Consider the following 56904-nt stretch of genomic DNA (forward strand, 5'->3'; position numbering starts at 1 on the left):
CCGCCGCCCTGCCCGTTCACCTGCACGCGGCTGCCCAGCGGCAAGGGCTGGCCCTGCGCGTCCATCAAAGCCACGCTGGCGGCCCGCACGGGCGTGATGCCGAAATGCGCCCGCGCGCCCGACCGGCCGGCGGGAGTGATGAGGCTCTCGGCGCGCTCGATGCGCACGTCGGCGGGCAGGTCCATCGGGTCGATCGCCAGCTTGTTGTTCTGGTAGGCGTTCACCGGCACGACCAGCAGCAGGCCGCTCGCATTGGTCTGCCCCACGGGTCGATTCTCGAGCTTCACAGGCACGCCGGCCACGCCGTCGGTGTCCACCACCGCAAAGGCGTCGTCGATGCGCCGCGCGGCCAGCACCCCGCCGCCCATCAGCACCAGCGCACCGCTGGCGCCTGCATAGGCGTAGCGGCTGGCGCGGCCACCGCCCATTTCGCTCACGCCGGCCTGCACGCGGCCGTAGGGGCCCAGGTAGTTGATTTCGGCCTGGCCGCCGGTCGTGCCGCCGCCCGTGCGCGCGGTGGCGCGCCAGCCCCAGCCGCCGTCGCCGAGGGGGGAGTGCTGCGCGCTGACGGTGCCCACGGAGCCCTGGTCGCCGCTGCGCTGCACGCCGGCGCTCACGCTGGTCTGCGCGTCCCACGACCAGCTCAGGCCGACGAAGATGCCGCGGTCGCTGCGCTTGTCCAGGTTCTGGTTCATGCCCACCGAGACCGAGGTCGTGCGCCCGATCGAACGGAACCAGTTCACGCTGGCGTAGCGCGACGCGTTCTGCCCCACCGGGCGCAGGTAGAGGTAGCTGACGCTGACGTTGCCCAGGCCACCCATGTCATAGCCCACGCTCGCGCTGGCGCTGCCCTTGGCCGGTGCCGAGCCGTAGGCCGTGGCCACGTCGCGGTAGTCGCCCTGGGTGCGGCTGCCGTTCAGGCCCACCGACAGGCGCTCCTGCCGCCACAGGTAGCCCAGGCTGGTCTGCGTGCCGCTGCGGCTGCCGCCCGGGGTGTCGGCGTCGTGCCGGCTGCCTGCGAGCGCCGCCGACAGCGTGCCCGCGGCGCCCAGTTGCCACACGCCCCCCGCGCCGGCCAGCGCCAGGCCGCGCGTCACTTCGCCATGCGCTTCCACCGTGAAGCTGTCGCTGAGGCCGCGGCGCCAGGTGCCGGTCAGCACCGGCTGCTTGCCGTAGTCGAAGGAGCGCAGGCCGTAGTTGCGGCGCACCACGCCCAGGTCCACCGTCCAGTCGCTCAGCCCGGGCGCCAGCAGGCGGCTGCTGTCGAAGAGCGAAAAGCTCAGCGTGGCGGCGCGGCCCAGCGCGTCGGTCACCACCACCTGCGCCGTGCCCGTGCTGTTGATGCGCGGCAGCGCGTTGAGCTGGAAGGGCCCCGCCGGCACCTGGCCGCTGTACTGGCGGATGCCGTCGATGAACAGTTCCACGTCCGAAGGCATCGTGGCCGAGCCGATGAAGCTGGGCAGCGGTGCGGTCTGCCGGTAAGGCTGCAGGCCGAAGTCGCGCGACAGCTGGATGCCGCCGATGCGCGTGGCGCGCGACCAGGGCACGGCGCCGGTGAGCGTATCGCCCACGCGCAGGGTGAGCATCCTGTCGGGGAAGGCCATGCTCCAGGTGCTGTCCATGCGCACGGACTGGTCCTTCCAGCCCTGGGTGTCGTGCGTGCGCTGCATCAGCCAGGTGGTGCTGAGCACGCTGGCGCCGCGGAAGGCGCGCAGCTCGCCGAAGGCGCTCAGGCTGGCGCTGCCGCCCCTGCCCTGGGTGCCGTAGAGGTCGTAGTTCAGCAGCAGGCCGGTGGACGTGCTCAGGGGCTGCGCGGTGACGGCCGCCTGCCCCACGGTGGCCGTGGGCAGCTGCAGCATCGCCAGCGGCGCGGTCAGGCTCAGTTGCTGGCGCGCGGCGTCGTAGTCGGCCACCAGCCCGGGCAGGTCGCGCAGGGGCAGCCATTCGGCGCCGTTGTCGGGCAGGGAGAAACTCAGTTCGCGCAGCACCGCGCGGGAGGCCGACAAGGCCCCGGCCTGCAGGCGAAACGGGTGCAGCCCGCGCGCCATGCCGTTGAGGCTGACCTCCAGGTACAGCGTCATGGCCCCCGGCACGGACTGCGCGGCGGGCGCTGCGTGGGCGGGGAGCGTGGTCAGGGCCAGTGCAAACGGAGCCAGCAAGGCCCTCGCAGCGAACCCGGCCCGCTCAGCGCGCCAGCGGCGCGAGGTTGGCGTCCGTCGTTCTGCCATCGATCATGACCTGCCAGCGACCCGCGCCGACCAGGGCGGCGGGCGACGTCTTCAGCGGCCAGCGCATGGTGGCGCCGGGCAGCACGTAGCCCAGCAGGCCGGTGTAGGCGGCGACAGCGCGGCCGTCCGCGCCGGTGAACACAAGGTCCGCGAGCTGGGCATGCACCCCGCCGCTGTTGCTGACTTCCAGCACGGCCTTGCCGTCCTCGCGCCGCAGGCTCCAGCGCAACTGCGCGGGGGCCGGCTCCGCGCCCGCCGGGGACACGAAGATGGGCAGCGAGTGCCGCATCACGAAGTTCAGGTTGCTCTTCTTGCCATCCGTCGCCGCGCCTGCCGCCTGGGGCACGGGCAGCTCATCCACCAGCACGCGGTAGGCCTCTTCCGCCGGGCCCGCGGGCGGCGGGCCGTTGCGGATCACGCGCACCAGTTGCCGCCCGTCGGTGGGCAGCTGCAGCATGGGCGGGCTGACGACCAGTCCGTCCGCCGGCTCCATGCGGTCCTGCCCGTCCACCTGCGTCCAGCGGAAGACGCGGATCTGCGCGTCCAGCGGCGCGGTTCCCGTGTTGCTGAGCCAGAGTCCATCGCCCTGCCGTGTCGGCGCCAGCGTCAGGGTGACCGGCGAGACCTGCAGGCCGGCCGCCTGGACCGCACCGCCGCCAAGCAGGCATGCGCCCCACAGTCCGAGGATGGCAAGTGCACGTCTCACGATTCAGTACGGGTACGGGCTCAGTACGTGACCGTCACCGTGACGGTGTCGGCGTAGCTGTCCGGGGTGAAGTTGGCGTTGGTGTTCTTGGCGTAGACCGTGTGCGTGATCGCCGCGCCGGTGCCCGTGCCGCCGACGACATTGGCGCCGGTGCCGGTGGTGTTGCCCCACACGGTGCTGTTGCCCGCGTTGGAGTACAGCGCGTAGGGCACCTTGTCGGTGTTGGTGGCCGAGTTGGCGACGGACGACATGGCACCCGTGCCGTCGGTGGTGCCGCCGTTGGTGGACGAAGGCAGCAGGCCGACGGTGTAGGGCGTGGTCTTGGAGCAGGTGACCGAGATGGTGTTGTTGCCCGTCTGGTTGGTGGCGGTGGGCTGCACGGAGGTGCCCAGGCTGATGTCGGAGGCGTTGCCGGCCGTCACCGCGCAGCTGCGCACGATGGTCATCTTGACCTGGAAGCTGGCACCGGCGGTGTCAGCCAGGGCCGAACCGGATGCGAAAACGAGGGTGGCGGTGGCCGCCGCGGCGACTGCGAGCTTGAGCATGAAATCACTCCAAATGTAATCAATAAGACCTGACAGGTCGGTATTTTGTAATCATTTTGCATACGTTTTGACTACAAAGTGGCGCAAGGATGCCCCACAACCGGCCCGTTTGCCCTCGGATTCACGGCGCCTCGGCTCAAATTTCGTGATCTAGTTCTCGTAACAATTGGAAAACTGTTTGCATTGTTTACATTTCCACCACAGTCAAGACACCCCTGCCTCCGCGAAGTGGAGGCCTTGGTGCGGTCGATAGCGGGTGGGGAAGTGGTCGCAACAAGCGCAGGGCTTGGTGGCGCCCGAGGCTGGGCAGCCTCAGGAAGTCGATGCGGGCCGGCTCAAAGCGTTGCCCGGACCCGCCCGGGCGCAGGCGGCAGGGAGTCGCCCTGCCCCCTCGTCAGCCTCAGGCCTTGGCCAACCGCCGCCGCGCCTTCACCGCCGACGCCAGCCCTTCGAGCACCGGCACCGTCTGCGCAAAGCCGATGCAGGCATCGGTGATCGACACGCCGTGCTTCAGCGGCACACCGGGCTTCAGGTCCTGCCGGCCTTCCTCAAGGTGGCTCTCGATCATGATCCCGGTGATGCGCCGCTCGCCGGCCGCGATCTGCGTGGCCACGTCCTCGGCCACCACGATCTGGCGCTGGTGCTGCTTGCTGCTGTTGCCGTGCGAGACGTCGATCATCACCTGGGGGCGCAGGCCGTTGGCCAGCAGCGCCTCGCAGCTCGAAGCGACATCCGCCGCCGAATAGTTGGGCGCCTTGCCGCCGCGCAGGATCACGTGGCAGTCGTCGTTGCCGCGCGTCTCGAAGATCGCGGCCATGCCCATCTTGGTCATGCCCATGAAGGCATGCGGCGCGCGGGCCGCGAGGATGGCGTCGGCCGCCACCTTCACGCTGCCGTCGGTGCCGTTCTTGAAACCGACCGGGCAGCTCAGGCCCGAGGCCAGCTGCCGATGGCTCTGGCTCTCGGTGGTGCGCGCGCCGATGGCGCCCCAGGCGATCAGGTCGGCGATGAACTGCGGGCTCAAGAGGTCGAGGAACTCGGTGCCGGTCGGCAGGCCCAGCGTGGTCAGCTCCAGCAGCAGGCGCCGCGCTCGCTCCAGGCCTTCGTTGATGGCAAAGCTGCCGTCCAGGTGCGGGTCGTTGATGTAGCCCTTCCAGCCGACGGTGGTGCGCGGCTTCTCGAAGTAGGCGCGCATCACGATGAGCAGGTCGTCCTGCAGCGAATCGGCCACCTTCTTCAGGCGCTGCGCGTACTCGATGGCCTGGTCGTGGTCGTGGATGGAGCACGGGCCGACCACGACCACCAAGCGGTCGTCGCGGCCGTGCAGCACGTCGGCGATGGCCGCGCGGCTGCCTTCGACCAGCGCCAGCGTGTTGTCGCGCACGGGCACGCGCTCCTGCAGCAGCGCGGGGGTCATGAGGGGACGCACGGCGCCGATGCGCACGTCGTCGATGCGGGTGGTGTCGAGGGTGCTGTCGCGGGAGCCGACTTCGGCGTCGTGGCGGGGGTCGTCGAGGCGAGACATGGTCGTGGGATGCTGTGATGTCGAGGGGGTTGCTTCGATTGTCCCCCAGCACGCCCTCCTCCTCGGCTCAGGCCGCCTTCAGAAACTCATCGGGGTCCGACGCGGCCTGCATCCGCAGCTGGCCTCACGGGACCCAAGCCAGGCGATCACGCCGACGAACGCGACAGCGTCGCCAACTTCTTCCTCGCGCTCTGCAAGAGGCCGACCTTCTCGACGGGCAGCGGCGCCTTCGTATCTCCGAGCTTGATGATCTCGAGCGCCGCGGGTTTCGGCATGAGTGCATCGCGCGGCGTGAGTCCGTTGAACTTCGCGTTCGAGATGACGTGCACCTTCAGGTGGCGGTGGATGTTCTTCGAGAGCTTCCGGCAGGCGGCCGCCAGGGTGGCTTCGTCGGGCATCGACTGGCCGTGCACGACGAGCAGCTCCAGGGTGCCGTCTTCGTCCTCTGCGAGCACGAAGGCGCGCACGACCGAGGCCTTGAACTTGCCGCGCAGCATCGCGCGAACCGGCTCGGCCGCGGCGAACGACTTGAGGGCGATGTTGCGCAGTTCGTCGTGGAAGATGAACGCGCGGTCGATCGAGAAGGTCTCGGCCTCCTCGGCCTTCGGCTTTTGCTTCTTCAGGATGCCGCTGCTGACGAGGTGCGCCAAGGTGCGTTCCACATCGGCCGTGTCGAGCTTCGAGCGATGGGCCAGCTCGCTGGAAGACAAGGGTTGTTGGGGCGCCGCGTAGGCGACCATCAAGAGCTTTTGCACCTCGGGGGCGAAAAGAAAATCTGCAGCACTCATTTCGCGGTTCTCTGGTTCTCTGCTTCTGTGGGGTTCTCTACAAGCGGGTTGCATTATCGAGAGCGCCCCGCTTCCCGTGCGATGCGGCTTTCTCCACGGCGTTTTCGCGGCGGATTCCGTCACCGCGCATGGCGCCGGCCTACAGCGGAGCCCGGCGCTCACCGGTAAGAACGGCTGAACACGACAAGGAGCTTCAGCCATGGACCTGAAACAGACGATCGACAAGATCAAGCAGGTGGATGCGGCGCGCGCCGACTACCCCGGCGAACACCTCGTCGTGCTCGGCGCCGGCGTGCTGCTGTTGCTGGCCGCGGGCCGCAGCCGGTCGTTCCTGATGCGAGTCATCGCGGGCGCCGCCGGCGGCGCGCTGATCGGCCGGGCGGCGAGCGGCACCGGCGGCATCGCGAAGCTGGCCGGCGTGCTGCAGAACGGGGGCCTGGCATGGCCGCGGCGTTGAACTCACGGGCCGGCGACCCCCGACGGTATTGGGCCCCGTGCCTGGGCGTGGCGCTGGTGGCGATGTCGCTCTTCTATGTGACCTTGAAAGACCTGGTGCACGAGAGCGCGGCGCGTGCTGCGCTCCTGACCACGGCAGTCGTTCCGGTCGAGGCCGAGCCCGACAGATCGACCGCCCGCGAAACGTTGCCGGATGCGGTGACCCGCGCATCCAAGGAACCTGCCACGCTGACGAACACGCACTTCGAGCCCCCAGTGATCGCCCCCGCCGCCAAGTCCGTGCCTGCCGTCGTCGAGGTGCACAAGTGCGTCATGCCCGAGGGCGATGCGGCCTACTCCGACGGGCCGTGCCCCGCAGGCGCACGCGCGAGCACGCTGCGATTGCCGCGCGACCTGCACGCCTCGGCGAGTCCCTGAGCTCTTGAGCGGCTCACCCCGCCTTCAAGAAAACATCGTGGTCCGGCGCAAAGTTGGCGTGCAGCGGCAGCATCGCGCCGCCGAGCGCGCAGGCCTGCGCCCCCGCCCGGCCCCCATGCAGCTGCGGCGCCCACAGGCCTTCCCAATTGCACTGCGCGAGCGCCGCGCGGGTCTGCACCAGCAATGCGTCGAGCAACGCGCGTGACATCGAACCGTCCATCACCACGTCGGCCAGGTCGAGCACCGCGGTGCTGCTGACGATGGCATGCGCCAACGCGCGTGACGCGCTGCCGAGCCAGGCCTGCGTGGCCGCGGCGAACGGCGCTTCGAGCGCGCGGTCGTCATACGCGGCCGTGGCGTCTAGGCCTTCGGCGCGCAGGCGCTGCTCCAGCTCCCACAGCGACGCCTCGGCCACCACCTGCGTCGACAGGCCTTCGGAAGGCTTCTCGGTGCGCATCGGGATCGACGCCAGCGCGCCCGCGTTGCCGTGTGCGCCGGTGTGCAGGTGCGAGTTGATGACCAGCCCGCCGCCCACGAAGGTGTCGACGAAGATGTAGAGAAAGCTCTTGAGGTCGTGCCCGCGCCCTGTCACCAGCTCGGCCACGCAGGCCGCCACGGTGTCGCGCGCGAAGCCCACGGGCACGTCGGTGCGCGCGCGCACCTCGGCCAGCAGGTCCATCTGGTTCCACTCGTCCGACTGCGCCTTCGACAGCCCCAGCGTGCGATGCCAGCCGCCAAGCTGGAACGGCGCCGCCAGCCCTGCCCCCACGTTGCGCGCGGCCAGCGGCCCGAGCCCGTCGCGCAGCCGGTGGATGTGCTCGGCGATCACGGGCAGCAGCGCCGCGGCGTCCGGAAATTCGTAGCGGATCGCGTGGTGCTCGCGCACGCGCGCCGCGAAGTCGATCAGCAGCCACTCGGCGCCGCGCCGCCCGAGCTTCACGCCGATGGCAAAGGCGCCGTCGGGGTTCAGCGCCAGCGGCACCGAGGGCTGGCCGATGCGCCCGCGCACGCGGCTTTGCTTGACGATGAGGCCGTCGTCCTCGAGCCGCGCGGTGATGAGGCCGATGGTCTGCGCGCTCAGGCCCGTGAGCCGCGCGAGGTCGGCCTTGGGCAGGCTGGTGTGCACGCGCAGCGCCTGCAGCACCACGCGCTCGTTGAACTGGCGCATGCCCACCTGGTTGGAGCCGCGCGGACGCAGCAAGGCCGATGGGCGCTCGAGGGCATCGGTATCAAGCATGCGCCTCCGCAGGCAACTGGTCGGCGGTCATGGCACCGGTCATCACGGCCACGGTGTCGCTCATGCTGATCTTCTTCGGATTGAGCACGGCCGCGCGCTTGCCCAGGCGGGCCACGTGGATGCGGTCGGCCACCTCGAACACGTGCGGCATGTTGTGGCTGATGAGCACCACGGGCAGGCCGCGCTCGCGCACGCGGCGGATCAGCTCGAGCACCATGTTGCCTTCCTTCACGCCGAGCGCGGCGGTGGGCTCGTCCATGATGACCACGTGCCGCGCGAAGGCCGCGCTGCGCGCCACGGCCACGCACTGGCGCTGGCCGCCTGAGAGGGTTTCGACCGCCTGCGTCATCGACTGGATGCCGACCTTCAGGTCGGCCATGCGCGCCGTGCTTTCGAGCAGCATCTTCTTCTTGTCGAGCATGCGCAGCACATTGCCCAGGAAGCCGGGGCGGCGCAGTTCGCGGCCCAGAAAAAGGTTCTCGTAGATGGTCATCGCGGGTGCGACGGCGAGGTCCTGGTAGACCGTCTCGATGCCGGCGCGCCGCGCGTCCAGCGGGTTGCGGAAATGCACCGGCGCGCCGTCGAGCAGGATCTGGCCTTCGTCGGGCACGATGGCGCCCGACAGTGCCTTGATGAGCGACGACTTGCCCGCGCCGTTGTCGCCGATCACCGCGAGGATTTCGCCCTCGCGCAGCTCGAAGTCGACACCGTCGAGTGCGGTGACCTGGCCGTAGCGCTTCACCAGGCCCTTGGCCTGCATCACGATCTTGGGGTTGCCCACGGTGTTCATCAGCGGGCTCCCTTGCGCGAGAGTTGATCGGCCGCCACCGCCAGGATCACGAGCACGCCCGTCACCAGCACCTGGTAGATCGACGACACGCCCATCAGCGTGAGCCCGTTGCGGAACACGCCCACGATCAGCACGCCGATCAGCGAGCCCAGCACGATGCCGCGCCCGCCGAAGAGGCTGGTGCCGCCGAGCACCACGGCCGTGATGGCGTCCAGGTTCTCGGTCTGGCCCGCGTTCGGGTCGCCCACGCCGGTGCGCGCCACCGACAGCAGCGAGGCGATGCCGTAGAACACGCCCGCCGCAACGTACACCGCGAGCAGCACGCGCTGCGTGGGAATGCCCACCAGCCGCGTGGCCTCCGCGTTGTTGCCGATCGCGTAGACATGCCGGCCGGCCGCCGTCTCGCGCAGCACGAACCACGCGAGCGCATAGAGCGCGAGCATGAGCACCGAACCCCACGCCACCTCGGCGCTGCCGATGGTGAAGGTGGTGCCCAGGCCCGTGAGGCCGGCGGGCAGGTCGGTGATGGTCTGCGAGGACGAATACAGCTGCGTGATCGCGAACGCGATGTTCAGCGTGCCCAGCGTCACGATGAACGGCGGCAGCTTGATGCGCGTGACCAGCAGGCCGTTGAGCAGGCCGAACAGCGTCGTCACGCCGATGCCGCACAGGATGGCCAGCGGCACCGGCATGCCGAGCTCGGTGGCGAACTTCGTCATGATGATCCCGCCCAGCGCCATCACCATGCCGCACGACAGGTCGATGCCGGCCGTGAGGATGATCAGCGTCTGGCCGATGGCGATCACGCCCACCACCATCACCTGCTGCAGGATCAGCGACAGGTTGCCGCCCGTCAGAAAACGCTCGGACTGCGTCGCAAAGAAGATGCAGGCGCCGAGCAGGGCCAGCCACGGCCCGAGGGCGCCCCACGGGATGTGGTGCGTCGGAGATTTCGCCATCGGTGTGCCTCCCTATAGACCGGGGCCGTTTACTTCTTGCCCCAGCACAGCTCGGTGCCGGTCTTGGTGTCCTTGCTGTCGACGCCGGCCACGCTCTTGCCGGCGATGAGCGTCACGCCGGTGTCGACGTAGCCCGAGGCCTTCTTGCCGGTCTTGGCGAATTCGACGCCCGCGGCCACGCCCATGGCGGCCATCTTCAGCGGGTACTGCTGCGAGGTCGCGGCGATGATGCCGGCGGCCGTGTCCTTGATGCCCTGGCAGCCGCCGTCGACCGAGACGATCATCACGCCCTTCTCCTTGCCCGCGCGCTTGAGCGCGTTGTAGGCACCGGCCGCGGCGGGCTCGTTGATGGTGTAGACCAGGTTCACGTCGGGCGCCTTCTGCAGGCAGTTCTCCATCACGGTCTGCGCCTTGGCCTGGTCGCCGAAGCTGTCGGCCATGCAAACGATCTCGGGCGACTTGGACAGCTCGTTCGACTTGGCGTCGTTGGCCGGCAGGCCGAAGCCCTTCATGAAGCCGTTGTGGCGCTGCGCGCCCACGGGGTGGCCCGGCAGCAGGTCGAGCGCGACGATCTTGGGCGTCTTGCCGGCCATCGCGGCCTTGGCGTATTCGCCGATGAGCACGCCCGCCGTGTAGTTGTTGGTGGCGAAGAGCGCGTCGGTGGCGTCCGGCGGATCGGCCGGGCTGTCGAGCGCGATCACCTGCACGCCCTTGTCGCGCGCCTTCTTGATCGCCGGCACGATGGCCTTGGCGTCGCTGGGCGTGATGAGGATGGTCTTGGCGCCGGCGGCGATCATGTTTTCCATCGCCGTGATCTGGCCCGCGTTGTCGCCGTCGGCTTTTCCTGCCCCCGACAGCAGCTTGGCGCCGAGCTTCTTGGCCTCCTCCTGCGCGCCCTCTTTCATCTTCACGAAGAAGGGGTTGGTCTCGGTCTTGGTGACCAGGCCGATGACGGGCGGGTCGGCGGCCAGGGCCGTGGACATGGCCGATGCGGCAAGGGCCAGGACGGCCAGGGCGGGAACGAAGCGCGGGCTGATGAACATGAGGTTGTCTCCTTCAGGGGGGCGGGCGCACAGCGCCTGCCGTGCTTGCTATGGAACCGGATGACGACCCGCCAACGAGCGGGAAGGCATTCGGACGAGGGGGACTATCGAGCAGTCGACCGACTAAATCAAGCAACTTGAGTTATCGGAAACCCGAGGCCGGACAGGTTCGTTCGGTCAGAGCTGACTGCAACGGAGGATTCCGTGCAGCGCGTAATTTGTAATTCAAACGGCCTCGTTTTTATTGCCGCTCGCTCAATTCTTTTCTGATTTTGACAATTGTCATGGATGTTGATTTATCGTCATCGAAGATGCAAAGAATCGGCAATTCGCAAAACGAAAAATAAAGTTTTCGCTGGAGCCCCACCACTCGCCAGCCGTTGATGCCAATGGATGCGGTGCTCCTTTTTTTCGTTGCGATCCGCCGACCCGCTCGAATGAACAAATAACCTGGAGGGATCGCGGCAGATGTTCGGCCACCTTGTGGAAATACTCAGAAACAGTCCGGAAATCGCATTGTTTCTGGTGCTGTGCATTGGCTACGCGGTGGGCCAGATCCGCTTCGGGCCGATCCAGCTGGGCGGCATCTGCGGCACGCTGATTGCCGCGCTGGTGGTCGGCCAACTGGGCATCCGGCTCGACGACAGCGTGAAGAACGTGTTCTTCATGCTCTTCATCTTTGCGCTCGGCTACGCGGGCGGTCCGCAGTTCTTTGCCAACCTCGACGCCAAGGGCCTGCGGCTGGGCCTGCTGTGCCTGGTCGAGGTGGTGGTGGTGCTCGCGCTGGTGCTCGGCGCCACCGTGCTGCTGTCGCTCGACCGCGGCACGGCCGCCGGGCTGATGGCCGGCGCGGCCACCGAATCGGCGGTGGTGGGCACGGCGACCGACGCGATCTCGAAGCTGTCGCTCCCCGCCGCCGAGATCGCGCAGCTGCAGGCCAACGTGGTCACGGCCTACTCCATCACCTACGTGTTCGGGCTCATCGCCATCGTGGTGGTCACGAGCCAGGTGTTTCCGCTGCTGCTGCGCGTGAACCTGCGCGCCGAAGCCGACAAGCTCTGGAAGACCATGGGCGGCGGCGCCGACGACCCGGACGCCGCCAGCGCCACGCCCGAGATGGTCGGGCGCGTGTTCCGCGTCACCGTGGGACGCGGCCGCTCGGTCGGCGAGCTGACGTCGATCCTCGGGCGGCAGGCCAGCATCGAGCGCGTGGTGCGCGACGGCCAGAGCCTCGCGGTCGAGCCCGGGCTGCACTTGCGCGTGGGCGACCAGGTGCTGGCCATCGGCCGGCGCAGCGCGCTCGTCAACGTGGGCGAGTTGCTGGGCCGCGAGTTCGCCGACACCACCGCCTTCGACACCGTGGTCGAGACCACCGAGGTCGTCGCCAACCGCCGCGAATGGTTCGGCCGCGGGCTGCGCATGCTGGAAAACGAGTTGCCGTCCGCCGTGCAGGTGATCGGCGTGGCGCGCGACGGCCACGCCATGCCGCTCGTGAACGCACTGGTGCTGCAGCGCGGCGACGTGCTCAAGCTCTACGGCCCCGCGCCCGAGGTGGCGAGCGCCATCGCGCAGGTCGGCGACCGCGTGATCGCCTCCACGCGCAGCAACATCAGCTTCGCCGCCGCGGGCATCTTGCTGGGCGTGTTCATCGGCAGCTTCAGCGCGAAGCTGGGCGGCATTCCGTTTTCGCTCGGCACCGGCGGCGGCGCGCTGCTCACGGGGCTGGCCTTCGGCTGGTACCAGTCCAAGCACCCGCACCGCCTGAGCGTGCCGGCCGACGCGCTCGCGCTCATGAAGGACCTGGGCCTGGCCACTTTCATCGCCTGCGTGGGCCTGGCCTCGGGGCCGCAGGCGCTGGCGCTGGTCCAGAAGTTCGGCGTTGCGCTGCCGCTGGTGGGCATCGCCGTCGCGGTGGTGCCGGCCAGCATCTCGCTGTTCGTCGGCCACCGCCTGCTCAAGCTCGAGGCGCCGGTGCTGCTGGGCGCCATCGCCGGCCAGCAGTGCAGCACGCCCGCGCTCAGCGCCGTGCAGAACGCCGCGGGCAACGCCACGCCGCTGCTGGGCTACACGATCACCTACGCCATCTCGAACGTCGTGCTGCCGCTGATGGGCCCGCTGATCGTGGCCCTGGCCGGCCTGGTGCAGCACGCGAAATAAGACAACGACCCGAGACGCTCCACGCCCTTCTCTTCTCTCTTCTTCTCATTGATGCCTTGAAAGGACTTCCTCTATGGAATGGCTGCATGAACTCTTCAAGAAGTCGCCCGAAATGGCGCTCTTCCTCTCGCTGGCGGTCGGCTACTGGATCGGCAAGATCAAGTTCGGCAAGTTCCAGCTCGGCGGCGTCGCCGGCTCGCTGCTGGTGGCGGTGATCGTGAGCCAGGTCGGCGTGCAGATCGACGGCGGCGTGAAGGCCGTGCTGTTTGCGCTGTTCATCTACGCCGTGGGCTTCGAGAGCGGGCCGCAGTTCTTCAGCTCGCTGGGCAAGCAGTCGATCAAGGAGATCATCCTGGCCGCGGTGATGGCGGCCACGGGCCTGGCCACGGTGGTAGTCATGGCCAAATTATTCGGGCTCGACAAGGGCCTGGCGGCGGGCGTGGCGGCCGGCGGCCTCACGCAGAGCGCCATCATCGGCACGGCGGGCGACGCCATCGGCAAGCTCGGCCTCGCCGCGGCCGAAACCGCGCGGCTGCAGGGCAACGTGGCCATCGGCTATGCCGTGACCTACGTGTTCGGCTCGTTCGGCGCGATCATCGTGTGCGTCAACATCCTGCCCAAGCTCATGGGCCGCAGCATCCGCGACGATGCGATCGCGGCCGAGACCGCGATGCAGGCCGGCGTGAAGGTGCTCGGCCCCGACCAGGAAGAAGCAGCGCCCTCGCTGGTCGGGCGCATCTACCAGCTCACGAGCGATCCGCAGCGCACGGTGGCCGACATCGAGAACGCCAACCCGGCCACCACCATCACCATCGAGCGCGTGAAGCGCGACGGCAAGTTCGTCGAGGTCAGCCCCACGCTCGTGCTGCGCCAGGGCGACTACGTGCTCACCGTCGGCCGGCGCGATGCCGTGGTGGCGAGCGCGCCGCTGCTGGGCAAGGAGGTCGACGCGGTCGACGGCATGGAGCTGACGCTGAACAAGCGCGAGATCGTGCTCACCAACAAGGACTTCGGCGGCAAGACCGTCGACCAGATCCGCCAGGCCACCGCCGGCGGCGTGCGCCACGGCATCTTCGTGGTGCAGCTCAGCCGCATGGGCCAGGTGCTGCCGATGAAGCCCGACACCGTGGTGCAGGTGGGCGACCTGGTGTCGATCTTCGGCGCCGAGCAGGACGTGAAGCGCGTCGCGTCCCTCGTCGGCGACGTGATCGTGCCCAGCGCCAAGACCGACTTCGTGTACCTGGGCGCGGGCCTGGTGGTGGGCCTGCTGGTCGGCCTGCTGAGCGTGAAGATCGGTGCCATCCCGCTGACGCTCGGCGCCGGTGGCGGCGCGCTGCTGTCGGGCCTGCTGTTCGGCTGGTACCGCGCGAAGAAGCAGACCTTCGGCGCATTGCCACCCAGCGCGGTGCAGCTGCTGAAAGACCTGGGCCTGGCGGGCTTCGTGGTCGTGGTCGGCCTGACGTCGGGCCTGCAGGCCGTGCAGACCATCAAGGAGCTGGGCCTGACCATCTTCGGCGTCGGCGTGGTCGTCACGCTCGTGCCGATGATCCTCACGATGCTGTTCGGGCGCTACGTGCTGCGCTACGACAACACCGCCGTCTTCGCGGGCGCGCTGAGCGGCTCGCGCAGCGCCAACCCGGCCTTCGGCGAAGTGCTGGGCAAGGCCGAGAACGCCATTCCCACCGTGCCCTTCGCCATCACCTACGCGCTGGCCAACGTGTTCCTCACGCTGCTGGGGCCGCTGATCGTGGCGCTGGTCTGAGCACCGCGCCTTCCCTTTTCTTTCTTCTTTCTTTTTATCAACCAAGGAGTACTCCATGGATTTCGGCGACGTGAAAAAGCTGGGCGGCCTGAGCCCGTTCGAACTGAAGGATGCGCTGATCCAGGTCGCACGACAGAGTGACCGCCTCATGCTCAACGCCGGCCGCGGCAACCCGAACTTCCTGGCCACCACCCCGCGCCACGGCTTCTTCCAGTTCGGCCTGTTCGCCATGACCGAGGCCGAGCGCTCGTACATCTACATGGCGGACGTGGGCGGCTTTCCGCAGCGCGAGGGCATCGAGGCGCGCTTCGAGCTCTTCGCCAAGTCGCACGAGGGCGAGCCCGGCGTGCGCTTCATCGAGGCCGCCGTGTCCTACGTGCGCGACCAGCTGGGCCTGTCGGCCGGCGACTTCATCTACGAGATGTGCGAGGCCATCCTGGGCTGCAACTACCCGGTGCCCGACCGCATGCTGCGCCTGACCGAGATCGTCGTGGGCCAGTACATCCACAAGGAAATGATCGGCACCCACCCCTTCGTGGGCAAGTTCGACATGTACGCGGTGGAAGGCGGCACCGCCGCCATGACCTACCTGTTCAACAGCCTGCGCGAGAACCACCTGCTGTCGCCCGGCGACACCATCGCGCTGGGCATGCCGATCTTCACGCCCTACATCGAGATCCCGCACCTGAACGACTACCAGCTCATCGAGGCGCTGATCGACGCGCCGCCGGAGAACAACTGGCAGTTCACCAAGAAGGAGCTGCAGAAGCTGCTCGACCCGAAGGTCAAGGCCTTCTTCCTGTGCAACCCGAGCAACCCGCCGTCGGTGAAGATCAGCGACGAGGTGCTGGGCTACATCGCCGACATCGTGAAGCAGCGGCCCGACCTCATCATCCTGACGGACGACGTGTACGGCACCTTCGCCGACAACTTCCTGTCGCTGTTCGCGATCTGCCCGCAGAACACCATCCTGGTGTATTCGTTCTCGAAGTACTTCGGCGCCACCGGCTGGCGCATGGGCGTGGTCGCCACGCACGAGGACAACATCCTCGACCGCAAGATCGCCGCCCTGCCCGAGGCCAAGCGCAAAGAGCTCGACGCGCGCTACAGCTCCATCACCACCGAGCCGCGCAAGCTGAAGTTCATCGACCGCCTCGTGGCCGACAGCCGCACCGTGGCGCTGAACCACACGGCCGGCCTGTCGACGCCGGTGCAGGCGCAGATGGTGATGTTCTCGCTGTTCTGCCTCATGGACGAGGGCGAGACCTACAAGAAGTCGATGAAGCACATCGTCTCGCGCCGCAAGGAGGCGCTGTACCGCGAGCTCGGCCTGCCGCTGCAGCCCGACCCGAACTCGGTGAGCTACTACCACCTGCTCGACCTGCAGGACATCGCCACGCAGATGCACGGCGAGCGCTTCGGCAAGTGGATCCTCACGAAGCTGCAGCCGAACGAAGCGCTGTTCCGCATCGCCGCCGAAACCAGCATCGTGCTGCTGCCCGGCCGCGGCTTCGGCGGCAAGCACCCCTCGGGGCGCGTGTCGCTGGCCAACCTCAACGAGTACGACTACGCGAACATCGGGCGCTCGCTGCGCAAGATGGCTTCGGAGTACTTTGCGATGTTCGAGAAGGAGGTGGGGGGTGGCAAGGCGGGCACGGCGAAGACCGCCGTGGTCAAGCCCGTGAAGACGGGCAAGGCCGGGAAGAAGAAGTAGCCCTTCTCCCCGGCTACCGGCCCCGCAGGGCGCTCAGCCCGCCCTGCGCGCCGTCAGCCACTGCGACGGCGCCAGGGCCGCCGCCACCACGCGCACCTCGCCGATGTGGCCGAAGAAGCCGTCGGCGCGCGCACCGTCCCACGAGCCGCCGCCCACCACCCAGGGGGCGGTGGCCTTCAGCGTGGCCAGGCCCGGCACGGCCGCCGAGTTGCGCAGCACCGGGGCGCCCTCGACGTACATCGTGGTGTCGTGCGACACCGGGTCGTTGACGATGGCGATATGCACCCAGCGGTCGGCGAGCACCTCGCCCGACCAGTTGGCCTTGGCCGAACGCGTGCCCGTGGTGTTCGGCACCACCTCCCACTGCACCTCGCGCAGGCTCGAGATGGCGAAGAGCATCGGCGGCGATTCACCGTCACCGCCGGTGTAGCCCGCGAGTTCGCCGCGGCGGCCGTCGCGCGTCATGATGTTCATCCACGCGTGCAGCTTGCTGGTCCAGCTCTTGTCGATCTTGACGAAGGCCTCGACGGTGTAGCCGTTGTCCAGCGTCTGCGCATTGATCGGCGCCGAGGCCTCGGTGAGGAAGTAGCTCATCCGCGCCTTGTTGGTGTTCAGGAAGCGCACCGAGCCCGGCGCGGCCGAGAGGCGGTGGCGGTCGTCGGTCCACACGACGTCGCCGTCGGCCGCGCCCACCACGCCGTTCTGGTTCAGGGCATCGCGGCGCAGCGGGTTCACGCCCGTCACGTCCGCGATCACGGTGCCCGGCAGCACCGGCTGGTTCACCGCACCGCCGACGAAGCGCCAGTGCGCCAACGTGTTCGCGACCTTGGGGTAGTCCTCCGCATCGGCGGCGGGCCGCTGCACGGTGGCTTCGGGGTCCTTGTAGTTGGCCAGGATCAGCGCCTTCGCCTGCTCGACCAGCGACTGCTCGACCGTGGCCTCGCCCGCGGCAAAGCCCTTGTTGAAGCCGGCGAAGCGCTGCGCGAAATCCATCTCGATGGTGAAAGCCTCGTTGGGCGTGGTGAGCACGGCCTGATCGAAGGCGTTCAGCGTGGCAGCGGGCTTTTGCGGCACCCAGGGCGAGAACGACAGCACCTTGATCTGCTTGTTCGTCAGGTCGAACTCGTACAGGCGCATCAGGCCGTTGCCGCCCTGGTAGGCCATCTGGTAGTCGACCACCATCTCCTCGACCTTGTGGCCGAAGTCGTTGATCTTCGTGAGGTGCGCGGCGCCGTGATGATGGCCGTTGAGCGTCATGAAGATCTGGTCGTTGTCGCGGATCAGTTTCTCCCACAGCATCTTGCCGTAGTCGGTTTCCAGCGGGCTGGTGCCGTCGGGCGCGATGTTGAGCAACTGGTGGTTGACCAGGATCACGGGCAGCGTCGGGTTCTTCGCGATCACCTGCCGCGCCCATGCGATGCCCGCGTCGGACACGCGCCACGACAGCGACAGCACCATGAACTTCTGGCCCTGCGCCTCGAACACGTGGTACTCGTGGAAGCCGCTGGTGTCGCGCGCGCCGAAGGTGGCCTGCTTCTTCGCGCGCTCGGTGCCGAACCACTGCAGGTAGGGCTCGGCGGCCAGGTTGCGGGCGGCGTCGGTGCCGTTGACGGGGTCGACGCCGTAGTCGACGTCGTTCAGCACGTCGTGGTTGCCGGCCAGCACGCTGTAAGGCAGCTTCGCGTCTTCGAGCACCTTCATGGCCGCATCGGCCACCTTCCACTGGTCGGGCTTGCCGACCTGATCGACCACATCGCCGAGGTGGATGGTGAAAGGAATGTGCAGCGCCTTGGCGTTGGCGGCGATCCACTTCGTCTGCGCCGCGAAGGGCGCGCTGCCGAAGCGCTTGTCGTACTGGTCGCTCTCGGCAGCGGTGGCGTAGCGCGCGTAGAACTGGGTGTCGGGCATCACGGCCAGCGCGAAGCTCGAACGCTTGCTCACGGCAGGTTCTGGCGCGGGCGGGTTGGGCGCCGGTGCGGGAGCGGGCAGCGGGCCGAAACCGGCGCTGCCGCCGCCACCACCGCCGCAGGCGGCGATGAGGGCGCTGCTGCTACCGACGGTGAGCAGGGAGGCGCCGAGCTTGAGCATCTGCCGGCGTTGCGGGACGCGTTCGGTGTCGGGAGCGGAGGGGGAAGAAGAAGAAGACGGGGAAAGCGGAAGCGCGCGTGCGCCGCGCGGGTCGACGGAATCGGACATGACAAGAGAAAACGTTGGGAAGCACCCAGCGTAGGTCGCGGCCATGACTCGGTCATGTAGGGCCCATGACACTTCGCCCCCGAAGCGCCCTCCCCTGAACCCGGTTCAGGCCTTGGCCGCGCGCCCCGACGGTTCGAGCACCACCATCCGCCACGCACACAACGTCCCTGCCACCGCCAGCAGCGCCGCCAGCGCGAACATCGTGCGATACCCCAGCTCCTGCGCCACCGCGCCGCCGAGCAGCACGCCCAGCACGCCGCCGAAGCCGTAGCCGATCACCGTGAACAGCGCCTGCCCGCGTCCGCGCAGGTGGCCGGGGAAGCGACGCGACACCACGGCGATGCAGGCCGTGTGGTGCGCCGCGAAGCTCAGCGCATGCAGCCACTGCGCGATGACCAGCGCCGCGATGAAGCCGCCGAGCCCGGCCGTGAGGCCGAGCCGCGCCACGCCCGCGATGCCGCACACCAGCATCCAGCGCGGCATCGGCAACAGGCCGATGAGCCGGCCCTGCAGGAAGAACCAGACGATCTCGGCCACCACCGACAGCGCCCACAGCAGGCCGATCGTGCTTTTGCCGTAGCCGATCGAATCGAGGTACAGCGAGAAGAACGCGTACACCGAGAAGTGCGACATCACCTGGAAGAACAGCGAGGCAAAGAACCAGCGCACGGCGGGGATGCGCAGCACGGGGCCGATGGGTTCCTTCACGGCGTCGTGCGCGGCCGGCGGCTCGCGCAGGTCGGGCAGCTTCATCGTCGCGAGCAGCACCACGGCCAGCGTGCCGGCGGCCCAGTACGGAAAGTGCTTCATGCCGAAGCGCTCGAACCACTCGCCCGCGACGAACACGGTGACCAGGAAGCCGGCCGAGCCGCACAGGCGGATGCGCCCGTAGCGGCCCCAGTCGCCCGCGACGATCTGCGCCATGGCCGCTTCGGTGAGCGACATCATCGAGCTGGTGTGCGTGAACATCACGAGCAGCACCAGCGCGAGCCACCAGGCGCCGCCGTGCCACCACAGCCCGAAGGAGCTGGCCAGCGCCACCGCGGCGCTGAAGCGCAGCAACTTCACGCGCTGGCCGGTGTGGTCGCTGAGCGCGCCCCAGGCGTAGGGCGCGAAGACGCGCGTGATCGATTGCACCGAGGCCAGCAGGCTGATCGTGAAGATCGGCAGGCCCAGGTCCTTGAGCCACAGCGGCAGGTAAGGATTGAAGAAACCGATGTGCGCGAAGTAGCTGGCCGACAGGCCAGCGAACGCCAACAGGTGGCCGCGCCCGGCGGCCACAGGTGGCGGCGTCGACACTACAGGAAGGACGACTGCGGCGACGCAGCTTCGCTCTTCTCGACGGGCGGGTTCACGTCGCCGCACTGCGCGCGATTGCGCAGCACGTGCTCCATCACCACCAGCGCGAGCATGGCTTCGGCGATGGGCGTGGCACGGATGCCCACGCACGGGTCGTGGCGGCCCTTGGTGATGACTTCGACGGGGTTGTTGTTCACGTCGATGGACTGGCGCGGGCTGATGATCGAGCTGGTGGGCTTGATCGCGATGCTCACCTCGAGGTCTTGCCCCGAGCTGATGCCGCCCAAAATGCCGCCCGCGTTGTTGCTGAGGAAGCCGGTCGGCGTGATCGAGTCGCCGTGCGTGGTGCCGCGCTGCGTGACGCTGTCGAAGCCGGCGCCGATTTCCACGGCCTTCACGGCGTTGATGCCCATCATGGCGTAGGCGATCTCGGCGTCGAGCTTGTCGAACAGCGGCTCACCCAGGCCCACGGGCACGTTCGTGGCGGTGACGCGGATGCGCGCGCCGCACGAGTCGCCCGCTTTGCGCAGACGGTCCATGTAGTCCTCCAGCGCACTCACGTCGGCGATGGGGGCGAAGAAGGGGTTGTTCGGGACGTGGTCCCAGCTCTCGAAGGGAATGGCGATCTCGCCGATCTGCGTCATGCAGCCGCGGAACACCATCCCGTATTTTTCGGCCAGCCACTTCTTGGCGACCGCGCCGGCCGCGACCATGGGTGCCGTGAGGCGCGCCGAAGAACGCCCGCCGCCGCGCGGATCGCGGATGCCGTATTTCTTCCAGTAGGTGAAGTCGGCGTGGCCGGGGCGGAACTGCTGGGCGATCTGCCCGTAGTCCTTGCTGCGCTGGTCGGTGTTCTGGATCAGCAGCGCGATGGGCGTGCCGGTGGTCTTGCCCTCGTACACGCCGGACAGGATCTGCACCGCGTCGGGCTCGTTGCGCTGGGTGACGTGGCGGCTGGTGCCGGGGCGCCGGCGGTCGAGGTCGCCCTGGATGTCGGCCTCGCTCAGGGCCATGCCCGGGGGGCAGCCGTCGATCACGCAGCCGATGGCCGGGCCGTGCGACTCGCCGAAATTGGTGACCGCGAAGAGAGTTCCGAAGGTGTTGCCGCTCATGGCGGGGATTATCCCCACAAAGCGGCAGCCGACTCAGTCGGTGGTGTTTTCCATGCGCTTGGCGAGCGCGCCGAGCTGCAGCTCGATGCTGAACAGCCGCTCGTTCAGCACCGCCGTCTGCAGCCGGATCGCCTCGACGATGGCCTTGGTCTGCGGGTCGGAGGTGCTGTCGGACAGTTCCGCCAGGTCATGCAGCTTCTTGCGCAGTTCGTTGCTCATGGGGCCTCCGTTCGGTCGTGGGATGCGTCGTGGAAGCCCCAGTATGGAGGCTCGTCAACGCTCCGGCAATGCGGCGCCGCCCGGGGGTACGGCGACCTCCTCCGCGTGGGACGCGCCCACCCCGCGCAGCCGCACCGCCACCAGCACGCCGACGAACAGCAGCACCGCGGCGCACAGGCCGGCCACCAGCCGCAGGGCGCGCAGCAGCGCCTCGCGCCCGGTGTCGAGCAGCACGGCGCCGGTGGTACCGGGCAGTTCCCCGGCCAGCGCGACCGCCCCGCCCAGCGTGCTGCGGGCGGCTTCGACCGCGGCCGCATCGGCCAGACCGGCGGGCACGGCGTCGGCCATGGCCGCGCGGTAGATCGCCGCGCCGACGCTGCCGAGGATGGCGATGCCCAGCGCCCCGCCGAACTCGGAGCTGGTCTCCGAGATGGCCGAGGCCACGCCCGCGCGCTCGGGCGGCGCGCTGCCCACAACCAGGTCGGTGGCCAGGGTGAACACCGGCGCCAGGCCGAGCGAAGAGATGACCGCGCTCGTCACCATCCAGGCCAGCCCGCCCTGCGCGGGCAGCAGCACCAGCATGCCGAAGCCCAGCGCCGCCACGCCCAGACCACCGCCCATCACGTAGGCCGGGCACAGGCGCCGCGTGAGCGCGGGCACGATCATCGAACCGACGATGAAGGCGCCGGCGCCCGGCATGCTCCACAGGCCCGCCGCCAGCGGCGGCAGGCCGAGCACCAGCTGCAGATACTGCGCGTTGTACAGAAAGAGCCCGAACATCACGAAGCAGGCCAGCATGTAGGCCCCCAGCGAGACGCTGAAGGCCGGCAGCTTGAACAGGCGCAGGTCGATCATCGGGTTGGCCAGCCGCCCCTGCCGGCGCGCGAACAGCCAGCCCAGCAGCGCACCGGCCGCGATGGCCAGCAGCGACACCGCGTCGGGCCCGTGCTCGGCCACCTGCTTGATGCCGTAGATGGCCGCCAGCACCGCGCCCAGCGAGAGCGCCACACTGGCCAGGTCGAGGGCGCCCGCGTCGGGGTCGCGGTACTCGGGCAGCAGCCAAGGGCCGAGCGCCAGCAGCAGCACCATCACCGGCACGCCGATGAGGAACACCGAGCCCCACGGAAAGAACTGCAGCAGCACGCCGCCCAGCACCGGGCCGATGACGGCGCCGGCCGAGTAGCTCGAGATCCACACGCCGATGGCCACGGTGCGCTGCGCCGGGTCGAGGAACATGTTGCGGATCAGCGAGAGCGTGGACGGCGCCAGCGTCGCCCCCGCCACGCCCAGCAGCGCGCGCGTGGCGATCAGCATGTTGGCGCTGGTCGAGAAGGCCGCAAGCACCGAGGCCACGCCGAACGCCACCGCGCCGATCAGCAGCAACCGGCGCCGCCCGATGCGGTCGCCCAGCGTGCCCATGGTGACCAGCAGGCCGGCCACGAAGAAGCCATAGATGTCGACGATCCACAGCAGCTGCGAGGCGGTGGGCTTGAGGTCTTCGCTGATCGATGGGATCGCCAGGTTCAGCACCGTGAGGTCCATCGAATAGAGCATGCAGGGCAGCGCGATGACGGCCAGCCCCGTCCATTCGCGCGCCGTGGCGCGGGCGGGTGCCGCCCGGTCGAGTGCGCCGCTCATGGGCCGGCTCCGCTGTCGCTTGCCGACCAGGCCTTGCGCACCTCGATGCTGCTCAAGCGTGCCGAGGGAATGCCGGCCGCGAGTTGCAGCGCCTCTTCGTCGCTGTCGGCCTCGACCAGGTAGAAGCCGCCCAGCTGCTCGCTGGTTTCGGCGAACGGCCCGTCGGTGACCGAGAGCTTGTCGTTGCGCATGCGCACCGTGACCGCCGTGCCGGCCGGCTGCAAGGCCTCGGCCACGACGAGCTTGCCGAGCGCCTGCAGGTGGGCGTCGTAGTCGATGTGTTCGTTGATGTAGTGGTCCATGTCCTGCGCCGAGAAGTGGCTCGTCTGCGCGTCGGTTCCGTAGATCAGGCAAAGGTATCTCATGCGGCATTCCCCTCGGGGTTTTCGATCATTTCCATGACGTCGATGGGACGGACTTCGATGGCGCCGTAGCGCGCCATCGGAATGCGGCCCGCCAGCTGGATCGCGGCGTTCAGGTCGCGCGCCTCGACCAGGATGAAGCCGCACAGCTGCTCGCGGGCTTCGGCGTACGGGCCGTCGACGTGCGAGCGCTGGCCCTGGCGCACCTGCACGACCTTGGCGGCGCGCACCGGGCTCAGCGCCTCGGCGGCGATGAAGTGGCCGGCGGCTTCGAGCAGGCGGTCGTAGGCCATCGAGTCGGCATTGAGCGCGCGGCGCTCGTCGGGCGGCAGCGCGCGAAGCACCGCTTCGTCGCAATGAACGAGGCAGAGGTATTTCATGCGGAATCTCCTTGCAGATGTGAGTGAGGACATCACTGGTCGAACGGCGACGGCCGGAATCGACAAGGGGCGTCAAAAATTTTTCGCGTCCGGCAGCGAGGCCAGCTGCCGCTCCAGGAACTGCCGCTCGGGCTGCTGCCGCACCAGCGACAGTGCCTGCAGGTAAGCCGCGCGTGCATCGTCGGTGCGGCCCAGGCGCCGGCACAGTTCGGCGCGCGCGCCATGCGCCAGGTGGTACTTCGCCAGCTCGCCGCGCGCGAGCAGCGCGTCGATCAGCGCGAGCCCCGCAGCCGGCCCGTCGCGCATCGCCACGGCCGCCGCGCGGTTGAGTTCGGCCACGGGCGAGGGATCGAGCCGCAGCAGCACGTCGTACAGGCCGACGATCTGCGGCCAGTCGGTGGCGGCGGCCTCGGCCGCTTCGGCATGCACCGCGGCAATGGCGGCCTGCAAGGTGTACGGGCCGAAGCGGCGCGACAGCAGCGCGCGCTCGACCAGCGCCGCGCCCTCCCCGATCTGCCCGCGGTGCCACAGGCTGCGGTCCTGCGCGTCGAGCAGCACGAGCTCGCCCTGCGCCGAGGTGCGCGCGGCACGGCGCGCGTCGTGCAGCAGCATCAGCGCGAGCAGGCCCAGCGCCTCGGGGTCGGGCAGCAGCTCGGCCACCAAGCGCCCGAGCCGGATCGCCTCGGCCGAGAGGTCGGCGCGCGTCACGCTCTGGCCCGACGAGGCCGCGTAGCCTTCGTTGAACACGAGGTACACCACGCGCAGCACGGCGTCGAGCCGTTCGGGCAGCTCGGCCAGACCCGGCACCTGGTATGGAATGCCCGCATCGCGGATCCGCGCCTTGGCCCGCACGATGCGCTGCGCGATGGTGGGCGCGGGCACGAGAAAGGCGCGCGCGATCTCCTCGGTCGCCAGCCCGCAGACCTCGCGCAGCGTGAGCGCCACCTGGGCGTCGGGCGCCAGCGCGGGGTGGCAGCAGGTGAAGACCAGGCGCAGGCGGTCGTCCTCGAGCGCGTCGGCATCGGGGTCAGCCTCGTGCCAGGCGGGCGCGGGGTCGGCCAGCGTGTCGGTGTGGGCGGTGGCGTCGTCCCACGCCGTGAAGCGCGCCTGCCGACGGATGCCGTCGATGGATTTGAAGCGCCCCGCCGACACCAGCCAGGCGCGCGGGTTGGCCGGCACGCCTTCGCGCGGCCATTGTTCGAGCGCGGCGCGAAAGGCGTCGTGCAGGGCTTCTTCGGCCAGGTCGAAATCGCCCAGCAGCCGCACCAGCGTGGCGAAGATGCGCCGCGACTCGCTGCGGTAGATCGCGTCGAGCGTATCGGCGATCGCCGTCGGTTGTTCGGTCACCCGGTGTCGCCGCCGGCCAGCCAACGCTCGAGCTTGACGAGCGAGCCGGTCCAGCCATGGTTGTGGCCGTCGCGCGCCGCTTCGTCGAAGAACTGCTGGTGCATGAGCACGAGCTCGCAGCCGCCCGCATCGGGTTCGAGTTGCACGGTGACGCGCGACTCGCGCTCGGGCGTGCTGCGCCAGGCCCAGCTGAAGACCAGCCGGCGCTCGGGCACGACCTCGAGGTACGTGCCGCTCACGTCGTGCGTCTCACCGTCGGCCGCCAACATGGTCACGCGAAAGCGCCCGCCCACGCGCAGGTCGACCTCGGCCAGCGGCACGTCGACGATCTCCTCGGGGCCGAACCAGTGCTTCAGCGCTTGCGGGTCGGTCCACGCGCGCCAGACTTTGGCGGGGCTGACGCGGAAGTGCCGCCGGAGCGTGAGCGAGGGGCGATCGGTGCCGGGGCCGGCGTTGGGGCCGGGGGAAGGTTTCGCCATTCGGTGTCCTCCTGGTGGTAGAGAAAGCGCGCCAGGGCATCGAGGCGGCCGGTCCAGAACTTCTCGTAGCGCGAGAGCCACACGGCAGCCTCCTGCATCGGGCCCGGCGACAGCTCGCAGCGCACGACGCGGCCCGCCTTCGTGCGCGAGATGAGGCCGGCGCCTTCGAGCACGCGCAGATGCTTCATGAAGCCGGTCAGCGACATGCCATGCGGTTCAGCAAGTTCGGTCACGCTGAGGCCGCCCTCACCCAGCGCTTCGAGCACGCTGCGGCGGGTCGGGTCGGACAGGGCCGCAAACACGGCGTCCAAGGCATCTGAGTGAACCATGCGGTTGAGTATCTGGAGCGGCCCGTGAGCCGTCAAGCAATGGGCCGTGCGCAGGAACGGTTTATGCATGCTGCATCGCAGCATCATCCCCCGCGAAGGAGCGCCCATGCTGGACCGAACCGCCACCCAGTTCTCCCACGTCAAGCCCGGTGACACCGAGTACGTCTCGGGCGGGTTGCGAGACTTCTTCCTGTACCGCGACCTCGGCATTGCGGCCGCCACGCACGGCAAGGTGATCGCGCACCTGGTCAAGGCCAACATGGCACCGGAAGCGGGCACCGGCTGGCACCGCCACGAGGCGGACTTCCAGATCGTCATCATGCTCAAGGGCTGGGCGCGCTTCATGTACGAGGACAAGGAGACACGCGTCGAGGCCGGCGACGTGGTGCACCAGCGCCCCGGCATCCGCCACTTTCTCTTCGACTATTCGCCCGACATGGAGTACCTGGAGATCGTCTCGCCGGCCGACTTCAAGAGCATCGACGTCGAGCCAGTCTGCGAAATTCCGCCGCCCACGCCCTGGCCCTGAAACCCACGGCCGGCGCGGCTTTGCGCGCCGATAAACTCCTCGCGTCTCACCAGAAACGACAACAACCGAGGAGAGAGAACTTGCGTATTCATACTGCCCGCCTGACGGCCGGCTTGCTGTTCGCGTGCGCCCTGACGGCCACCCACATCAGCAACGCCGCATCCCCCACCACCGCTTCCACAACCTCGACCGCGAGCTCGCTCGAAGCCGAGCAGGAAGCCGCCTTCAAGGCCGCCAAGGCCGTGCAGAAAGCCGGCCCCGCCGACATCACGCTGCGCGACCAGGCCCACCTGAAGCTGCCCGCGGGCTACGTCTGGGTGCCGACGCCCGCCGCCGCGCAGCTCATGCGCAGCATGGGCAACCGCACCGACGACACCTTCATCGGCGCGATCTTCCCTGCCGACGATGGCGACTGGATGGCGGTCGTGAAATTCGTGAAAGAGGGCTACATCAAGGACGACGACGCCAAGGACTGGAACGCCGACGAACTGCTCACGAGCCTGAAGGAAGGCACCGAGGCCGCGAACGAGGAACGCGCCAAGCGCGGCATCCCGGGAATCGAGGTCACGGGCTGGGCGCAGAAGCCGCAGTACGACGCCGCGACGCACCGGCTGGTGTGGTCGGCCCTGTCGAAGAAGAAGGGCAGCGACGGCGGCAACCCCGGCGTCAACTACAACACCTACGCGCTGGGCCGCGAGGGCTACCTGAGCCTGAACCTCATCACCAACGCGAACGACCTCGAGAAGTACAAGCCCGACGCCACCAAGCTGCTCGGCGCGCTGCAGTACGACGACGGCAAGAAGTACGCGGACTTCAATTCGTCCACCGACAAGGTCGCCGCCTACGGCCTGGCCGCGCTGGTGGCCGGCGCTGCCGCGAAGAAGCTGGGCCTGTTCGCGGTCGCCCTCGCCTTCCTGGCCAAGTTCGCGAAGGTCGCCGTGGTGGCGGGCGGTGCCGCGCTGTGGGGCCTCACGAAGCTCTTCAAGAAGAAGAGCTGAGCCTGCAACAGCCCGCCGCGCTCAGCGGCCCGAGAAGCGCGGCGCGCGCTTCTCGGTGAAGGCCTTCACGCCTTCGCGCCCGTCCGCACTGCCCGCGCGTCGGCGCAGCAGGCGGTGTTCCATCTCGAAGTGTTCTTCGATCGGGCGCTCGGTGGCACCCCCGCACAGCGCCTTGATGCCCGCGAACGATGCGGTGGCACCGTTCGCCAGCCGAGTCACCAGCGCTTCGGCAGCCGCCGCCAGTTCGGCGTCCGGGTACAGCGCATCGACTGCGCCCGCCGCCAGGCAGCGCGCGCCGTCGATCGGGTCGCTCAGCATCAGCCATTGCTGCGCGCGCACCGGCCCGATGCGCCGCGACAGGAAATACGAACTCCCCGCGTCCGGCGACAGCCCGATGGCCGCGTAGCCCGTGCGCAGCTTCATCGACTCGGTGGCGAGCACGAAATCGCCGCACAGCGCCAGCCCCACGCCGGCACCGCCGACCGTGCCGTTCACCGCTACCACCAGCGGCGCCGGGTTTTGCGCCAGCCGCAGCAGCGCGGGATGCAGCCGGTCGAGGATGGCGTCAACCAGCTCGGGCAGCTTGTCGCCCGCCGCCACGAAGCTGTCGATGTCGCCGCCCGCGCAGAACACGCGGCCCTCGCCGGTCAGCAGGATGGCGCGCGGTGCCGCTTCGAGCACCTCGTCGATGGCGCGCGCCAGCGCATGGCTGCTCGCCAGCGAGACCGAGTTGGCGCGCTCGGGCCGCTTCAGCACGATGCGGCCGATGCCGTCCTGCACGCCCCAGGCAATGCCTTCTTCGAACTGCATCTCAGATCCCCGTCAGCCCGCCGGTGCACATGAGCGTCTGGCCGCTCACGTAGTCCGACTCGGGCGCGCACAGCAGGTACACCGCGCCGGCCGCCTCTTCGGGCGTGCCGCCGCGGCCCAGCGGGATCGACTGCTCCATCATCGCCAGCAGGCCGGGGTTGACGCCGACCTTGATCTCGCGCCCCTCGATGTTCGCGGTGGTGGCCTCGGCCGTGCTGGCCGTGAGCCGCGTCTGGATAAAGCCGAAGGCCACGCAGTTCACCGTGACGTTCATGCGGCCCCACTCCTTGGCCAGCGTCTGCGTCATGCCGACGATGCCGGCCTTGGCGGTCGAGTAGTTGGCCTGCCCCGCATTGCCGAAGAGCCCGGCCACCGACGAGATGTTGACCACCTTGCGCACCACGCGCCGGCCCGCTTCGCCTTCGGCCTTGGTCAGCGCGCGGATCACAGGCTGCGCGGCGCGCAGGATGCGAAACGGCGCCGTCAGGTGCACGTCGATCATGGCGTACCACTGCTCGTCGGTCATCTTCTGCACCACGCTGTCCCAGGTGTAGCCGGCGTTGTTGACGATGATGTCCAGGCCCTTGAACTCGTTCACCGCCGTGCCGACGAAGCGCTCGGCGAAGTCCGGCGCCGACACGCTGCCGACGCAGGCCACCGCCTGCCCGCCCGCGGCGCGGATGGCCTGCACGGTCTCTTCGGCCGGTGCGGCGTCGAGGTCGTTGACGACGACGCGTGCGCCTTCGCTGGCGAGCTTCAGGGCGATCGCGCGCCCGATGCCGCGGCCCGAGCCGGTGATGAGGGCGACCTTGCCTTCGAGTTTGGGTGTCATGTCTCTTCTCTCTTCTTTCATTCGTTCGTTCAAGGGGTCAGCGCAGCGCCACCAGCGCCTCACCCGCGATGCGCGTCTGGCCGTGCTGGTTGGCGCTGAGCACTTCCACGCGCACGCAGCGCTCACCGTTGTGTTCCAGCTTCTCGACCACGCGGCCGGTGCAGCGCACGGCATGGCCCAGGTGCGTGATGCCCTGGAAGCGCACGTCGAAGCGGCGCAGTTGCGCCTGCGGCACCCATTGCGTGAGCAGCCGGCCGAGCCAGGCCATGCCCAGCATGCCCTGCGCGAACACGTCGGGCATGCCGGCCTTGCGCGCGAAATCGGTGTCGATGTGGATCGGGTTGTGGTCGCCCGAGGCGCCCGCGAAGAGCGCGAGCGTGGTGCGATTCACCGGCGGGAGTTGCAGCGCGGGAAGTTCGTCGCCGACCTGGACGGTGTCGTAGCGGAGGGTCATCGCAGGTTCTTTCTTCAGTGGCGGCAGACGATCACCGTGCGCAGCTCGGCCACGAGTTCGTCGCGCTGGTTGGTGGCGCGCGAGGTCTTCACGACGAACTCGAGCGCGCCGTTCTTCTTGTCGTAGATGTCGCTGATGGTCGAGCGCACCGTCACCGTGTCACCCACGCAGGCGGGGCGGTGGTAGCTGAAGCTCTGTTCGCCGTGCAGCAGCTTGGCCAGCGGAATCTGCAGGTCGGTGAGCAGCCGGTCCGAGGCACCCGAGTCCAGTTCGGCCGCGAACAGGAAGGTGGGCGGCGCCGGCAGGTCCGGGTAGCCGGCATCGCGCGCGGCGGCGGCATCGGTGTAGACCGGGTCGGTCTCGCCGATGGCCTTGGCGAAGAATTGCAGCCGGCTGCGCTCGATGGGCAGCACCGAAGCGGGCAGTTCGTGGCCGATCCATTTCTTGTCGATCATGGGTGGCCCTGCCCTCAGACGCGTTCGTACAGCGTGACCACGCAGGCGCCGCCAAGGCCCAGGTTGTGCTGCAGCGCCATCCGCGCGCCTTCGACCTGGCGCTTCTCGGCCGTGCCGCGCAGCTGCTGGACCAGCTCCGTGCATTGCGCGAGCCCTGTCGCGCCGAGCGGGTGGCCCTTCGACAGCAGCCCGCCGGACGGGTTGGTGACGACCTTGCCGCCGTAGGTGTTGTCGCCATCGACCACGAACTTCTCCGCGCCGCCCACCGGGCACAGGCCCAGCGCCTCGTAGCTGATGAGTTCGTTGTGCGCAAAGCAGTCGTGCAGCTCGACCACATCGATGTCCTGCGGGCCGACACCGGCCGCGTCGTAGACCTTCTGCGCGGCTTCCTGCGCCATGCTGAAGCCCACCACCTCGCGCATGTCGCGCGCCTCGAAGGTGATGGCGCGGTCGGTCGTCATGGCCTGCGCCTTGATGCGCACGCTGCGGTCCAGGCCATGGCGCTCGGCGAAGCGCGGCGAGCAGACGATCGCCGCGGCCGCGCCGCAGGTCGGCGGGCAGGCCATGAGCCGCGTCATCACGCCGGGCCACATCACGGGCGCGGCCATCACCTCGTCTTCGGTGACGACGGTGCGAAACAGCGCCACCGGGTTGTTCGACGCATGGCGACTGGCCTTGGCGCGGATCTTCGCGAAGGTCGACATCTGCGTGCCGTACTGCTGCATGTGGGCCAGGCCGGCACCACCGAAGTAGCGCAGCGCCAGCGGCACCTGCTCGTTGCCGACCAGCTCGTCGGTGATCGATTCGAAGTGGTCGAACGGACTCGGGCGGTCGTTGAACACCGCGCCCAGCGCGCCGGGGCTCATGTGCTCGAAGCCCAGCGCCAGCACGCAGTCGGCCGCGCCGCTGGCCACGGCCTGGCGCGCCAGGAACAGCGCGGTCGAGCCGGTGGAGCAGTTGTTGTTGACGTTGACGACCGGAATGCCGGTCATGCCGACTTCGTACAGCGCGCGCTGGCCGGCGGTGGAGTCGCCGTACACGTAGCCGACGTAGGCCTGCTGCACCAGCTCATAGCCGATGCCGGCGTCTTTCAAGGCGGCGTTGGTCGCGTGCGCGGCCATCTGCGGGTAGGGCTGGTTCGCGCCCGGCTTGGTGAAGGGGATCATGCCGACACCGACGACGTAGACATCCTGGCTCATGAGGGGCTCCTGAAGTGAATGAGTGAGTGAAATGGGAAGAGAAACAGGGCTCAGGCTACGCTTCGTTGGCGCCCTTGCCAAAACGGTTCGCGCAGCCGGGTCTTGAGCACCTTGCCCGCACCCGACAGCGGTAGTGCCTCGACCACCGCCACGCTGCGCGGGCACTTGTAGTTCGCGATCAGCGCCTTGCAGTGCGCGATGAGTGCATCGGCCGCCAGTTGCTGCTGGCCCGGCTTGAGCACGAGCACCGCATGCACGGCCTCGCCCCATTCCTCGCTGGGGATGCCAATGACCGCGCAGGCCGCCACGGCCGGGTGCTGGTTGATGGCGTTCTCGACCTCGGCCGAATAGATGTTCTCGCCGCCGCTGATGATCATGTCCTTCAGGCGATCGACCACGAAGATGTAGCCGTCGTCGTCCATGTACGCGCCGTCGCCGGTGTGCATCCAGCCGCCGCGCACGGCCGCGGCCGTCTGCGCGGGCTGGTTCCAGTAGCCCTGCATCACGTTGGGGCCGCGCACCGCGACTTCGCCCACGGTGCCGCGCGGCACTTCGGCGCCCTCGCTGTCGACGATGCGCACCTCGGTGCAGTAGCTGGCGCGGCCCGCCGAGCGCAGCTTGCCCCGCCGCTGGCCTTCGGCCGTGTGGTTGCGCGCCGGGTTGATGGTGGCCAGCGGCGACAGCTCGGTCATGCCGTAGGCCTGCACGAAGTCCACGCCCGAAAAGGCCGCCATCGCGCGGTTCAGCACCGCCTCCGAGATCGGCGAGGCGCCGTAGGTGATGCACTTCAGGCTGCTCAGGTCGCGCGGCTCGCGCATCGCCGGATGGTCGACCAGCATCTGGATCATGGTGGGCACCAGCAGCGCGTGCGTGACGCGGTCTTGCTCGATGGCGTTCAGCACCGCTTCAGGGCTGAAGGCCGGAATGATCGCGTGCGTGTTGCCCTCGAACCAGTGCGGTGCGGCCAGGCCCATGTCGGCCAGGTGGAACATCGGCGCGGCATGCAGGTAGCAGCCCTCGGGCGAGGCCAGGCCCTCGGCGTGCAGGGCCAGCCCCGAGCTGCCCATGTTGGTGTGGCTCAGCATCACGCCCTTGGGAAAGCCCGTGGTGCCGCCGGTGTAGAAGATGCCGGCCAGGTCGTCGTCGCAGCGGCCGGCGTCGGGCACCGGCGAGGCGGCCTCCAGCAGCGCCTCGTAGCCGAGCATGCCGGGCGGCGTCGGGCCGTCGCCGCAATAGATCACCTCGCGCAGGCTGGTGGCCTGCCCGCGCATCTGCTCGACCACCGGGCGGAAGGTGTCGTCCACCAGCAGCAGCGTGGAGCCCGAGTCGTCCAGCGAGTACAGAATTTCGGCCGCCGACCAGCGGATGTTGCAGGGGTTGAGCACGCCGCCGCCCCAGGGCACGGCCATCTGGTATTCGAGGTAGCGCGCGGAGTTGAGCGCCAGCATGGCGACGCGGTCGCCCTGCTGCATGCCGAGCCCCTGCAGGGCGCCCGCCAGGCGCGCGACCCGCTCGGCATAGGCGCGAAAGCTCAGGGTGCGGCCGGCGGCGCGCACGGCGATCCGGTCGGGGTGCTGCTGCACGCTGCGGTGCAGCGACTGGGTCAGGTACATGGCGGTTGTCTCCGTTCGGTTCTTGTGTGAACGCATGGTAGAAACCGCGCCGTGCCGCGGCGATTGCGCATCGCATCGCCCGCATGGCAGAAAACCTCAATCGACACCCGCGCCGCCACCGGGTCTGATCCGCTCACGCATGCTGCAACCGCCCGTCACCATTCCGATCGTGTTCGTCCAGGGCATGCTCTCGGGCGTGCGCGCGCGCGGCGACGACGCGCCGATCTGCATCGACACCGCGTTGCAGGACGCCGGCATCGCCCCCGCCCTGCTCGACGCGCCGGGCGCGCGCGTCACGGCCGAGCAGTACGTGGCGCTGTTCGCGCTGCTGATGGAGCGGCTGGACGACGAGGCCCTGTGCTTCCTGTCGCGCCGCCTGCGCTGCGGCAGCTTCGCGCTCATGACCCGCGCCACGATGGGCGCGCCCACCCTCGAAGTGGCGCTGCGGCGCGTGGCCCGCACCTTCAGCCTGCTGCAGGACGACCTCGAGATGGTGCTGCTGCACGAAGGGCCGCTCGCGGGCTTCGGCCTGCGGGTACAGGGCATGCCGAGCGCGCCGCTGAACTTCCTGCACGAGCTGATGCTGCGCGTGTACTGGCGGCTCTTTGCCTGGCTGCACGGCGGCCGGCTGACGGCGCGTCGCTTCGACTTCGGCTTCGAGCAGCCGCCCTACGCGGCGCGCTACAACAAGGTGTTTCCCGCGCCGCTGCAGTTCGGCCAGCCGCTGTCGGCCGTGTGGTTCGACGCCAGCGCGCTGGCCACGCCGATCCGCCGCGACGCGCGGGCCATGCGCGACTTTCTGGCCGCCGCGCCGGCCCACGTGATTCTGCCGCCGCTGGGCGAACTGGCCGTGAGCGCGCGCGTGCGCACCGTGCTGCAACAGCACCGTCCGGCCTGGGCCGACCTGGCCACGGCCGCGCGCAGCCTGCACATGTCGGTGAGCACGCTGCAGCGCCACCTGGCCACCGAGGGCACCTCGTTCCAGTCGCTCAAGGACCAACTGCGGCGCGACGTGGCCATCGTGCGCCTGAACACCAGCACCGTGCCGCTGGCGGCGCTGGCCGAAGAGCTGGGCTTTTCGGACAGCGCGGCGTTCCAGCGCGCGTTCAAGACCTGGACCGGCGGGGCGCCGGGGTCGTACCGGCGGCGGCCGAATCCGGAGCCGGACTCGGCCCCCGAGGCTTGAAGCTACCCGCCTACCACTTGACCCGCACGCCGAGCGATCCGTTGATCGAACTCTTCACCTTGGCATCGCCGCCCGAAGACCACAGCTTGCCGATTTCGCCGTACAGGCTGGTCGCCTGGCTCAGCGCCAGCGTGAAGCCGCCTGCGAGTTCGGTGCTGGTGCCGCCGGTGGGTGCCGCGATGTCGGTCGTGGTCGCGCCGTTCACGAAGCGCGCGATGTCGGTGCCGCTCGAGGTCTTGTAGATGTTGACGCGGCCGTACGGCTGCAGCACGCCCACGCCGGTGTCGATCTGACCCTTGACCCGCACGCCCGCGCGGGCGATCCAGCCGCTGTCGGCTTGGGGTTGCGCGATGGCACCGACGATGGCCGAGTTGCCCAGGTCCATGTGGTGGTGGATCAACTGCAGCTGCGGCTCGATGCGCCAGCCGCTGCCGCCGATCGCAAAGGACTGACCCACTTCGATCGAGCCCAGCAAGCTGTTCCCCTTGCCGCCCACGCCGGCGCCGAGCATCGGCTCGACCGTGTAGCGTTGACGGCCCGACTGCACCACGGCATCGGCATAGAAGCCGCTGTCGGCGGTGTAGGTGCCGTACACGCCGACGTACTGGCTGCGCAGGTCGTTGCGGCCCACCGCGAGGTTGCGGATGCCGCTGGCAAAGCCGCTCACGCGGGCATCGCCGTCGAGCTGGCCGACATACAGGCCGGCGCGCCAGTTCGGCGTGGCGAGCAGGTCGGTGCCGGCCTGGAAGCCGGTGAGGCGGCCCTTGCTCGTGGGCGAGACGGTGCCGCCCTGCTGGATGTCGATGTCGGTGGAGAGCACGCGGGCCCAGGCGCGGCGGTCCGATCCCGTCGGTGTGCTCGCGGCGCCCTTCACATCGTCGTCGCCCACGCGCTTGCGCACATCGCCGAGCATCGCGAGGTTGCCCTGGCGCAGCTGGCTCGGCAGTGCGGCGTAGAGCGCAGCCTCCGGTCGGTAAGTGACGACGGGCAAGCCCACCGGCTGGCCCGGCGCCACCGCATCGGTGGTGGAGCGCAGGTACCAGCTCTCGCCCGCGCCCTTCGCATCGGCGGCATGCAGGCGGTACTCGTAGGCGCCTGCGTCGACGTGGCCGCCGGCCAGCGAGAAGGCGTCCTTCGTGGTCTGCGCGGTGCTGGTCGCGCCGTTCTGCGCGGTGATGACCTCAATGCCGTTGCCGCTCGTGAGTGCGCCCAGGCCGCCGAGGTTGCCGATCTGCACCTGGGTCTTGCCGCTGGCGACGGCGGTGGGGCCGTCGAGCACGAGGCGGTCGGAGGGGCCGGTGCCGTTGAGTGCCGTGCTCAGCTTGAGCACGCCGTTGTTGCCAACGTAGGCGCCCTTGACGGTCAGCGTCGTACCTGCGGTCACAGCGGCCAGCGACACGGTGCCGCTGTTCGCCAGCGATGCCACGGTCTGATTGAAGCCCGCCAGGTCGAGCGTGGCACCTGTGGCCACGCTGTGCGCAGAAGCCGCGCTCAGCGTGTTCACCGCGCCGGCCTTCAACGTGCCCTGCGCCACGTTCGTCGCACCGGTGTAGGTGTTGGCGCCCGACAGCGTCAGCGTGCCCGTACCCTGCTTGGTGATGAATCCACCGCCGCTGATGGCACCGCTCAGCGTGCCGCTGAACGCACCGGTATCGATGACCGGGTCGTTGTTGCCCGTCAGCTTGATGGTGTTGGCAATCGTCAGGCCGTTCGCGCTGAAGCCCAGCGTGGTGTCGTCGTCCATCGACAGCGTGCCGGTGCCCAGTGCCTGGCTGTGGCCCACGTTCAGGCGGCCCTGGCGCAAGGCGGTCCCGCCGGTGTGCGTGTTCTCGCCCGACAACGTGAGCGTGCCCGTGCCGACCTTGACGAGCGAGCCACCGACGCCGGAGATCACGCCCGAGATTTCGGTGTCGGTGTTCAGGGCGCCCGTGGTCAGCGCTTTCGCGCCAAGCAGCACCCGGCCTGCGCCTTCGAGCGAACCGATGGTGGTGCCCGGCGTGCCGAGTTTGGACAGGAAGACCGTGCCACCGGCCTTGTTCACCACGCTCGCCTGGGCGGCCGTTGCGTTGTCGCGCATGTCCAGCGTCCCGCCAGCCTCGTTGACGATGGTCGCCTGCTCGGCGGAGGCATCGTCCCAGAGGTTGGTCGCGCCGCCGGCGAAGTTGGTGATGTGGGCCTTGCCCGCCTTGGCGTCGAACCAGACCGTGACCTGGCCGCCGCGGTTCTCGATGGTGGCGTTGCCGGCGGTTGCGTTGCCACGGAAGTCGATCGATCCACCGGCATGCGCCACCAGGGTCGCGCGGCCGGCCGAAGCGTTGTCCTGGAACTGGACGAAGCCGCCGTTGCCCGGCTGGGCGGCGCCCGCCGTGATCTGCAGGCTTTCCGCGTCCGCGCTGCCGCTGAAGACCAGGCCGGCGCCACTGCTCACGCCCACGGGGCCGGTGCCCACCGCGCCTGTCGCGCCCACATTCAACGTGCCGCCATCGATCTGCGTGCCGCCCTTGTAGCTGTTGGCCGAATTGAGCAGCAGCTCGCCGCCGCCGATCTTGCGCAGGCTGCCCGCGCCGCTCATCGTGCCCGCGAAGCTGCCGCTGGCCACCTGGTCGAAGGCCACCCGGGCGTCGTTGACGATGGGGCCGCGCAGGCTGGTGGTGTCGCCCTGCAGCGTGCCGGCGCGCACGAGCGTTCCGCCGGTGTAGGTGTTGGCGCCCTTCAGGATCAGCGTGCCCAGGTCGTCCTTCGTGAGGCCGCCCGCGCCGCTCAGCACCGACGCGATGGTGGCCTGCATCTGCGCCCCCGAGGCCGTGCCGTCGCCGACCTTGATGACGGTGTTGGCATTGCCCAGCGTCAGTGCGTCGCCGGTGACGACATAGCCGCTGGTGGAGAACTGCGCGCCATCGATGCTGATCGCGCCGCCCGTGTTGTCCACCCGGACCGTGCCGGCCGCGCCGCCGAACAGCGCGAACTGGTTCTGCTGCCAGCCGGTGTTGGTCTTGCCGTTGGCGCCGGTCCAGCTGTCGGACGGATCGTTGAGGGTGGAGTTGCCGATGCGCCAGGTGCCGGAGCCGCCGCTGATCGTGCCGTCGTTGTAGGTGGAAGCGTCGCCGCTCGCGCCGTCCCAGAAGCCGAGCGACACGCCCTTGCTGTTGATCAGGTTGATCTCTCCAAGCACGGACGACTGCACGTGCAGGTCACCGGCTGTCGTGCCCGCGGGCGCGGTGCCGATGTTCAGGCCGTTGTCGATCAGCGAACCGGAGTAGCTGATCAGGCGGTACAGGCCGGGTCCGAAGGTGCCGCCGGCCGATTGCGCCACGTTGAGCGTGCCGTCGAGCACGAGGCCGCCGTTGACCTTGACGAGGTCGTTGAGCGGGCCACCCGGCACGCCCGCCTGGCCCAGCTCGTAGCTCAGGAAGGCGCCGGGGTCGAAGCGCAGCATGCCGGTGGTCAGCGTGCCGAGGTTGCTGCCCGGTGCGAGCGTCGCGCCGTTGGCGATGGTGACCTGGCCCGCGATGCTGCCGCCGCCGCTGAGCGTGGCGCCGTTCTTGACCTGCACCGTGCTCGTGCCCGTGGCGCTGCCGGTGGTGTTGTTCACGCGCAGCGTGCCGGCGTTGACCTCGGTCGCGCCGCTGTAGGTGCTGGCGCCCGTCAGTTCCAGCACGCCCACGCCGCTCTTGGACAGGGTGCCGGAGCCGCTGATGACGCCTGCGTAGCTCAGGCTGTCCGCGCGGTCGAAGACCAGGTCGCCGTCGTTGGCGATGTTCCCTGCGATGCTGCCGGTGGTGCCACCCGCGCCGATCTGCAGGATGTTGCCGGCCACGACGGTGGTGGTGCCCGTGAAGGTGTTGTCGCCGGTCAGGGTCAGCTTGCGTGCTCCCTTCTGCAGGAGGCTGCCGGTGCCGCTGATGTTGCCGGCGAAGGTGGTGTCGGCGCTGCGGTTGAACACCAGCGCGGCGTTGTTGGCGATGTTGCCGACGATGCTGCCGCTGTCGCGGATCTCCAGGATGCCGGCGTTGAGGGTCGTGCCGCCGGTGTAGGTATTGGCAACCTCAAGGCTCAGCGTGCCCGCGCCCTCCTTGACCAGGGTTCCTCCACCCGTGATTTCCGCGCGCACCGCCAGCGTGGCGGCCTGGGCGTCGAACACGTTGTTGCCAGCACCCAGGCCGATCTTGTAGCCCGCGCCAGGCGTGAGGGTCAGCTGGCTGCCGCTCGCACCACCGCGGTAGGTGACACCGGCAACGGTGACGTTGTCGCCCAAGGTCACGGTGTAGCTGCCAGTGGCATCGCTGCCCGCCGCGAACACGGCGCTCGAGCCGTCGATCCACGCCACGGTCGGGCCAACTCCGCCCGCGTCGACGTTCCAGAAGCGCTGCGCATTCGTACGGCCCCACACGCCCGATGGCGCGCTGCCGCCCGCGCCAGCCGATGTGCCGTCCAGGTCCCAGTAGTAGGTGCCGGCAGCCAAGGTTACCGGCGTCAGGCGCAGGGTCGTGTTGCCATCAGACGGGAGGCCACTCGAGTACCCAGCCACGTACGACGTGTAGCCCCCGAGCGCGCTCGCCAGGCTTCCGCCCCAGGCGACTTGGCCGCCTTGCCCCGCCAGGATGGCGGCCAAGCCCGCGTCATTGAGCGCCACGGTCAGCGCGCTGGAATTCGGCGTCGAAGGCGACACCTCGGCTTGGCCGATGGCGAGGCCGCTTCCCAGTTCGTCGAACCTCGCGAGGTCGACGCCGGGAGAGGAGAGCCCTGGAATGTCGCCCGTGTACCGGTGGAATTGCAGCACCGTGCCTGCGGCCGGTATGCCACCCAGGCTGAAGGCATTGAACTGAAACGCCGCCGTGATCACCTGGTCCGGCGCCAGGGACAGGTTCGGTACGTTGAAGACAAAGTACGACCGGTAATTTCTGCAGGCAGAAGTGCAATCCGAGCCCGTGACGTAGTTGTAGTTCCCCACCACATGAGGATCGACATCGCTCTGCCACCCCCGGTCGGACGTGTTGAGCATGATGTCCGGCACTGCGGCTGCGGCGCCCACCCCGGCCAGCAGTCCCGCCGCCGCCAGCACAACACCGCCCGCGAGCTTGCCGCGTGCGCGCGTGAGTTCGGAAACAGCCACCCAGGCCCCCAACGACGAGTTCCAGAGGCTGCGATGTGCTTTGTTCATGGGGAGAAAAACCTTGAAAAGAGAGGCCGACTGCACCAAAAATGGGCAAATCGTCAGGAAACGTTTATTTTTGTAAATAAACTGTTTCCGACCTATCACCAGAACTGGTTATTCATGCACCCCGTCGCCTTGCTGGGTTTTCGGAAACTTCCGAACGTCCAGCAATCCGGCGCGACAATCCGCCGCATGGCCACCGCACCCGAACTCCCTCCCCTCAACCGCCAGTTCGTCGCCCATTTCGGCGAAATGGGCAGCAAGTGGGGCATCAACCGCACCGTCGGACAGATCTACGCGCTGATCTTCTTGTCGGAGCGCGCGCTCAATGCCGACGAGATCGCCGAGCTGCTGGAGTTCTCGCGCTCCAACGTGAGCATGGGCCTGAAGGAGCTGCAGGCCTGGCGCCTCGTGCACCTGCGCCACCACGCGGGCGATCGCCGCGAGTACTTCGAGGCGCCCAAGGACGTGTGGGAAATCTTCCGCGTGCTGGCCGAGGAGCGCCGCCGCCGCGAGATCGAACCCACGCTCTCGATGCTGCGCAACGCGCTGCTCGAATCGCCCACGAGCGACGCCGAGCGCCACGCGCAGGCCCGCATGCGCGAGATGCACGACCTGATCGACCGGCTGATGAAGTGGTTCGACGACGTGCAGCGCCTGGCGCCCGAGACTGCGATGCAGCTCATGGGCATGGGCGCGACGGTGACGAAGGTGCTGACGCTGAAAGACCGCCTCACGGGCGGTGCGTCGAAGAAGAGCAAGGGCCCCGCGGGCGAAGACTGAGCCGCGCGGGACGAAGAGCTACACCTTCACAGCCGTTCCTGCCCCTGCGGGGCTTCCGGCAGGCCGAGCTTTTCCTTGCGGATAGCCTCGTCGTCCATGAGTTCGTACCACATGGCGTTGAGCACGGCGAAGGCGGCTGCCAGCGGCAGGCCGAGGATCCAGGCGAAGTACCACATGTCTTTTTCCTTCCCGTTTCAGTAGGCGTGTCCGCTCTCGTCGCGGATGGCTTGTTCGTCGACCTTGCCCCACAGCACGTGGTAGACCCAGGTGGTGTAGGCCACGATGATCGGGATGAAGATCGCGGTGACCACCAGCATGATGAACAGCGTCAGGTGGCTCGACGACGAATCCCACACCGTGAGGCTGGCGCGCGGGTCGATCGACGAGGGCAGGATGAACGGGAACATCGACGCGCCCACGCTCAGGATGATGCCGGCGATGCCCAGCGCCGCCGTGAGCAGCGCGAACCCCGGCCGGCGCAGCACCAGCCCGAGCAGCGCGCCCAGCGTGCCGACGAAGCCCGCCGCCGGCGCGGCGATGGTCCAGGGGTGCGCCGCGTAGTTGCCCATCCAGGCACCGGCATGCAGTTCGACGGTCTTGAGCATCGGGTTCGACGGGCCCACCGCGTCGACCACGCTGCTGATGCGAAAGCCCCCGATGCCCATGGCCAGCCACACGCCGGCCAGCGCGTAGAACACGAGCGTGAGCACCGCCGCGACCATGCCGTAGCTGCGCGCCCGCTCGGCCACCGGCCCGGCGGTCTTGAGCAGCAGCCAGGCCGCGCCGTGCATCACCAGCATCGCCACCGACACCAGCCCGCAGAGGATGGCGAAGGGGTTCAGCAGGCCGAAGAAGCTGCCGTCGTAGAAGATGTGCATGTCGGCGCCGAAGCGGAACGGCACGCCCTGCAGCACGTTGCCCACGGCCACGCCGCAGATCAGCGCGGGCACGAAGCCGCTGAAGAACAGCACGCCGTCCCAGCGCGCGCGCCACTGCGGCGACTCGCGCTTGCTACGGAACTTGAAGGCCACCGGCCGCAAAATCAGCGCCGACAGGATCACGAACATCGCCAGGTAGAAGCCCGAGAACGACACCGCGTACAGCTGCGGCCAGGCCGCGAAGACGGCGCCCCCGCCCAGGATGAGCCACACCTGGTTGCCCTCCCACACCGGGCCCACGCTGTTGATGACCACGCGCCGCTCGATGTCGTTGCGCGCGGCAAAGGGCAGCAGCATGCCGGCGCCCAGGTCGAAGCCGTCGGTCACCGCGAAGCCGACCAGCAGCACGCCGATCAGCAGCCACCAGATGAAGCGCAAGGTGTCGTAGTCGAGGAGTGTGTGGAGGATCATGCGGCGCTCCCGGTCGAGGCAGAAGAGGAAGACGTGGCGGCACGCGCCGGCGGAATGTGCGAGCGTGCATCGCCCTCGGTGGGCGCATGCTCGACCTCGGGCCCCTTGCGGATGGCCTTGAGCATCAGCTTCATCTCGATGATGAGCAGCGTGGTGTAGATCGCGATGAAGCCCGCGAGCGTGATCAGCAAGGTCGTCACGCCCAGGTTCGACACGGCCACCGCGGTCGGCAGCACGCCCTCGATCACCCAGGGCTGGCGACCGAACTCCGCCACCAGCCAGCCGGATTCGATGGCGATCCACGGCAGCGGAATCGCCCACACCGCCACCTTGAGCAGCCAGCGGTGGCGGTCGAGCGCACGGCGCGCCGACAGCACGAAGAAGGTGCCCGTCAGCAGGATCAGCAGCATGCCGATGCCCACCATCACGCGGAACAGCCAGAACAGCGGCGCCACCTGCGGCACGGTGTCCCACGCGGCCTTGGCGATCTGCTCGTCGGTGGCCTGGCGCGGGTCGTCCACGTAGCGCTTGAGCAGCAGCGCGTAGCCCATGTTGATGCCGTTGTCCTCGAAGTCGCCGCGCACGCCCTGCGTGACCTTGTCGGCACCGCCGGCCTCGCGGATCTTCTGCAGCGCGTCGTAGGCCTTCAGGCCCTCGCGGATGCGGGCCTCGGCGCGCTTCACGAGCTCGTCGATGCCGGGCATCACGGTGTTGAGCGAGCGCGTGCCGATGAGGCCCATCACCGCCGGGATGTGGATCGCGTAGTGCGTCTCGCGCGCCTTCTGGTCGGGGAAGCCGATCACGGTGAAGGCGGCGGGCGCGGGCTGCGTCTCCCACATGCCTTCGATGGCGGCCAGCTTCATCTTCTGGTGTTCGCCCGAGAGGTAGCCGCTCTCGTCGCCGAGCACCGCCACCGACAGCGCGGCGGCCAGGCCGAACGATGCGGCCACGGTCATCGAGCGCTTGGCCAGTTCGATGTGGCGGCCCTTGAGCAGGTACCACGCCGACACGCCGAGCACGAACACCGCGGCGCACACATAGCCGGCCGACACGGTGTGCACGAACTTGGCCTGCGCCACCGGGTTGGTCAGCACGGCGGCGAAGTCGGTCACTTCCATGCGCATGGTCGCGGGGTTGAAGGCCGCGCCCACGGGGTTCTGCATCCAGCCGTTGGCGATGAGGATCCACAGCGCCGAGAAGTTGGAGCCGATGGCCACGGCCCACGTCGCGGTCAGGTGACCGACCTTCGAGAGCTTGTCCCAGCCGAAGAAGAACAGGCCCACGAAGGTCGCCTCCATGAAGAAGGCCATGAGCCCTTCGATGGCCAGCGGCGCACCGAAGATGTCGCCGACGTAGTGGCTGTAGTAGCTCCAGTTCATGCCGAACTGGAACTCCATCACGATGCCGGTGGCCACGCCCATCGCGAAGTTGATACCGAACAGCACGCCCCAGAACTTGGTCATGTCGCGCCAGATGACGCGCCCGGTCATCACGTAGACCGTCTCCATGATGGCCAGGATGATCGACAGTCCGAGCGTCAACGGCACGAACAGGAAGTGGTACAGCGCCGTCACGGCGAACTGCAGGCGCGAGAGCGCGACGATGTCAAGGTCCATGGGGGCTTCCTTTATGTGTTCTGTTCGTTCGGTCGGTACGGGCTCGGGTCAATCAGGCCGCAGGCTGCGCAGTGCGGCCTCGAAGGCCTCCGTGCCACGGCGCAGGTCGGCGACGATGCGGCCCTGCGCCATGCACATGAGGCGGTCGGCCAGCGCGGCTTCGCGGCGCAGGTGCGTGGCGATCAGCAGCGTGCGCGCGCCGGCCTGCTGCGACAGGCGCTGCAGCACGTCGTGCGCGGTGGCGGCGTCGAGCGCCTCGGTCGGTTCGTCGAGCAGCCACAGCGGCACGGGCCGCAGCAGCAGCCGCGCGAGCGCGAGCCGGCGCGACTGCCCGCCCGAGAGGCCGAGGCCGCCTTCGCCCAGGCGCGTGTCGAGGCCGTTGGCCAGCGCGCGCACGTCGACATCGAGGCCGGCGGCGTGCAGCACGGCCCACAGGCGCTCGTCGCTCGCTTGCGGATCGGCCAGGCGCAGGTTGTCGCGCAGGCTGTCCTGGAAGAGTTCGGTGCGCTGGGTCAGCAGGCAGGCCGGTTGCGCCTGCACGTGGCCGGCACGTGGCGTGAGGTCGCCGGCAATCACGGAGAGCAGCGTGGACTTGCCTGCGCCACTGGCGCCGATCAGTGCGACGCGCTCGCCGGCGTTCAGGTTCAGCGACACGCCGCTGAGCACTTCGACGAGGCTGCCGGGGTGCATGACGGTGAGCTGGTCGACCTGCACCGCCGCCGTCTGCGCGGTGCGAGCGGGGCGCGCGCCCTCTTCCACCAACGGGTCCAGCCGTGGAGCCAACCGGCGCACGGCCAGCCAGGTGCGTCCTGCATCGAGCGCGCCACGCCGCAGCGCCGCGAACGGTTCGGTAGCGGTCAGTGCGATCAGCAGTGCGAGCGCCGCGCCGGGGGCGCCGATGACACCTTCGCTCACCAGCGCGCCCACGGCCAGCAACACGCCGACCAGCGTCAGCGTGCCCGCGCTGCCGTAGGCGAAACCGGCCGCGGCTTCGAGCTTGTTCAGCGCGAGGTCGGCCTGCGCGAGGTGCGCGTCGGCATTCATGAGCGCGGCGCGCTGGGCGTCGAGCCGGCCTGCCATCGCGAGGTCGGCCTGGCCTGCGACCAGGTCCACGGCCCGTGCGCGCAGCGCTTCCACGGCATGGGCGCGCTGCCGCGCCGGCTGCCGCGCACGCCGCGCGATGAGGAACGCCAGCCCCCAGCCGACGGCGCAGAGCCAGAGCGCGATCGCCACGCCCATCCCCACATGCATGAAGCCGAGCACGATGCCCGCCAGCAGCGCCGCGCCCAACGCCGCAGCGGCGGGCACGAACAGGCGCAGGTAGAGCGACTCGAGCGCGTCGATGTCGGACGTGAGACGGAACAGCAGCCGCGCCGGCCGCATCAGCAGGTCGCGCGCGGCCTCGGGGCGCGCCCAGCCGCGGAACAGCCGCACGCGCAGTTCGGCAAGCACGGCGAAGGTGGCGTCGTGCGTGACCAGCCGCTCGCCGTAGCGCGACCCCGTGCGCCCGAGCGCCAGCAGCCGGATGCCGGCCGAGGGCATGAAGACATCGAAGGTGAAGGCCGTGGCCGCATGCAGGCCCGCGAGCGCGGTCGCGGTGATGAACCAGCCCGACAGGCCCAGCAGCGCCATGCCCGCGAGCACGGTGACGGCCGCGAGCAGGCAGCCCAGCAGCAAGGCGCGCGGCTGGGTCGCGAGGAAGGGACGCAGCACGAGGCGCAGGTCGCGCCAGCGCGGGGAATGGGTGGCGCGGCGGCTCATGCGGCCTTCTCCACCAGCGGCTCGGGGCCGAGGCTCACCGTGCGGTCCATGCGCGCGGCCAGCACCGGATCGTGGGTCGAGACGATCAGCGTCCGGCCGCGGGCGAGCGCCACCAGTGCGTCGGCCACGCGCGCGGCGGTGGCGGTGTCCAGATGGGCCGTGGGCTCGTCGGCCAGGATCAGGTCGGCATGCGGATGCACCGCGATGCGCGCCAGCGCCAGCCGCACGGCCTCGCCGCCCGACAGGCCGCTGCCGCCCTCGCCCAGCGCGGTGCCGGGATGGGCCTGCGCCACGTCGTCGAGCGCCGCGAAACGCATCGCCTCGGCCACCTCGGGCGCGCCGACGTCGGCACGGCCCAGCGCCACGTTGGCTTCGACCGATCCGGCGAAGACGTGGGGCTTTTGCCCCATCCACGCCGTGCGCTGGCGCAATGCGGCGGCCGTGTGCTCGGTGAGCGGCACGCCGCCGATGGCGATCTCGCCGCGCGTGGCGGGCATCAGCCCGGCCAGCAGCGAGAGCAGCGCGGTCTTGCCCGATCCGCTCGGGCCGGCCAACGCGACATGCTCGCCGGCACCGATGCGCAGTTCGTACCCGTCGAAGAGCGGTGTCGACTCGCCGGGCCAGGAGAAATGCAGTCCGTGGACCGTCACCGCAGGCGCAGCCCCTGCCCCAGCAGCGCCGGTCGCTGCGCGCGTGACCGCGACACCCGCGCCGGGCAATGGCAGCGCGCCGCCTTGCAGGTCATCGAGCGCCTGCAGCGCCGCCTCGCCCGCCGCGCGGTCGTGCCAGACCGCCGACAGCTCGCGCAGCGGCTCGAAGAAGGCCGGCGCCAGCAACAGCACGAACAGGCCTTCGCCCAAGCTGAGCTGTTGGCCCCAGGCACCGAAACCGAGCGAGCCCAGCAGGTGGAAACCGACGTAGACCGCGACCAGCGCCACGCCCAGCGCGGAGAACAGCTCCAGCACGGCGGACGACAGGAACGCGATGCGCAGCACCGCCATCGTGCGCTGGCGCAGCGACTGGGCGGAGGCGCCGAGCCGGTCGGCCGTGGCATCGACCGCGTCCAGCGCGCGCAGCGTGGCCAGGCCGCGCAGGCGGTCGAGCAGGAAGGCGTTCATGCCGCCCATCTCGACCATCTGCGCCTCGCTGGCCGCCTTGGCGCGCCAGCCGACGATGGCCATGAAGATCGGGATCAGTGGCGCCGCCACCAACAGCACCAGCGCCGCGGCCCACGAGAACCAGGCCACGGCCGCGAGCAGGAAAAGCGGCACCACCGTCGCACGCCAGCGTGCGGGCTGGTAGCGCACGAGGTACGGCACCAGCGCCTCGGCCTGTTCGGCGAGCACGCTGGCCGCAAGGCCGGAGGGCGCGCGTTCGCGGTCGAGCGGTGAACCGGCCGCCAATGCGGCTGCGGTCTGCGCGCGCAAGGCCGTCAGCTGCGCCCGCGCGCGTCCGAAGGTGCGGCGCACGCCCCAGGCTTCGCAGCCCGCGCGCAGCAGGCCGAGCAAGAGGATGCCCGCCGCTGGCCACAGCACGGCCGCCATGCCCTCGCCGTTGGCCAGGCCCTGCACCGCCATCGCCAGCAGCGCCGCCTGCGGCAACCAAGCGAGCGCCGCGACGCCTTGCACCACGCTGCCGATGTCGGGCGACGTGAAAGCCTTCAACGGCGATCGTGGCGGTGATGGTTCTGTCATTCCTTGAGTTTGTGTATTTTCAGTATTTACTGAAAGATTCACAATCATACACAACAGGGGCAGTTCGCGCAGACTGCCCGCTCTGAAGCCCGAAGGCAACAGATTTGCAAAGGAATGGGAAGAAAAAGGGCCGCACCGCAGCGGGTGCGGCGCGCTTCAGTACGACACGATGAGGCCGCTGACGAGCAATGCGGCAAAAAGTGTGCAGACGCTGCGCAGCGAGGCCGGCCGGGCTTCGACCCCGCGGTACAGCAGCACCGCGGCGCCCACCGACAGGCCGAAGGTCGCGACCATGCCCAGCAGGTCGACCCACGGCCCATGCGGCCCCAGGCCCGCCACCAGCGCATTCACGGCGAGCAGCACCGGGAAATGGATCAGGAACAGCGAATACGAAATGCGCCCCAGCTGCTGCAGCGGCACGGCCGCCGCGGGCCAGTGCGCGGGCGACAACCACTGCCGGCGCTGCGCCACCGCGATCAGCAGCGCGGTCACCAACGCGATGGCGATGCGGCTGCGCCAGTCGATGGCGAGCGCGCCCGCCCCCACCAGCGCCAGCAGCGCGACGGCGCTGCACCAGGTGCTGGTGCGCGTGGCGCGGCCGACCCAGAAGGCCAGCATGCCGAGCCCGTAGGCGCCGAAGAAATAGAACGCCGTTTCGTCCAGCCGCGCCTGCCGGTTGAACAGCGCGAGCGACGCCACGGCCACGATGAACACCAGCGCCACCGGCGCCCAGCGCGCGGCCGAAGTGGGTTGTCGCAGCACGGCGGGCAGCCCGACCAGCGCGAGCGCCAGTGCGAACAGCTGGAAGTCGATGGCCACGTACCAGACACCGGTCGACAGCGACTCGTAGTTCAGCAGGTCCTGCAGCAGCAGCCCGTGAGCCAGCAGCTGACCGAGGCTCGGCTCGGCCGGCACCACCTCTTCACCCAGCCATGGCCGCGCCACTTCGGCTACCAGCACGCAGACCGTGAGTGCCGCAAGGTACGGCATGACCAGCCGGCCGTAGCGCTGGAAGATCCGCGAGAGCGGCCGGTCCACGCGCAGCACGCCGTCGGGCGCCAGGCTCGCCGTGGCCAGAAAGCCGGCGATCACGAGGAAGACCTGCACCGCGAGCCGGCCGTCGTTCGCCAGCCAGCCGAAGAAATCGGGCGCCAGCACCTGCGCGCCGGCTGGCATCGGGCCGTAGCGCGCCAGGTGATGCCCGACGATCAGCGCACAGGCCAGGCCCTTGACCACGTCCAGCAGCGGCATGCGCCCCTGCCGCGCGGGCACGGCCCCGCCGCCACCGCTCGCAGCGGAGGTCAATGCCGGTGCGTGCGAACCGTTCAAAGTGCCAATCGCTGTCGTGCTTCCTGGTATTCGCGCTTGAGCTTCTCGATGAAGGCGCCCGCGCTCGCCACTTCGGTGATCGCGCCGATGCCCTGGCCCGAGCCCCAGATGTCCTTCCAGGCCTTGGCCTTGCTGCCTTCGCCGCCGCCGAAGTTCATGGTCGTCACGTCGCCTTCGGGCAGGTTGGCCGGGTCCATGCCGGCCTTGACGATGCTGGGTGCCAGGTAGTTGCCGTGCACGCCGGTGAACAGGCTCGAATAGACGATGTCGTCCGAGTTGCCGTCCACGATGGCCTGCTTGTACTCCTCGCTCGCACGCGCCTCTTCGGTCGCGATGAAGGCGGTGCCGATGTAGGCGAAGTCGGCGCCCATGGCCTGCGCCGCGAGCACCGCGCCGCCGGAGGCGATGGAGCCCGACAGCGCGATCGGGCCGTCGAACCACTGGCGGATTTCCTGCACCAGTGCGAACGGACTCTTCACGCCCGCATGGCCGCCGGCACCGGCCGCCACGGCGATGATGCCGTCGGCGCCCTTCTCGATCGCCTTCTGCGCGAACTTGTTGTTGATGATGTCGTGCAAGGTCACGCCGCCGTAGCTGTGCACCGCGTCGTTCACGTCGGTGCGCGCGCCCAGCGAGGTGATCACGATCGGCACCTTGTACTTCACGACCATCTCCATGTCGTGCTCCAGGCGGTCGTTGCTCTTGTGCACGATCTGGTTGATGGCGAAGGGCGCGGCCGGCTTGTCCGGGTTGGCCTTGTTGTAGGCCGCCAGCTCCTCGGTGATCTCGATCAGCCACTCTTCGAGCTGGGCGGCCGGGCGGGCGTTGAGCGCCGGCATCGAGCCGACCACGCCGGCCTTGCATTGCGCGATCACGAGCTTGGGGTTGCTGATGATGAACAGCGGCGAGCCGATGATCGGCAGCGGGAGGTTCGCGAGAACAGAAGGCAGCTTGGACATGTCGTCTCCGGGAAGGGGTTCGGTTTTATAAGAGCAAGGGGCCGCTGCCGCCCGTCAGATCGGCGACAGCGGCGTGTGCGTCAGAACGCTTCGAGCGCCAGCGCCGTGACGCTCTCGGCGCCTTCGACGATGCTGTCGCGGATGCCCGGCACCTTGTTCAGGATGTGCTCGGCGTAGAAGCGCGCGGTGGCGATCTTGGCCTGCATGAAGGCGACGTCGACGTTGTGCGAGGCCTGGTCCTGCGCCACGATCAGCGAGCGCGCCAGCTGCCAGCCAGCCACGAGGTTGCCCGCCAGCATGAGGTACGGCACGCTGCCCGAGAACACGGCGTTGGGCGAAGCCTTGGTCTGGCCGGCGACGAAGTCGACCACGTCGATGAAGGCCAGGCGCGCAGCGGTCAGGCGCTTGAGGACGGCTGCGGCCGCGGCGCTGTCGCTCTTGGCGAGTTCGGCCTCGGTCTTCTCGATCTGCGCGGCGATGGCCTTCGCGGTCTGGCCGCCGTCGCGCGCGGTCTTGCGGCCCACGAGGTCGTTGGCCTGGATCGCGGTGGTGCCTTCGTAGATCGTGAGGATCTTCGCGTCGCGGTAGTACTGCGCCGCGCCGGTCTCCTCGATGAAGCCCATGCCGCCGTGCACCTGCACGCCCAGCGAGGTCACTTCGAGGCTCATCTCGGTGCTGTAGCCCTTCACCAGCGGCACCATGAATTCGTAGAAGGCCTGGTTCTGCTTGCGCGCGTCGGCATCGGGATGGTGGTGCGCGGCGTCGTAGGCGGCAGCAGCCACCGAGGCCATCGCGCGGCAGCCCTCGGTGTAGGCACGCATCGTCATCAGCATGCGCTTCACATCCGGGTGGTGAATGATGGGTGCGCTGGCGTTGATCGAGCCATCGACCGGGCGGCTCTGCACGCGGTCCTTGGCGTAGGCGACGGCGTGCTGGTAGGCACGCTCGGCAATCGCGATGCCCTGCATGCCCACGGCGTAGCGGGCCGAGTTCATCATGATGAACATGTACTCGAGGCCGCGGTTTTCCTGGCCCACGAGGTAGCCGACAGCGCCGCCGTGGTCGCCGTACTGCAGCACGGCGGTCGGCGAGGCCTTGATGCCCATCTTGTGCTCGATGCTCACGCAGTGCACGTCGTTGCGCGCGCCCAGCGAACCGTCGGCGTTGACCATGAACTTCGGCACCACGAACAGGCTGATGCCCTTCACGCCCTCGGGCGCGCCGCTCACGCGAGCCAGCACGAGGTGCACGATGTTCTCGGCCATGTCGTGCTCACCGTAGGTGATGAAGATCTTGGTGCCGAACACCTTGTAGGTGCCGTCAGGCTGCGGCTCGGCGCGGCTGCGCACCATGGCCAGGTCGCTGCCGGCCTGCGGCTCGGTGAGGTTCATCGTGCCGGTCCACTGGCCGCTCACGAGCTTCTCGAGGTAGATGGCCTTGAGCTCGTCGGAGCCGGCGGTGAGCAGCGCTTCGATGGCGCCGTCGCTCAGCAGCGGGCACAGCGCGAAGCTCATGTTGGCCGAGTTGAGCATTTCGCCGCAGGCCGCGCCGATGGTCTTGGGCAGGCCCTGGCCGCCGAAGTCCGCCGGATGCTGCAGGCCCTGCCAGCCGCCCGACACGTACTGCGCGAAGGCGTCCTTGAAGCCCTTGCTGGTGGTGACTTCGCCGTCCTTGAAGGACGAGGGGTTGCGGTCGCCTTCGACGTTCAGCGGCGCCACCACGTCCTGGTTGAAGCGCGCGCACTCTTCGAGCACAGCCTGTGCAGTTTCGAGGCCGGCGTCTTCGAAGCCGGGCAGCTTGGCGATCTCGCCGATGTTGGCCAGGTGTTCGATGTCGAACAGCATGTCCTTGAGGGGGGCGGTGTAGCTCATGTCTTCTCTCCAGGGGCCGCGGTGGGGGGCGGCAGATGTAAAAAAGGCATCGCGAACGATGCCTTCTGGCTCAATGCGTTGAAGCGATCAGAGCGCCTTCACGAGTTCCGGCACGGCCGTGAACAGGTCGGCCACGAGACCGTAGTCGGCCACCGAGAAGATCGGCGCTTCTTCGTCCTTGTTGATCGCGACGATGACCTTCGAGTCCTTCATGCCGGCCAGATGCTGGATCGCACCCGAGATGCCTGCGGCGATGTACAGCTGCGGCGCGACGATCTTGCCGGTCTGGCCCACTTGCCAGTCGTTCGGGGCGTAGCCTGCGTCCACTGCGGCGCGGCTGGCGCCCAGGCCGGCGTTGAGCTTGTCGGCCAGCGGTGTCATCACTTCGTTGAACTTCTCGGCGCTGCCCAGGGCACGGCCACCCGAGACGATGATCTTGGCGGCGGTGAGTTCGGGGCGGTCGCTCTTGGTGACTTCACGGCCCACGAAGGCGCTCTTGCCGCTGTCGGCCACGCCTTCAGCCGTTTCAACGGTGGCGCTGCCACCGGTGGCGGCTGCGGCGTCGAAGCCGGTCGTGCGCACGGTGATCACCTTGGTGGCGTCGGTGCTCTGCACGGTGGCGATGGCGTTGCCGGCGTAGATCGGGCGCTCGAACGTATCCGGGCTGTCGACCTTCGTGATGTCGGAGATCTGCGCCACATCCAGCTTGGCGGCCACGCGCGGTGCGACGTTCTTGCCGTTGGCAGTCGAGGGGAACAGGATGTGGCTGTAGTTGCCGGCGATCGCCAGCACTTGGGCTGCGACGTTCTCGGCGAGGTTTTCTGCCAGCGATGCGCTGTCGGCGGCGATCACCTTGGACACGCCGGCGATCTGCGCGGCGGCCTTGGCGGCTTCGGCGGCGTTGGCACCGGCCACGAGGATGTGGACGTCGCCACCGCAAGCCAGGGCTGCGGTCACGGTGTTGAGGGTGGCCGGCTTGATGCTGGCGTGGTCGTGTTCGGCAATGACGAGTGCGGTCATGTTCGTTTCTTCCTCAGATCACTTTGGCTTCGTTCTTGAGCTTGTCCACCAGGGTGGCAACGTCGGGCACCTTGATGCCGGCGCCACGCTTCGGGGGCTCGCTGACCTTGAGGGTCTTCAGGCGGGGCTTCACGTCCACACCCAGGTCTTCTGGCTTGAAGGTGTCCAGCTGCTTCTTCTTGGCCTTCATGATGTTGGGCAGCGTCACGTAGCGCGGCTCGTTCAGGCGCAGGTCGGTCGTGATGACCGCGGGCAGCGTGAGCGTCAGCGTTTCCATGCCGCCGTCGACTTCGCGTGCGACGGTGACCTTGTCAGCTGCGAGGTCGACCTTCGAGGCGAAGGTGGCTTGCGGCAGGTCGGCCAGTGCAGCCAGCATCTGGCCGGTCTGATTGGCGTCGTCGTCGATGGCTTGCTTTCCCAGGATGATCAGCTGGGGCTGTTCCTTGTCGACCAGTGCCTTGAGCAGCTTGGCCACGGCCAGCGGCTGCAGCTCTTCAGCGGTCTCGACCAGGATGCCGCGGTCGGCGCCGATGGCCATCGCGGTGCGCAGGGTTTCCTGGCATTTGGCATCGCCGCACGAGACGGCGATGACTTCGGTCACGATGCCCTTTTCCTTCAGCCGAACCGCTTCTTCGACAGCGATTTCGTCGAAGGGGTTCATGCTCATCTTGACGTTGGCAATGTCCACCCCGGTGCCGTCGCTCTTGACGCGCACCTTCACGTTGTAATCGACGACCCGTTTGACAGGCACAAGAACCTTCATTGACTTGACTCCATTGGATTGCAAAAAGGGGGGCTTCGAGAGCAGCCGGCCATTTTAGGACGCCGGCCTTGGCTGCCTCTCCATTCTTCTTGTCGGCCTCAAGGGCTGAAAAAAGAACGATCGTGCTTTTTCGTGATTATAAAACAGCGGGAGGCGCTGCGGCCATTCCCGCCGGCAAAGATTCCACTCGCAGCACCCGCTGCGGATAGGGAATGTCAATGCGGGCGGCCCGCAGTCCTTCGAGGATGGCGATGTTGATGGCCGAGCGCACGTTGTCCTTGCCCTTGTCAGGGTCGGCGACCCAGAAGTTCAGGCTGAACTCCAGGCCGTCGGGCGCGAAGGTGACGAGGTAGGCCACGGGTGCCGGGTCGGTCATGACGCGCGGCTGGGCCTTGGCGGCGTCGCACAGGATGCCCTGCACCTGCGCCACGTCGCTCTCGTAGCCGACCACGATGTTGGTCGTGATGTTGAACTTGCGATCGGCCAGCGACAGGTTTTCGACACGGCCGGTGATGAGCGACTCGTTCGGCACGATCGCCTCGCGCCCGTTGCCCGCGCGGATGAGCGTGTAGCGCGTCTTGATGTCGGTGATGCGGCCTTCGAAGGTGTCGACCTTCACGTTGTCGCCGATGCGGATCGAGCGCTCCAGCAGGATCACGAAACCGCTCACGTAGTTGGCCGCCAGCTTTTGCAGGCCGAAGCCCAGGCCCACGCCGAGCGCGCCGCCCAGCACCGACAGCGCCGTGAGGTCGACCCCCACCGCCGACAGCGCGAACAAGAGGCCGATCAGCAGCAGGAAGGCGCGCACCGCGTTCGACGCCACCTTGCGCATCGACAGGTCGCTCACGGCCTCGCGCAGGATGCGCTTCTCGATGGTGCTGGAGATCCACAGCGCGATCATCAGCACCAGCCCGGCCGACAGCGCGCCCTGGATGATGGTCTGCAGGCTCACGCGGGTCTTGCCGAAGGCCAGCGTGATGTCGTCCAGTTCGGCCAGCACCGGCGGCAGCAGCCCGACGATCCACAGCACGGCGGCGATCCAGGCCAGCCAGGAGATGGTGCGCTCGATCAGCCGCACCAGGCTCGAGGTCGGGAACACGGCCCGCAGCACCCGCGCGAACAGCCGGATGACCGCCAGCGACAGGAACACCGGCACGGCGATGCGCAGCACCAGCACCACGGGCAGCAGGTCGAGCGCCAGGCGACGCGCAATGCCGGTGAGCACCAGCGCGAGCAGCGGAAACAGCAGGCCGTCGAAGGTGCGCTCGCCGAACCAGATCGAATCCTTGGGCTGGTCGCGCCCGAACCATTTGCACACCGCCCATGCCACGCCCACGCAGGCCACGAGCACGGCGAGTTCGATGCTCAGGCCGTGCGCGTCGACCTGTCGCAGGCGCTGGAGGAAATCGTCGAAATTGAAATTCATCGGTGAAAGAAACAGGGCGCCCCGCGGGCGCCAACCGGGTTACAGGTCCGCCAGCACGCGGATGTGCGCTTCCACGCTGCGCGCCAGGGCGTCCAGGTGGTAGCCGCCTTCGAGCAGCGAGACGATGCGCCCGCGCGCATGGCGCTTGGCGACATCGCGCACGCGGCCGGTGATCCAGGCGAAGTCGTTTTCGTTGAGGCCGAGCTGGCCCAGCTCGTCCTCGCGGTGGGCGTCGAAACCGGCGCTGATGAACACCATCTGCGGCTTGAAGGCCTCGAGCCGGGGCATCCAGATCGCCTCGACCAGCTCGCGCACGTCCATGCCCTTGGTGTAGGCCGGGATCGGCAGGTTGAGCATGTTCGAGGCCGGGTGCTCGGTGCCGCTGTACGGATAGAACGGGTGCTGGAAGAACCCGACCATCAGCACGCGCGGGTCGTTCGACAAGATGTTCTCGGTGCCGTTGCCGTGGTGCACGTCGAAATCGACGATGGCCACGCGGTCCAGGCCGTGCACCTCGAGCGCGTGCCGCGCGGCAATGGCCACGTTGTTGAAGAAGCAGAAGCCCATGGCCTGCTCGCGGCAGGCATGGTGGCCCGGCGGGCGCACGGGGCAGAAGGCGTTCTCGATCTCGCCGGCCATCACGGCGTCGGTGGCCGCCACGGCAGCGCCCGCTGCGCGGCGCGCGGCCAGCAGGGTGAAGCGGGTCAGCACGGTGTCGGGGTCGACCTGCGCATGGTCGGGGCCGCCGGCGGGCGCATCGGCCACGAGGCGCTGCTGCAACTCCTCGAGGTGTTCGACATGCGCGTGGCTATGGGCCCGGGTGATCTGTTCCAGCGTGGCCAGGGGCACCTCGCCCCGCGCCAGCGCGTCGCCGACGCCGGTCAACAGCAGCCGGTCTTCGATGGCATCCAGCCGCTCGGGGCATTCGGGATGCCCGTTGCCCATGTCGTGCTTCCAGAAGTCGCGATGCGTGAAGTAGCCTGTCTTGCCCATCTCTCGCCGTGTCTCGTGTCGTCGCGTCTAGACCTCACGCAGCATGGGGCCGCAAGGTCTTACGGTATCGTTTGCATATGGATACAAATATGGACGTTGCTGCGAAGCTAGCCACTTTGCTGAGTCAGCTTAACACGGTGATTGTTGGCAAAGAGGCCCAGGTGCGCGACTGCGTGGCCTGTCTGCTGGCAGGCGGGCACCTGCTGATCGAGGACGTGCCGGGGGTCGGCAAGACCACCCTGGCCCATGCGCTCTCGCACACCTTCGGCCTGCAGTTCTCGCGCGTGCAGTTCACGGCCGACCTGATGCCGGGCGACCTGTCGGGCGTGGCGATCTACGACCGGGGACAGCAGGCCTTCGTGTTCCACCCCGGGCCTATCTTTGCGCAGGTGCTGCTGGCCGACGAAATCAACCGCGCCAGCCCCAAGACCCAGAGCGCACTGCTCGAGGCGATGGAAGAAAAGCAGGTCACGGTCGAGGGCGAGACCCGCCCCCTGCCCTCGCCCTTCTTCGTGATCGCCACGCAGAACCCGCAGGACCAGCTCGGCACCTTCGCGCTGCCCGAGTCGCAGCTCGACCGCTTCCTGATGCGCATCTCGCTGGGCTACCCCGACCGCGCGGCCGAGCGCCAGCTGCTGGCCGGCGCCGACCGCCGCGAGATGCTCGCCGGCCTGCCCGCGATGCTGACCGCCGGCGAACTCACCGCCCTGCAGCAGCGCGTGCAGCAGGTGCATGCGGCCGAGCCGCTGCTGAACTACCTGCAGGACCTGATCGCCGCGACCCGCTCGGGCCGCTGGTTCCTGCAAGGCCTGTCGCCGCGCGCCGGCATCGCCGTGCTGCGCGCCGCCAAGGCGCAGGCGCTGCTGGCCAACCGGAACTACGTGGCGCCCGACGACGTGCAGGCCGTGCTGCCGCAGACCATCGCGCACCGCCTCACGCCCGTGGGCGATGCCGGTCGCGGCGCCGTCGAACAGGTGCGCGCCATGATCGCCGAGGTGCCGCTGCCGTGAGCCCTGTCGGCGTCCTGCGCTCGCGCATCGACGGCTGGTTCCTCTCGCGCCGGCCCCCGTCCGACACGCTCGAACTCACCCAGCGCAACGTCTACATCGTGCCCACGCGTGCCGGCTGGACGCTGGCGGCCACGCTGCTGGTGCTGCTGGTGGCGTCGATCAACTACCAGCTCAACCTGGGCTATCTGCTGACCTTCCTGCTGGCCGGCAGCGTCGCCGTGGGCATGCACGTGTGCCACGCCACGCTGCGCGGGCTGGCGCTGCGCATGGTCCCGCCCGAAGCGCAGTTCGCCGGCGCCGCGGCGGTGCTGCGCGTGGTGCTGCACAACGAACGGCGCAGCGTGCGCTACGGCATCGGCATGGCGGTGCGCGGCAGCGGCCAGTGGGCCTGGACCGACGTGCCCGCCGAAGGCACGGCCACGGTGGAGATCGCCTTCCAGCCCGAACGGCGCGGCCTGCACCCGGTGCCGCCGCTCACCGCCGAGACGCGCTTTCCGCTCGGCACCTTCCGCGTCTGGACCGTCTGGCGCCCGGCCGCGCAGCTGCTCGTGTACCCGACGCCCGAAGCCCATCCGCCGCCGCTGCCGGCGGGCGAGCCGCTCTCGGGGCCCGCCGCCGCGTCGGCCGCGGTGCGGGCACAGAACGCCGGCGAATACGACGGCGTGCGCGCCTACCGGCGCGGCGACCCGCTCAAGCTCGTGGTCTGGAAGAAGGCCGCCCGCGCGCAGGCCAACGGCTCCGAAGACCTCGTGAGCCGCGACACGCAGCACACGCAGCGCGAAGAGCTCTGGCTCGACGCGCACGCCGCCGCGCTGCCCGACATCGAGGCCCGCCTGTCGCGCCTGTGCGCCTGGGTGCTGATGGCCGACCGGCTCGGCGTGGACTACGGCGTGCGCGTCGCCGGCCGCACGGTGAAACCGTCGCAGGGCGAGGCGCACCGGCGCGCCTGCCTCGAGGCGCTGGCGCTGTGCGCGTGAACGGGGTCGCCGCATGAACCGGGTCGTACGCGAACTCACCGCACTGCCGAGGGACGCACGGGACACGCTGTTCCTGCTGTGCGTCATCGGCCTCATCCTGCTGCCGCAGGTGAACGAGCTGCCCTGGTGGTGCTCGGCCATCACCGCCATGGTGCTGCTGTGGCGCGCCTCGCTGGCGGTGCAGGCGCGCCCGCTGCCCAGCAAGTGGTGGCGCCTCGCGCTGCTGGCGCTGGCGCTGGCCGGCACCTACGCCACCCACCGCACGCTGCTGGGCCGCGACGCGGGCGTCACGCTGGTCGTGTGCCTGCTGGCGCTCAAGACGCTGGAGCTGCGCGCGCGGCGCGACGCCTTCGTGGTCTTCTTCCTGGGCTTCTTCGCGATGCTCACGAACTTCTTCTATTCGCAGTCGCTGCTCACCGCCTTCACCATGCTGC

The 56904-nt window shown here is 68.9% G+C and carries 49 protein-coding genes and 1 pseudogene (1 of these 50 only partly in view); 12 read left to right on the forward strand and 38 right to left on the reverse strand.

From position 1 onward, the window contains the following. The 5 genes from AC07XP_RS09510 to AC07XP_RS09530 form a co-directional block, all read right to left on the reverse strand. A partial coding sequence (locus tag AC07XP_RS09510; protein WP_495264499.1) for a fimbria/pilus outer membrane usher protein occupies window positions 1–2159 on the reverse strand: 2159 nt, incomplete at its 3' end. A 25-nt stretch (window positions 2160–2184) separates the two neighbouring features. Continuing rightward, on the reverse strand, window positions 2185–2934 hold the full coding sequence (locus AC07XP_RS09515; RefSeq protein ID WP_495264500.1) for a fimbrial biogenesis chaperone: 750 nt from the start codon (window positions 2932–2934) through the stop codon (window positions 2185–2187). Between the two features lie 20 nt (window positions 2935–2954). After that, window positions 2955–3479 carry a Csu type fimbrial protein gene (locus AC07XP_RS09520; RefSeq protein WP_495264501.1) on the reverse strand — a complete coding sequence of 175 codons (525 nt, stop codon included), beginning with the start codon at window positions 3477–3479 and terminating at the stop codon, window positions 2955–2957. A 400-nt stretch (window positions 3480–3879) separates the two neighbouring features. Then, complete coding sequence (locus tag AC07XP_RS09525) at window positions 3880–5004, reverse strand: 3-deoxy-7-phosphoheptulonate synthase (RefSeq protein ID WP_070059418.1); 1125 nt, start codon at window positions 5002–5004, stop codon at window positions 3880–3882. A 146-nt stretch (window positions 5005–5150) separates the two neighbouring features. Continuing rightward, window positions 5151–5792, reverse strand: a complete 642-nt coding sequence (locus tag AC07XP_RS09530) for a hypothetical protein (RefSeq protein ID WP_495264502.1) — start codon at window positions 5790–5792, stop codon at window positions 5151–5153. Window positions 5793–5991: 199 nt separating this feature from the next. Here AC07XP_RS09530 and AC07XP_RS09535 point away from each other — a divergent pair, with 199 nt between their 5' ends. Both AC07XP_RS09535 and AC07XP_RS09540 read left to right on the forward strand, forming a co-directional pair. After that, a complete protein-coding gene (locus AC07XP_RS09535; RefSeq protein WP_369632308.1) occupies window positions 5992–6249 on the forward strand; it encodes a hypothetical protein in 258 nt (85 codons plus the stop codon). Then, entirely contained in the window at window positions 6246–6665 is a 420-nt protein-coding gene (locus AC07XP_RS09540; RefSeq protein WP_495264503.1) for a hypothetical protein, read from the forward strand. The genes AC07XP_RS09535 and AC07XP_RS09540 overlap by 4 nt, the downstream gene beginning before the upstream one ends. Before the next feature lie 13 nt (window positions 6666–6678). Here the strand turns inward: AC07XP_RS09540 and AC07XP_RS09545 are convergent, their stop codons facing one another. The 4 genes from AC07XP_RS09545 to AC07XP_RS09560 are packed head-to-tail and all read right to left on the reverse strand — an operon-like array spanning window position 6679 to window position 10694. Then, window positions 6679–7902, reverse strand: a complete 1224-nt coding sequence (locus AC07XP_RS09545; protein WP_159272300.1) for an ROK family transcriptional regulator — start codon at window positions 7900–7902, stop codon at window positions 6679–6681. Continuing rightward, a complete protein-coding gene (locus AC07XP_RS09550; protein WP_495264504.1) occupies window positions 7895–8692 on the reverse strand; it encodes an ATP-binding cassette domain-containing protein in 798 nt (265 codons plus the stop codon). Before AC07XP_RS09550 ends, AC07XP_RS09545 begins: the two co-directional genes overlap by 8 nt. Beyond that, the gene (locus AC07XP_RS09555; protein ID WP_095947395.1) at window positions 8692–9651 is read right to left on the reverse strand and encodes an ABC transporter permease; all 960 of its coding nucleotides are present in this window, start codon (window positions 9649–9651) and stop codon (window positions 8692–8694) included. Before AC07XP_RS09555 ends, AC07XP_RS09550 begins: the two co-directional genes overlap by 1 nt. Before the next feature lie 29 nt (window positions 9652–9680). Then, window positions 9681–10694 (reverse strand): sugar ABC transporter substrate-binding protein, encoded by a 1014-nt coding sequence (locus AC07XP_RS09560; protein WP_495264505.1) that lies wholly within the window; start codon window positions 10692–10694, stop codon window positions 9681–9683. A 468-nt stretch (window positions 10695–11162) separates the two neighbouring features. Here AC07XP_RS09560 and aspT (AC07XP_RS09565) point away from each other — a divergent pair, with 468 nt between their 5' ends. The 3 genes from aspT (AC07XP_RS09565) to AC07XP_RS09575 all read left to right on the forward strand — a co-directional run bounded on the left by aspT (AC07XP_RS09565) (window position 11163) and on the right by AC07XP_RS09575 (window position 16327). Then, window positions 11163–12851, forward strand: a complete 1689-nt coding sequence (aspT, locus tag AC07XP_RS09565; RefSeq protein WP_495264506.1) for an aspartate-alanine antiporter — start codon at window positions 11163–11165, stop codon at window positions 12849–12851. 73 nt (window positions 12852–12924) lie between these two features. After that, window positions 12925–14613 (forward strand): aspartate-alanine antiporter, encoded by a 1689-nt coding sequence (gene aspT, locus AC07XP_RS09570; RefSeq protein ID WP_062475727.1) that lies wholly within the window; start codon window positions 12925–12927, stop codon window positions 14611–14613. 55 nt (window positions 14614–14668) lie between these two features. Continuing rightward, window positions 14669–16327, forward strand: coding sequence for a bifunctional aspartate transaminase/aspartate 4-decarboxylase (locus tag AC07XP_RS09575; RefSeq protein WP_369632303.1), 1659 nt, complete (start codon window positions 14669–14671; stop codon window positions 16325–16327). A gap of 33 nt (window positions 16328–16360) precedes the next feature. On the opposite strand, the gene AC07XP_RS09580 is transcribed toward AC07XP_RS09575, so the two are convergent. The 10 genes and pseudogenes from AC07XP_RS09580 to AC07XP_RS09625 all read right to left on the reverse strand — a co-directional run. Further along, the gene (locus tag AC07XP_RS09580; RefSeq protein ID WP_495264507.1) at window positions 16361–18523 is read right to left on the reverse strand and encodes a LamG-like jellyroll fold domain-containing protein; all 2163 of its coding nucleotides are present in this window, start codon (window positions 18521–18523) and stop codon (window positions 16361–16363) included. A gap of 105 nt (window positions 18524–18628) precedes the next feature. Beyond that, on the reverse strand, window positions 18629–19822 hold the full coding sequence (locus AC07XP_RS09585) for an MFS transporter (RefSeq protein WP_095744824.1): 1194 nt from the start codon (window positions 19820–19822) through the stop codon (window positions 18629–18631). After that, the gene (gene aroC / locus AC07XP_RS09590; RefSeq protein ID WP_095947386.1) at window positions 19822–20934 is read right to left on the reverse strand and encodes a chorismate synthase; all 1113 of its coding nucleotides are present in this window, start codon (window positions 20932–20934) and stop codon (window positions 19822–19824) included. Before aroC ends, AC07XP_RS09585 begins: the two co-directional genes overlap by 1 nt. A 33-nt stretch (window positions 20935–20967) precedes the next feature. Continuing rightward, on the reverse strand, window positions 20968–21153 hold the full coding sequence (locus AC07XP_RS09595) for a hypothetical protein (RefSeq protein WP_062475744.1): 186 nt from the start codon (window positions 21151–21153) through the stop codon (window positions 20968–20970). Window positions 21154–21207: 54 nt separating this feature from the next. After that, a complete protein-coding gene (locus tag AC07XP_RS09600; protein ID WP_495264508.1) occupies window positions 21208–22791 on the reverse strand; it encodes an MFS transporter in 1584 nt (527 codons plus the stop codon). Beyond that, on the reverse strand, window positions 22788–23156 hold the full coding sequence (locus AC07XP_RS09605; RefSeq protein ID WP_062475751.1) for a YciI family protein: 369 nt from the start codon (window positions 23154–23156) through the stop codon (window positions 22788–22790). Before AC07XP_RS09605 ends, AC07XP_RS09600 begins: the two co-directional genes overlap by 4 nt. Continuing rightward, window positions 23153–23533, reverse strand: coding sequence for a YciI family protein (locus tag AC07XP_RS09610; protein ID WP_139703818.1), 381 nt, complete (start codon window positions 23531–23533; stop codon window positions 23153–23155). The genes AC07XP_RS09605 and AC07XP_RS09610 overlap by 4 nt, the downstream gene beginning before the upstream one ends. Before the next feature lie 72 nt (window positions 23534–23605). Then, window positions 23606–24880 (reverse strand): RNA polymerase sigma factor, encoded by a 1275-nt coding sequence (locus AC07XP_RS09615; protein WP_495264509.1) that lies wholly within the window; start codon window positions 24878–24880, stop codon window positions 23606–23608. Beyond that, complete coding sequence (locus AC07XP_RS09620) at window positions 24877–25359, reverse strand: SRPBCC family protein (protein ID WP_495264510.1); 483 nt, start codon at window positions 25357–25359, stop codon at window positions 24877–24879. The genes AC07XP_RS09615 and AC07XP_RS09620 overlap by 4 nt, the downstream gene beginning before the upstream one ends. A 149-nt stretch (window positions 25360–25508) precedes the next feature. Beyond that, a pseudogene (locus AC07XP_RS09625) lies at window positions 25509–25898 on the reverse strand (ArsR/SmtB family transcription factor); the annotation flags it as partial. Here AC07XP_RS09625 and AC07XP_RS09630 point away from each other — a divergent pair. Both AC07XP_RS09630 and AC07XP_RS09635 read left to right on the forward strand, forming a co-directional pair. Further along, window positions 25795–26217, forward strand: coding sequence for a cupin domain-containing protein (locus AC07XP_RS09630; RefSeq protein ID WP_062475795.1), 423 nt, complete (start codon window positions 25795–25797; stop codon window positions 26215–26217). The pseudogene AC07XP_RS09625 and the gene AC07XP_RS09630 sit on opposite strands and share 104 nt — an antisense overlap. 80 nt (window positions 26218–26297) lie before the next feature. After that, entirely contained in the window at window positions 26298–27215 is a 918-nt protein-coding gene (locus tag AC07XP_RS09635) for a DUF2167 domain-containing protein (protein ID WP_495264511.1), read from the forward strand. Between the two features lie 21 nt (window positions 27216–27236). Here AC07XP_RS09635 and AC07XP_RS09640 read toward each other — a convergent pair whose 3' ends face one another. The 6 genes from AC07XP_RS09640 to AC07XP_RS09665 are packed head-to-tail and all read right to left on the reverse strand — an operon-like array spanning window position 27237 to window position 32578. Continuing rightward, on the reverse strand, window positions 27237–28025 hold the full coding sequence (locus AC07XP_RS09640) for an enoyl-CoA hydratase/isomerase family protein (protein WP_495264512.1): 789 nt from the start codon (window positions 28023–28025) through the stop codon (window positions 27237–27239). Window position 28026: 1 nt separating this feature from the next. After that, window positions 28027–28857, reverse strand: coding sequence for an SDR family NAD(P)-dependent oxidoreductase (locus tag AC07XP_RS09645; protein ID WP_495264513.1), 831 nt, complete (start codon window positions 28855–28857; stop codon window positions 28027–28029). A gap of 37 nt (window positions 28858–28894) precedes the next feature. Beyond that, entirely contained in the window at window positions 28895–29311 is a 417-nt protein-coding gene (locus AC07XP_RS09650; protein WP_307636904.1) for a MaoC family dehydratase, read from the reverse strand. A gap of 14 nt (window positions 29312–29325) precedes the next feature. Then, window positions 29326–29766 (reverse strand): MaoC family dehydratase N-terminal domain-containing protein, encoded by a 441-nt coding sequence (locus AC07XP_RS09655; RefSeq protein ID WP_495264514.1) that lies wholly within the window; start codon window positions 29764–29766, stop codon window positions 29326–29328. A gap of 14 nt (window positions 29767–29780) precedes the next feature. Then, the gene (locus tag AC07XP_RS09660; RefSeq protein ID WP_095947377.1) at window positions 29781–30965 is read right to left on the reverse strand and encodes a lipid-transfer protein; all 1185 of its coding nucleotides are present in this window, start codon (window positions 30963–30965) and stop codon (window positions 29781–29783) included. Window positions 30966–31015: 50 nt separating this feature from the next. Further along, the gene (locus tag AC07XP_RS09665) at window positions 31016–32578 is read right to left on the reverse strand and encodes a long-chain-fatty-acid--CoA ligase (protein ID WP_495264515.1); all 1563 of its coding nucleotides are present in this window, start codon (window positions 32576–32578) and stop codon (window positions 31016–31018) included. 139 nt (window positions 32579–32717) lie between these two features. Here AC07XP_RS09665 and AC07XP_RS09670 point away from each other — a divergent pair, with 139 nt between their 5' ends. Further along, entirely contained in the window at window positions 32718–33764 is a 1047-nt protein-coding gene (locus tag AC07XP_RS09670) for an AraC family transcriptional regulator (protein WP_495264516.1), read from the forward strand. A 10-nt stretch (window positions 33765–33774) separates the two neighbouring features. Here the strand turns inward: AC07XP_RS09670 and AC07XP_RS09675 are convergent, their stop codons facing one another. Beyond that, window positions 33775–38925, reverse strand: coding sequence for an autotransporter outer membrane beta-barrel domain-containing protein (locus AC07XP_RS09675; RefSeq protein WP_495264517.1), 5151 nt, complete (start codon window positions 38923–38925; stop codon window positions 33775–33777). A gap of 186 nt (window positions 38926–39111) precedes the next feature. On the opposite strand from AC07XP_RS09675, the gene AC07XP_RS09680 reads away from it, so the two are divergent. Continuing rightward, on the forward strand, window positions 39112–39702 hold the full coding sequence (locus AC07XP_RS09680; protein ID WP_101494040.1) for a GbsR/MarR family transcriptional regulator: 591 nt from the start codon (window positions 39112–39114) through the stop codon (window positions 39700–39702). A 26-nt stretch (window positions 39703–39728) separates the two neighbouring features. Here AC07XP_RS09680 and cydX read toward each other — a convergent pair whose 3' ends face one another. From cydX to AC07XP_RS09740, 12 genes are all read right to left on the reverse strand, one after another. Then, window positions 39729–39878 carry a cytochrome bd-I oxidase subunit CydX gene (gene cydX, locus AC07XP_RS09685; protein ID WP_192196187.1) on the reverse strand — a complete coding sequence of 50 codons (150 nt, stop codon included), beginning with the start codon at window positions 39876–39878 and terminating at the stop codon, window positions 39729–39731. Window positions 39879–39896: 18 nt separating this feature from the next. Next, window positions 39897–41051 (reverse strand): cytochrome d ubiquinol oxidase subunit II, encoded by a 1155-nt coding sequence (gene cydB, locus AC07XP_RS09690; RefSeq protein ID WP_062475791.1) that lies wholly within the window; start codon window positions 41049–41051, stop codon window positions 39897–39899. Continuing rightward, a complete protein-coding gene (locus AC07XP_RS09695; RefSeq protein ID WP_095947372.1) occupies window positions 41048–42667 on the reverse strand; it encodes a cytochrome ubiquinol oxidase subunit I in 1620 nt (539 codons plus the stop codon). Before AC07XP_RS09695 ends, cydB begins: the two co-directional genes overlap by 4 nt. Window positions 42668–42715: 48 nt before the next feature. Continuing rightward, window positions 42716–44428, reverse strand: a complete 1713-nt coding sequence (cydC, locus tag AC07XP_RS09700) for a thiol reductant ABC exporter subunit CydC (RefSeq protein WP_495264518.1) — start codon at window positions 44426–44428, stop codon at window positions 42716–42718. Next, window positions 44425–46122, reverse strand: coding sequence for a thiol reductant ABC exporter subunit CydD (gene cydD, locus AC07XP_RS09705; RefSeq protein ID WP_495264519.1), 1698 nt, complete (start codon window positions 46120–46122; stop codon window positions 44425–44427). The genes cydC and cydD overlap by 4 nt, the downstream gene beginning before the upstream one ends. Before the next feature lie 156 nt (window positions 46123–46278). Continuing rightward, the gene (locus AC07XP_RS09710) at window positions 46279–47373 is read right to left on the reverse strand and encodes an acyltransferase family protein (protein WP_062482677.1); all 1095 of its coding nucleotides are present in this window, start codon (window positions 47371–47373) and stop codon (window positions 46279–46281) included. Window positions 47374–47447: 74 nt separating this feature from the next. Next, complete coding sequence (locus AC07XP_RS09715; protein WP_062482679.1) at window positions 47448–48410, reverse strand: NAD(P)H-dependent flavin oxidoreductase; 963 nt, start codon at window positions 48408–48410, stop codon at window positions 47448–47450. Window positions 48411–48490: 80 nt separating this feature from the next. Further along, entirely contained in the window at window positions 48491–50281 is a 1791-nt protein-coding gene (locus tag AC07XP_RS09720; protein WP_495264520.1) for an acyl-CoA dehydrogenase, read from the reverse strand. Window positions 50282–50368: 87 nt separating this feature from the next. Further along, window positions 50369–51301: an electron transfer flavoprotein subunit alpha/FixB family protein gene (locus AC07XP_RS09725; protein WP_095744806.1), complete on the reverse strand. Its 933-nt coding sequence runs from the start codon at window positions 51299–51301 to the stop codon at window positions 50369–50371. 13 nt (window positions 51302–51314) lie between these two features. Beyond that, complete coding sequence (locus tag AC07XP_RS09730; protein ID WP_070060185.1) at window positions 51315–52064, reverse strand: electron transfer flavoprotein subunit beta/FixA family protein; 750 nt, start codon at window positions 52062–52064, stop codon at window positions 51315–51317. Window positions 52065–52200: 136 nt separating this feature from the next. Then, entirely contained in the window at window positions 52201–53490 is a 1290-nt protein-coding gene (locus AC07XP_RS09735; protein WP_495264521.1) for a mechanosensitive ion channel family protein, read from the reverse strand. 39 nt (window positions 53491–53529) lie between these two features. Beyond that, window positions 53530–54483, reverse strand: a complete 954-nt coding sequence (locus AC07XP_RS09740; RefSeq protein ID WP_062482261.1) for a histone deacetylase family protein — start codon at window positions 54481–54483, stop codon at window positions 53530–53532. An 89-nt stretch (window positions 54484–54572) separates the two neighbouring features. Between AC07XP_RS09740 and AC07XP_RS09745 the strand changes: the two genes are divergently transcribed. The 3 genes in view from AC07XP_RS09745 to AC07XP_RS09755 are tightly spaced (at most 13 nt apart) and all read left to right on the forward strand, a layout consistent with a single transcriptional unit that may run on beyond the window. Next, the gene (locus AC07XP_RS09745; RefSeq protein WP_062482262.1) at window positions 54573–55493 is read left to right on the forward strand and encodes an AAA family ATPase; all 921 of its coding nucleotides are present in this window, start codon (window positions 54573–54575) and stop codon (window positions 55491–55493) included. After that, window positions 55490–56470 carry a DUF58 domain-containing protein gene (locus AC07XP_RS09750; RefSeq protein WP_495264522.1) on the forward strand — a complete coding sequence of 327 codons (981 nt, stop codon included), beginning with the start codon at window positions 55490–55492 and terminating at the stop codon, window positions 56468–56470. Before AC07XP_RS09745 ends, AC07XP_RS09750 begins: the two co-directional genes overlap by 4 nt. 13 nt (window positions 56471–56483) lie before the next feature. Further along, window positions 56484–56904 carry the 5' end (the start) of a transglutaminase TgpA family protein gene (locus tag AC07XP_RS09755; protein ID WP_495264523.1) on the forward strand. Its footprint extends 1610 nt past the window's final position, so only the first 421 of its 2031 coding nucleotides appear in the window; the start codon lies at window positions 56484–56486; the stop codon falls past the right edge of the window.

This window comes from Variovorax sp. GW531-E2, assembly GCF_059423125.1.

Bases quoted from the DNA above. Each gene is read 5' to 3' on its own strand.
- cydC (WP_495264518.1), bottom strand. From the start codon at position 44,428: ATGAGCCGCCGCGCCACCCATTCCCCGCGCTGGCGCGACCTGCGCCTC.
- AC07XP_RS09670 (WP_495264516.1), top strand. From the start codon at position 32,718: ATGCTGCAACCGCCCGTCACCATTCCGATCGTGTTCGTCCAGGGCATG.
- AC07XP_RS09595 (WP_062475744.1), bottom strand. From the start codon at position 21,153: ATGAGCAACGAACTGCGCAAGAAGCTGCATGACCTGGCGGAACTGTCC.
- AC07XP_RS09735 (WP_495264521.1), bottom strand. From the start codon at position 53,490: ATGAATTTCAATTTCGACGATTTCCTCCAGCGCCTGCGACAGGTCGAC.
- AC07XP_RS09740 (WP_062482261.1), bottom strand. From the start codon at position 54,483: ATGGGCAAGACAGGCTACTTCACGCATCGCGACTTCTGGAAGCACGAC.
- AC07XP_RS09520 (WP_495264501.1), bottom strand. From the start codon at position 3,479: ATGCTCAAGCTCGCAGTCGCCGCGGCGGCCACCGCCACCCTCGTTTTC.
- cydB (WP_062475791.1), bottom strand. From the start codon at position 41,051: ATGATCCTCCACACACTCCTCGACTACGACACCTTGCGCTTCATCTGG.
- AC07XP_RS09525 (WP_070059418.1), bottom strand. From the start codon at position 5,004: ATGTCTCGCCTCGACGACCCCCGCCACGACGCCGAAGTCGGCTCCCGC.
- AC07XP_RS09530 (WP_495264502.1), bottom strand. From the start codon at position 5,792: ATGAGTGCTGCAGATTTTCTTTTCGCCCCCGAGGTGCAAAAGCTCTTG.
- AC07XP_RS09630 (WP_062475795.1), top strand. From the start codon at position 25,795: ATGCTGGACCGAACCGCCACCCAGTTCTCCCACGTCAAGCCCGGTGAC.
- AC07XP_RS09645 (WP_495264513.1), bottom strand. From the start codon at position 28,857: ATGACACCCAAACTCGAAGGCAAGGTCGCCCTCATCACCGGCTCGGGC.
- AC07XP_RS09605 (WP_062475751.1), bottom strand. From the start codon at position 23,156: ATGAGATACCTTTGCCTGATCTACGGAACCGACGCGCAGACGAGCCAC.
- AC07XP_RS09655 (WP_495264514.1), bottom strand. From the start codon at position 29,766: ATGATCGACAAGAAATGGATCGGCCACGAACTGCCCGCTTCGGTGCTG.
- AC07XP_RS09675 (WP_495264517.1), bottom strand. From the start codon at position 38,925: ATGAACAAAGCACATCGCAGCCTCTGGAACTCGTCGTTGGGGGCCTGG.
- AC07XP_RS09560 (WP_495264505.1), bottom strand. From the start codon at position 10,694: ATGTTCATCAGCCCGCGCTTCGTTCCCGCCCTGGCCGTCCTGGCCCTT.
- AC07XP_RS09660 (WP_095947377.1), bottom strand. From the start codon at position 30,965: ATGAGCCAGGATGTCTACGTCGTCGGTGTCGGCATGATCCCCTTCACC.
- AC07XP_RS09535 (WP_369632308.1), top strand. From the start codon at position 5,992: ATGGACCTGAAACAGACGATCGACAAGATCAAGCAGGTGGATGCGGCG.
- AC07XP_RS09725 (WP_095744806.1), bottom strand. From the start codon at position 51,301: ATGACCGCACTCGTCATTGCCGAACACGACCACGCCAGCATCAAGCCG.
- AC07XP_RS09555 (WP_095947395.1), bottom strand. From the start codon at position 9,651: ATGGCGAAATCTCCGACGCACCACATCCCGTGGGGCGCCCTCGGGCCG.
- AC07XP_RS09620 (WP_495264510.1), bottom strand. From the start codon at position 25,359: ATGGCGAAACCTTCCCCCGGCCCCAACGCCGGCCCCGGCACCGATCGC.
- aspT (WP_062475727.1), top strand. From the start codon at position 12,925: ATGGAATGGCTGCATGAACTCTTCAAGAAGTCGCCCGAAATGGCGCTC.
- AC07XP_RS09665 (WP_495264515.1), bottom strand. From the start codon at position 32,578: ATGTACCTGACCCAGTCGCTGCACCGCAGCGTGCAGCAGCACCCCGAC.
- AC07XP_RS09650 (WP_307636904.1), bottom strand. From the start codon at position 29,311: ATGACCCTCCGCTACGACACCGTCCAGGTCGGCGACGAACTTCCCGCG.
- aspT (WP_495264506.1), top strand. From the start codon at position 11,163: ATGTTCGGCCACCTTGTGGAAATACTCAGAAACAGTCCGGAAATCGCA.
- AC07XP_RS09715 (WP_062482679.1), bottom strand. From the start codon at position 48,410: ATGTCCAAGCTGCCTTCTGTTCTCGCGAACCTCCCGCTGCCGATCATC.
- AC07XP_RS09550 (WP_495264504.1), bottom strand. From the start codon at position 8,692: ATGAACACCGTGGGCAACCCCAAGATCGTGATGCAGGCCAAGGGCCTG.
- cydD (WP_495264519.1), bottom strand. From the start codon at position 46,122: ATGACAGAACCATCACCGCCACGATCGCCGTTGAAGGCTTTCACGTCG.
- AC07XP_RS09680 (WP_101494040.1), top strand. From the start codon at position 39,112: ATGGCCACCGCACCCGAACTCCCTCCCCTCAACCGCCAGTTCGTCGCC.
- AC07XP_RS09710 (WP_062482677.1), bottom strand. From the start codon at position 47,373: ATGCCGCTGCTGGACGTGGTCAAGGGCCTGGCCTGTGCGCTGATCGTC.
- AC07XP_RS09580 (WP_495264507.1), bottom strand. From the start codon at position 18,523: ATGTCCGATTCCGTCGACCCGCGCGGCGCACGCGCGCTTCCGCTTTCC.
- cydX (WP_192196187.1), bottom strand. From the start codon at position 39,878: ATGTGGTACTTCGCCTGGATCCTCGGCCTGCCGCTGGCAGCCGCCTTC.
- AC07XP_RS09720 (WP_495264520.1), bottom strand. From the start codon at position 50,281: ATGAGCTACACCGCCCCCCTCAAGGACATGCTGTTCGACATCGAACAC.
- AC07XP_RS09695 (WP_095947372.1), bottom strand. From the start codon at position 42,667: ATGGACCTTGACATCGTCGCGCTCTCGCGCCTGCAGTTCGCCGTGACG.
- AC07XP_RS09575 (WP_369632303.1), top strand. From the start codon at position 14,669: ATGGATTTCGGCGACGTGAAAAAGCTGGGCGGCCTGAGCCCGTTCGAA.
- AC07XP_RS09545 (WP_159272300.1), bottom strand. From the start codon at position 7,902: ATGCTTGATACCGATGCCCTCGAGCGCCCATCGGCCTTGCTGCGTCCG.
- AC07XP_RS09730 (WP_070060185.1), bottom strand. From the start codon at position 52,064: ATGAAGGTTCTTGTGCCTGTCAAACGGGTCGTCGATTACAACGTGAAG.
- AC07XP_RS09600 (WP_495264508.1), bottom strand. From the start codon at position 22,791: ATGAGCGGCGCACTCGACCGGGCGGCACCCGCCCGCGCCACGGCGCGC.
- AC07XP_RS09745 (WP_062482262.1), top strand. From the start codon at position 54,573: ATGGACGTTGCTGCGAAGCTAGCCACTTTGCTGAGTCAGCTTAACACG.
- AC07XP_RS09640 (WP_495264512.1), bottom strand. From the start codon at position 28,025: ATGCAGTTCGAAGAAGGCATTGCCTGGGGCGTGCAGGACGGCATCGGC.
- aroC (WP_095947386.1), bottom strand. From the start codon at position 20,934: ATGAGCGGCAACACCTTCGGAACTCTCTTCGCGGTCACCAATTTCGGC.
- AC07XP_RS09610 (WP_139703818.1), bottom strand. From the start codon at position 23,533: ATGAAATACCTCTGCCTCGTTCATTGCGACGAAGCGGTGCTTCGCGCG.